The 57,338-nt window shown below is 70.4% G+C and carries 49 protein-coding genes and 3 rRNA genes (2 of these 52 cut by a window edge); 37 read left to right on the top strand and 15 right to left on the bottom strand.

All coding sequences use genetic code 11. The features are described from left to right. Positions 1–1,842 carry the 3' portion of a dihydroxy-acid dehydratase gene (ilvD, locus tag GHR20_RS16210; protein ID WP_153813571.1) on the top strand. The gene continues 12 nt to the left of window position 1, outside the view, so the window shows 1,842 of its 1,854 coding nt (coding positions 13–1,854); the start codon falls outside the window, past its left edge; it ends in the stop codon at positions 1,840–1,842. A 76-nt stretch (positions 1,843–1,918) separates the two neighbouring features. On the opposite strand, the gene GHR20_RS16205 is transcribed toward ilvD, so the two are convergent. Then, complete coding sequence (locus tag GHR20_RS16205; RefSeq protein ID WP_153813570.1) at positions 1,919–4,024, bottom strand: serine/threonine-protein kinase; 2,106 nt, start codon at positions 4,022–4,024, stop codon at positions 1,919–1,921. Positions 4,025–4,170: 146 nt separating this feature from the next. Here GHR20_RS16205 and GHR20_RS16200 point away from each other — a divergent pair, with 146 nt between their 5' ends. The 3 genes from GHR20_RS16200 (at position 4,171) to GHR20_RS16190 (ending at position 5,883) form a co-directional block, all read left to right on the top strand. Beyond that, positions 4,171–4,425 (top strand): SH3 domain-containing protein, encoded by a 255-nt coding sequence (locus tag GHR20_RS16200; protein WP_111587233.1) that lies wholly within the window; start codon positions 4,171–4,173, stop codon positions 4,423–4,425. A 118-nt stretch (positions 4,426–4,543) separates the two neighbouring features. Then, a complete protein-coding gene (locus GHR20_RS16195; protein ID WP_111587232.1) occupies positions 4,544–5,053 on the top strand; it encodes an EamA/RhaT family transporter in 510 nt (169 codons plus the stop codon). Between the two features lie 53 nt (positions 5,054–5,106). Then, positions 5,107–5,883: a class I SAM-dependent methyltransferase gene (locus tag GHR20_RS16190; RefSeq protein ID WP_153813569.1), complete on the top strand. Its 777-nt coding sequence runs from the start codon at positions 5,107–5,109 to the stop codon at positions 5,881–5,883. A gap of 110 nt (positions 5,884–5,993) precedes the next feature. Here GHR20_RS16190 and GHR20_RS16185 read toward each other — a convergent pair whose 3' ends face one another. Further along, positions 5,994–7,895, bottom strand: a complete 1,902-nt coding sequence (locus tag GHR20_RS16185; RefSeq protein WP_243878042.1) for a lamin tail domain-containing protein — start codon at positions 7,893–7,895, stop codon at positions 5,994–5,996. A gap of 254 nt (positions 7,896–8,149) precedes the next feature. Here GHR20_RS16185 and proC point away from each other — a divergent pair, with 254 nt between their 5' ends. From proC to GHR20_RS16115, 14 genes are all read left to right on the top strand, one after another. Beyond that, the gene (gene proC, locus GHR20_RS16180) at positions 8,150–8,962 is read left to right on the top strand and encodes a pyrroline-5-carboxylate reductase (protein WP_111587229.1); all 813 of its coding nucleotides are present in this window, start codon (positions 8,150–8,152) and stop codon (positions 8,960–8,962) included. Positions 8,963–9,614: 652 nt separating this feature from the next. Further along, a 16S ribosomal RNA gene (locus GHR20_RS16175) occupies positions 9,615–11,139 on the top strand. Between the two features lie 316 nt (positions 11,140–11,455). Further along, positions 11,456–14,575 (top strand): 23S ribosomal RNA (locus tag GHR20_RS16170). A 72-nt stretch (positions 14,576–14,647) separates the two neighbouring features. Then, positions 14,648–14,764 (top strand): 5S ribosomal RNA (gene rrf / locus GHR20_RS16165). Together the 16S, 23S and 5S rRNA genes form the textbook arrangement of a ribosomal RNA operon. A 99-nt stretch (positions 14,765–14,863) precedes the next feature. Beyond that, positions 14,864–15,676, top strand: coding sequence for a DUF3050 domain-containing protein (locus GHR20_RS16160; protein ID WP_243878041.1), 813 nt, complete (start codon positions 14,864–14,866; stop codon positions 15,674–15,676). Positions 15,677–15,717: 41 nt separating this feature from the next. Continuing rightward, positions 15,718–16,362, top strand: a complete 645-nt coding sequence (locus GHR20_RS16155; RefSeq protein ID WP_153813567.1) for an HAD family hydrolase — start codon at positions 15,718–15,720, stop codon at positions 16,360–16,362. A gap of 105 nt (positions 16,363–16,467) precedes the next feature. Next, positions 16,468–17,214 carry a VC0807 family protein gene (locus GHR20_RS16150; protein WP_153813566.1) on the top strand — a complete coding sequence of 249 codons (747 nt, stop codon included), beginning with the start codon at positions 16,468–16,470 and terminating at the stop codon, positions 17,212–17,214. 23 nt (positions 17,215–17,237) lie between these two features. After that, positions 17,238–18,452 (top strand): MFS transporter, encoded by a 1,215-nt coding sequence (locus GHR20_RS16145; protein WP_181516718.1) that lies wholly within the window; start codon positions 17,238–17,240, stop codon positions 18,450–18,452. Then, positions 18,403–19,575 carry an acetoin utilization protein AcuC gene (locus GHR20_RS16140; RefSeq protein WP_153813565.1) on the top strand — a complete coding sequence of 391 codons (1,173 nt, stop codon included), beginning with the start codon at positions 18,403–18,405 and terminating at the stop codon, positions 19,573–19,575. Before GHR20_RS16145 ends, GHR20_RS16140 begins: the two co-directional genes overlap by 50 nt. Before the next feature lie 116 nt (positions 19,576–19,691). Continuing rightward, the gene (locus GHR20_RS16135; protein WP_153813564.1) at positions 19,692–20,498 is read left to right on the top strand and encodes a phosphatase; all 807 of its coding nucleotides are present in this window, start codon (positions 19,692–19,694) and stop codon (positions 20,496–20,498) included. Positions 20,499–20,627: 129 nt separating this feature from the next. Further along, on the top strand, positions 20,628–20,840 hold the full coding sequence (locus tag GHR20_RS16130) for a helix-turn-helix domain-containing protein (protein ID WP_046417307.1): 213 nt from the start codon (positions 20,628–20,630) through the stop codon (positions 20,838–20,840). Between the two features lie 132 nt (positions 20,841–20,972). Then, positions 20,973–21,071 carry an AURKAIP1/COX24 domain-containing protein gene (locus tag GHR20_RS16125; protein WP_003948845.1) on the top strand — a complete coding sequence of 33 codons (99 nt, stop codon included), beginning with the start codon at positions 20,973–20,975 and terminating at the stop codon, positions 21,069–21,071. A gap of 216 nt (positions 21,072–21,287) precedes the next feature. Then, the gene (locus GHR20_RS16120) at positions 21,288–22,361 is read left to right on the top strand and encodes an NAD-dependent epimerase/dehydratase family protein (RefSeq protein ID WP_153813563.1); all 1,074 of its coding nucleotides are present in this window, start codon (positions 21,288–21,290) and stop codon (positions 22,359–22,361) included. Between the two features lie 2 nt (positions 22,362–22,363). Next, the gene (locus GHR20_RS16115; protein ID WP_153813562.1) at positions 22,364–23,437 is read left to right on the top strand and encodes a lysophospholipid acyltransferase family protein; all 1,074 of its coding nucleotides are present in this window, start codon (positions 22,364–22,366) and stop codon (positions 23,435–23,437) included. A gap of 93 nt (positions 23,438–23,530) precedes the next feature. Here GHR20_RS16115 and GHR20_RS16110 read toward each other — a convergent pair whose 3' ends face one another. From GHR20_RS16110 to GHR20_RS16100, 3 genes are all read right to left on the bottom strand, one after another. Next, complete coding sequence (locus GHR20_RS16110; protein WP_153813561.1) at positions 23,531–24,736, bottom strand: DUF5667 domain-containing protein; 1,206 nt, start codon at positions 24,734–24,736, stop codon at positions 23,531–23,533. 246 nt (positions 24,737–24,982) lie between these two features. Next, positions 24,983–25,798 (bottom strand): ECF subfamily RNA polymerase sigma factor, BldN family, encoded by an 816-nt coding sequence (locus tag GHR20_RS16105; RefSeq protein ID WP_148024496.1) that lies wholly within the window; start codon positions 25,796–25,798, stop codon positions 24,983–24,985. 274 nt (positions 25,799–26,072) lie between these two features. Continuing rightward, complete coding sequence (locus tag GHR20_RS16100) at positions 26,073–27,002, bottom strand: HAD-IB family hydrolase (protein ID WP_111587048.1); 930 nt, start codon at positions 27,000–27,002, stop codon at positions 26,073–26,075. Between the two features lie 110 nt (positions 27,003–27,112). On the opposite strand from GHR20_RS16100, the gene GHR20_RS16095 reads away from it, so the two are divergent. From GHR20_RS16095 to GHR20_RS16065, 7 genes are all read left to right on the top strand, one after another. Beyond that, a complete protein-coding gene (locus GHR20_RS16095; RefSeq protein ID WP_148024497.1) occupies positions 27,113–27,412 on the top strand; it encodes a glutaredoxin family protein in 300 nt (99 codons plus the stop codon). A 281-nt stretch (positions 27,413–27,693) separates the two neighbouring features. After that, the gene (locus tag GHR20_RS16090; RefSeq protein WP_148024498.1) at positions 27,694–28,455 is read left to right on the top strand and encodes a redox-sensing transcriptional repressor Rex; all 762 of its coding nucleotides are present in this window, start codon (positions 27,694–27,696) and stop codon (positions 28,453–28,455) included. Continuing rightward, on the top strand, positions 28,452–30,137 hold the full coding sequence (locus GHR20_RS16085; RefSeq protein WP_153813560.1) for a glutamyl-tRNA reductase: 1,686 nt from the start codon (positions 28,452–28,454) through the stop codon (positions 30,135–30,137). Before GHR20_RS16090 ends, GHR20_RS16085 begins: the two co-directional genes overlap by 4 nt. After that, on the top strand, positions 30,134–31,093 hold the full coding sequence (hemC, locus tag GHR20_RS16080; RefSeq protein ID WP_153813559.1) for a hydroxymethylbilane synthase: 960 nt from the start codon (positions 30,134–30,136) through the stop codon (positions 31,091–31,093). Before GHR20_RS16085 ends, hemC begins: the two co-directional genes overlap by 4 nt. Continuing rightward, the gene (locus tag GHR20_RS16075) at positions 31,090–32,793 is read left to right on the top strand and encodes a bifunctional uroporphyrinogen-III C-methyltransferase/uroporphyrinogen-III synthase (RefSeq protein ID WP_111587043.1); all 1,704 of its coding nucleotides are present in this window, start codon (positions 31,090–31,092) and stop codon (positions 32,791–32,793) included. The genes hemC and GHR20_RS16075 overlap by 4 nt, the downstream gene beginning before the upstream one ends. Positions 32,794–32,917: 124 nt before the next feature. After that, on the top strand, positions 32,918–33,334 hold the full coding sequence (locus GHR20_RS16070) for a hypothetical protein (RefSeq protein WP_153813558.1): 417 nt from the start codon (positions 32,918–32,920) through the stop codon (positions 33,332–33,334). Positions 33,335–33,339: 5 nt separating this feature from the next. Beyond that, the gene (locus GHR20_RS16065) at positions 33,340–36,012 is read left to right on the top strand and encodes an AAA family ATPase (RefSeq protein ID WP_153813557.1); all 2,673 of its coding nucleotides are present in this window, start codon (positions 33,340–33,342) and stop codon (positions 36,010–36,012) included. 213 nt (positions 36,013–36,225) lie between these two features. On the opposite strand, the gene GHR20_RS16060 is transcribed toward GHR20_RS16065, so the two are convergent. Both GHR20_RS16060 and GHR20_RS16055 read right to left on the bottom strand, forming a co-directional pair. Beyond that, positions 36,226–36,402, bottom strand: a complete 177-nt coding sequence (locus GHR20_RS16060) for a DUF397 domain-containing protein (protein ID WP_153813556.1) — start codon at positions 36,400–36,402, stop codon at positions 36,226–36,228. Beyond that, the gene (locus GHR20_RS16055; protein WP_086808411.1) at positions 36,399–37,232 is read right to left on the bottom strand and encodes a DUF5753 domain-containing protein; all 834 of its coding nucleotides are present in this window, start codon (positions 37,230–37,232) and stop codon (positions 36,399–36,401) included. The genes GHR20_RS16060 and GHR20_RS16055 overlap by 4 nt, the downstream gene beginning before the upstream one ends. Before the next feature lie 161 nt (positions 37,233–37,393). On the opposite strand from GHR20_RS16055, the gene GHR20_RS16050 reads away from it, so the two are divergent. From GHR20_RS16050 to GHR20_RS38350, 4 genes are all read left to right on the top strand, one after another. Then, the gene (locus GHR20_RS16050) at positions 37,394–37,813 is read left to right on the top strand and encodes an ATP-binding protein (protein ID WP_243878040.1); all 420 of its coding nucleotides are present in this window, start codon (positions 37,394–37,396) and stop codon (positions 37,811–37,813) included. Between the two features lie 28 nt (positions 37,814–37,841). Next, a complete protein-coding gene (locus tag GHR20_RS16045) occupies positions 37,842–38,276 on the top strand; it encodes a hypothetical protein (RefSeq protein WP_153813554.1) in 435 nt (144 codons plus the stop codon). Between the two features lie 9 nt (positions 38,277–38,285). Then, entirely contained in the window at positions 38,286–38,612 is a 327-nt protein-coding gene (locus tag GHR20_RS16040) for a nucleoside triphosphate pyrophosphohydrolase (RefSeq protein WP_153813553.1), read from the top strand. A 175-nt stretch (positions 38,613–38,787) separates the two neighbouring features. Continuing rightward, complete coding sequence (locus GHR20_RS38350; protein WP_343336008.1) at positions 38,788–39,066, top strand: DUF5959 family protein; 279 nt, start codon at positions 38,788–38,790, stop codon at positions 39,064–39,066. Between the two features lie 425 nt (positions 39,067–39,491). On the opposite strand, the gene GHR20_RS16035 is transcribed toward GHR20_RS38350, so the two are convergent. Further along, positions 39,492–40,487 (bottom strand): phospholipase D-like domain-containing protein, encoded by a 996-nt coding sequence (locus tag GHR20_RS16035; RefSeq protein WP_153813552.1) that lies wholly within the window; start codon positions 40,485–40,487, stop codon positions 39,492–39,494. Positions 40,488–40,693: 206 nt separating this feature from the next. Between GHR20_RS16035 and hemB the strand changes: the two genes are divergently transcribed. The 3 genes from hemB to GHR20_RS16020 all read left to right on the top strand — a co-directional run bounded on the left by hemB (position 40,694) and on the right by GHR20_RS16020 (position 43,449). After that, positions 40,694–41,686, top strand: coding sequence for a porphobilinogen synthase (gene hemB, locus GHR20_RS16030; RefSeq protein WP_111587039.1), 993 nt, complete (start codon positions 40,694–40,696; stop codon positions 41,684–41,686). Positions 41,687–41,769: 83 nt separating this feature from the next. Then, on the top strand, positions 41,770–42,792 hold the full coding sequence (locus tag GHR20_RS16025) for an LLM class flavin-dependent oxidoreductase (RefSeq protein ID WP_148025378.1): 1,023 nt from the start codon (positions 41,770–41,772) through the stop codon (positions 42,790–42,792). Between the two features lie 21 nt (positions 42,793–42,813). After that, positions 42,814–43,449 (top strand): NAD(P)H-binding protein, encoded by a 636-nt coding sequence (locus tag GHR20_RS16020; protein ID WP_111587037.1) that lies wholly within the window; start codon positions 42,814–42,816, stop codon positions 43,447–43,449. A 25-nt stretch (positions 43,450–43,474) separates the two neighbouring features. Here GHR20_RS16020 and GHR20_RS16015 read toward each other — a convergent pair whose 3' ends face one another. Then, the gene (locus GHR20_RS16015; RefSeq protein WP_153813551.1) at positions 43,475–44,224 is read right to left on the bottom strand and encodes a DUF4232 domain-containing protein; all 750 of its coding nucleotides are present in this window, start codon (positions 44,222–44,224) and stop codon (positions 43,475–43,477) included. A gap of 176 nt (positions 44,225–44,400) precedes the next feature. Here GHR20_RS16015 and GHR20_RS16010 point away from each other — a divergent pair, with 176 nt between their 5' ends. Further along, positions 44,401–45,840, top strand: coding sequence for a helix-turn-helix domain-containing protein (locus GHR20_RS16010; protein WP_153813550.1), 1,440 nt, complete (start codon positions 44,401–44,403; stop codon positions 45,838–45,840). Positions 45,841–45,867: 27 nt separating this feature from the next. Here GHR20_RS16010 and GHR20_RS16005 read toward each other — a convergent pair whose 3' ends face one another. Both GHR20_RS16005 and GHR20_RS16000 read right to left on the bottom strand, forming a co-directional pair. Further along, positions 45,868–46,695 carry a DUF4253 domain-containing protein gene (locus GHR20_RS16005; protein WP_153813549.1) on the bottom strand — a complete coding sequence of 276 codons (828 nt, stop codon included), beginning with the start codon at positions 46,693–46,695 and terminating at the stop codon, positions 45,868–45,870. 92 nt (positions 46,696–46,787) lie between these two features. Then, the gene (locus GHR20_RS16000) at positions 46,788–47,168 is read right to left on the bottom strand and encodes a VOC family protein (protein WP_111587033.1); all 381 of its coding nucleotides are present in this window, start codon (positions 47,166–47,168) and stop codon (positions 46,788–46,790) included. 82 nt (positions 47,169–47,250) lie between these two features. Here GHR20_RS16000 and GHR20_RS15995 point away from each other — a divergent pair, with 82 nt between their 5' ends. Next, positions 47,251–48,258, top strand: a complete 1,008-nt coding sequence (locus tag GHR20_RS15995) for a YafY family protein (RefSeq protein ID WP_153813548.1) — start codon at positions 47,251–47,253, stop codon at positions 48,256–48,258. Between the two features lie 6 nt (positions 48,259–48,264). On the opposite strand, the gene argS is transcribed toward GHR20_RS15995, so the two are convergent. Continuing rightward, positions 48,265–50,046, bottom strand: a complete 1,782-nt coding sequence (argS, locus tag GHR20_RS15990; protein ID WP_153815998.1) for an arginine--tRNA ligase — start codon at positions 50,044–50,046, stop codon at positions 48,265–48,267. Positions 50,047–50,256: 210 nt separating this feature from the next. Here argS and lysS point away from each other — a divergent pair, with 210 nt between their 5' ends. Then, a complete protein-coding gene (gene lysS, locus GHR20_RS15985; protein WP_148027488.1) occupies positions 50,257–52,020 on the top strand; it encodes a lysine--tRNA ligase in 1,764 nt (587 codons plus the stop codon). A gap of 165 nt (positions 52,021–52,185) precedes the next feature. Here the strand turns inward: lysS and GHR20_RS15980 are convergent, their stop codons facing one another. The 3 genes from GHR20_RS15980 to GHR20_RS15970 form a co-directional block, all read right to left on the bottom strand. Next, positions 52,186–53,604: a DUF2637 domain-containing protein gene (locus GHR20_RS15980; RefSeq protein WP_194858892.1), complete on the bottom strand. Its 1,419-nt coding sequence runs from the start codon at positions 53,602–53,604 to the stop codon at positions 52,186–52,188. Positions 53,605–53,722: 118 nt separating this feature from the next. Next, on the bottom strand, positions 53,723–54,574 hold the full coding sequence (locus GHR20_RS15975) for a DUF3558 domain-containing protein (RefSeq protein ID WP_243878038.1): 852 nt from the start codon (positions 54,572–54,574) through the stop codon (positions 53,723–53,725). Between the two features lie 128 nt (positions 54,575–54,702). Then, positions 54,703–55,551: a DUF3558 domain-containing protein gene (locus GHR20_RS15970; protein WP_153813547.1), complete on the bottom strand. Its 849-nt coding sequence runs from the start codon at positions 55,549–55,551 to the stop codon at positions 54,703–54,705. 241 nt (positions 55,552–55,792) lie between these two features. Here GHR20_RS15970 and GHR20_RS15965 point away from each other — a divergent pair, with 241 nt between their 5' ends. Beyond that, a complete protein-coding gene (locus GHR20_RS15965) occupies positions 55,793–56,986 on the top strand; it encodes an RtcB family protein (RefSeq protein ID WP_153813546.1) in 1,194 nt (397 codons plus the stop codon). Between the two features lie 111 nt (positions 56,987–57,097). After that, a protein-coding gene (locus GHR20_RS15960; RefSeq protein ID WP_146609839.1) for a hypothetical protein crosses the window boundary here: on the top strand, positions 57,098–57,338 show its 5' portion. It continues 50 nt past the right edge of the window; the window shows 241 of its 291 coding nt (coding positions 1–241); the start codon lies at positions 57,098–57,100; its stop codon lies off the right edge, out of view.

Below are 57,338 nucleotides of genomic sequence, written 5' to 3'. Positions count from 1 at the left end.
AGGTCCCGCACAGTCACCCACGGCCGCAACATGGCGGGCGCCCGCGCCCTTATGCGTGCCTCCGGTGTACCCGGCGCGGACATCGGCCGTAAGCCGATCATCGCCGTCGCCAACTCCTTCACCGAGTTCGTGCCGGGCCACACCCACCTCCAGCCGGTCGGCCGGATCGTCAGCGAGGCGATCACCGAGGCCGGCGGCATCCCGCGCGAGTTCAACACCATCGCGGTGGACGACGGCATCGCCATGGGCCACGGCGGCATGCTCTACTCGCTGCCCTCCCGCGACCTGATCGCGGACTCCGTGGAGTACATGGTCGAGGCCCACTGCGCCGACGCCCTGGTCTGCATCTCCAACTGCGACAAGATCACCCCGGGCATGCTGATGGCCGCCCTGCGCCTGGACATCCCGACGGTCTTCGTCTCCGGCGGCCCCATGGAGGCCGGCCGCGCCACCCTGGTCGACGGCACCGTGCGCACCCTCGACCTGATCGACGCCATCTCGGAAGCCGCCAACGACAAGGTCTCCGACGCCGACATCCTGCGCATCGAGGAGAACGCCTGCCCGACCTGCGGCAGCTGTTCCGGCATGTTCACCGCCAACTCGATGAACTGCCTGACCGAGGCCATCGGCCTGTCCCTGCCCGGCAACGGCTCGGTCCTCGCCACCCACACCGCGCGCAAGCAGCTGTACGTCGACGCCGCCCGCACCGTCATGGACGTGACCCGGCGTTACTACGAGCAGGACGACGAGACCGTCCTGCCCCGCAATGTCGCCACCTTCCAGGCGTTCGAGAACGCCATGGCCCTGGACATCGCGATGGGCGGCTCCACCAACACGATCCTGCACCTGCTGGCCGCCGCCCAGGAGGCGGGCGTCGCCTTCGGCCTGGAGGAGATCGACGCCGTCTCGCGCCGCGTCCCCTGCCTCGCCAAGGTCGCGCCGAACGTGGGCAAGAACCGCACGTACTACATGGAGGACGTGCACCGCGCCGGCGGCATCCCCGCCCTCCTCGGCGAACTGCACCGCGCCGGCCTGCTCAACGAGGACGTGCACGCCGTGCACAGCCCCTCCCTCGCCGACTGGCTCAAGACCTGGGACGTGCGCGGCGGCTCCCCGTCCCCCGAGGCCGTCGAGCTGTGGCACGCGGCCCCCGGCTGCGTCCGCTCCGCCGAGGCGTTCTCCCAGTCCGAGCGCTGGGAGTCGCTGGACGACGACGCCGAGAGCGGCTGCATCCGCTCCGCCGAGCACGCCTACTCCAAGGACGGCGGCCTCGCGGTACTGCGCGGCAACCTCGCCGTCGACGGCTGCGTGGTCAAGACGGCCGGCGTCGACGAGTCCATCTGGACCTTCGAGGGGCCGGCCGTGGTCTGCGAGTCCCAGGAGGAGGCCGTCCAGCGCATCCTCACCCAGGAGGTCAAGGAGGGCGACGTCGTCGTCATCCGCTACGAGGGCCCCAAGGGCGGCCCCGGCATGCAGGAGATGCTCTACCCGACCTCGTACCTGAAGGGCCGCGGCCTCGGCAAGAGCTGCGCGCTGATCACCGACGGCCGCTTCTCCGGCGGCACCTCGGGCCTCTCCATCGGCCACGCCTCCCCGGAGGCGGCCTCGGGCGGCACCATCGCCCTGGTCGAGGACGGCGACCGGATCCGCATCGACATCCCGAACCGCACCATCGAGCTGCTGGTGGACGACGCCGAACTGGCCCGCCGCGAGCAGGCCCTGAACGGCGTCTTCGCCCCGAAGGACCGCGACCGCAAGGTCACCGCCGCGCTGCGCGCCTACGCCGCGATGGCGACCAGCGCGGACAAGGGCGCGGTGCGGGACGTGAGCAAGCTGGGCTGACCGCCCGTACGACGCCCGTACGACGAAGGGGCCGCCCCCGTGGGGAGCGGCCCCTTTCGCCCGACCGGGAATCGTTTCACCAGGCCGACGGGTCCCGCCCGTCGAGCGCGGACACCGACCCGTCGGGAGCGGCGGCGAACACCTGCGGCGCCGCGAGCACCGGCGCGGCCCGCAGCGCCGCGATCCGCGCCGTGCCGTCGCCCGGCCGCGCCGGTGTCTGGCCCGCGAGCCGTCCGCCGCGCGCGTCCACGGCGAGCAGCCGCCCGTCACCGGCGGAGAAGTACAGGTAACGGTCCCCGGCGACCAGCGCCGAGCCCCTGCTCACCGAGGTCTCCAGGTGCCACAGCCGCTTGCCGGCCGCGGTGTCCACGGCGTCCAGGCCACCGTTGACGTCCAGCAGATAGACCACGCCCTCGCGGACGACGGCGTGGACGTCCGGCCGGGGCGCGGGCAGCGGCACCCGTCGTACGGCCCGGGACGCGGCGTCGTAGCGCACCACCGCGTCCGTGTCGCCGTACACCGGGTCGGCGGACACGAAGAACACCGTGCCGTCCGCGGCGCCGACCGGCCGCAGCAGTCCGGTCAGCCGGGTGTCCCAGCGCACCGCGCCGGTCCTCGGATCGAACGCGACGACCCGCGTACTGCGGCCGTCGGCGGAGGCGGTCGACGCGTAGGCGGCGCCGCCGCCCGGATACGAGTCGACGCCCGGCCGCCCCGTTCCGGGCAGCCGGTGGCTCCAGCGGGTACGGCCCGACGCGCTGTCCACGCCCGTGACCGTGCCGTCGGCCGCGGTGACCAGCAGTGTCCCGTCCGCGTACTGCGTCCCGGCACCGGTGGGCAGCGTGCGCCGCCAGTGGGTACGGCCCGTGTCCGGGTCGAGGGCCACCACGTCCCCGGCCTCGTCGCGCACCTGCACCAGGCCGCCCGACACCGCGGGCGCCGCGCTCCAGTGCGCCCCCGTGAAGGGATGCCGCCACAGCACCCGGCCGCCGCGCGGATCGAGCGCGTACGCCTGCCCCCCGCCGGCGCACAGCAGCCTGCCCGCCCCGAAGGCGCACCGGGGCGCGTCGCTCTGCCCGGCGACCGGCGTCGTACGCCACCCCGCGAACCCGACCGCCGCCGTGCGCGGAGCCTTCGCCGCGGGGGCGTCGGCACCGGGCCACTGCACCCAGGCGAGCGCCCCGCCGACGGCCAGCGCGAGCACCCCGGCCGCGACGGCGGCGACGCGTCCGGGCCGTACCCGCCGCTTCGAGGGGGCCGGCCGCGGGTGCTCCGGCGCCTTCGCGGCGGGCCCGTCCGCGTCCGCCGAACCGGCCTTGCGCTGTGCCGGTATGAACGCCTGGGTGTCGTACGACGCCGCCACCGACCGCAGTCGGCGCATCAGCTCGTCCGGCGTCGGCCGCTCGTCCGGGTCCTTGGCGAGGCAGCGCTCGATGAGCGGCGCGAGACCGGCCGGCACCCCCGACAGATCGGGCTCGTCGTGGACGACCTGATAGGCGACGACGTACGGGCTGTCGGAGTCGAACGGTCCTCGCCCGGTCGCCGCGTGCACCAGCACCGAGCCCAGCGCGAAGATGTCCGCGGCGGGGCCGACCTCGCGCGGCCGCCGGAACTGCTCGGGCGCCATGAACGGCGGCGTGCCGATCAACTTGCCCGTCTCCGTGCGCAGTTCGCTGTCCTTGGGCCGGGAGATGCCGAAGTCGATGACCTTCGGGCCGTCCTCCGCGAGCAGCACGTTGCTCGGCTTGAGATCCCGGTGCACCACGCCCACGCGGTGGATGTCGCGCAACGCCTCCGCGAGTCCCGCCATCAGCCGCCGCAACTGCCCGGCGTCCAGCGGCCCGTGCTCCTTCACCTGCTCGGAGAGGGTCGGCCCGGGGATGTACAGGGTGGCCATCCAGGGGCGCGCCGCCTCCGGGTCGGCGTCCACCACGGGCGCGGTGAAGGCACCGCTGACCCGGCGCGCCGCGGCCACCTCCTGCCGGAACCGGCCCCGGAATTCCCGGTCCCGCGCGAACTCCGCGTGTACGACCTTCACGGCGAGGCGCAGCCCGGACGTGCTGCGGGCGAGGTGCACCACCCCCATGCCGCCGGAGCCCAGCCGCGACTCCAGGTGGTAATGCCCGGCGTATTCGGGCATATCGGCCTCCGCGCCCGTTCCGGTGCTGCGCTGTGGCGTCATCGACTGGACCGCCCCCCGTGCTCCTCGTCCGCGCGCGACGCACGGAGCCTAGTCGATGGCTCGTACGAGACCGAGGCGGCTTGCTAACCTCCGTTCGCATTCGACGGTCCCCGCCTTCCGGCGGGACTTCACGGGGGAGAATCCGCATGTCCGTCCGCTATTACTCCGTCGCCCCGGGCGTCCGCGTCAACGTCCGCAGCGGCCCCGGCACCGGCTACGGCATCACCCGCACCCTCCCCGAGGGTGCCAAGGTCCCGATCTACTGCCAGACCACGGGCACCAAGGTCGCCGGCACGTACGGCACCTCCGACATCTGGGACAACATCAGCGACGGCGAGTTCGTGGCGGACGCGTACGTCCACACGGGCAGCGACGGCTTCGTGGCGGACCGCTGCGGCTGACACACCGCCGTACCCGTATCCGGACCGAGCCCGTATGCGCGCCCGTATCCGGGTCCGAGCCCGTGCCCGCCGCCGCCCCGCCCGCGAGCCCTCCGCGCTTCGGCGCCATAATCGTCCCGTGAGCGACGAAACCGGCGCCCCGGGCGCCCCGGAGGGACCCGTGGGCGGGCCCCGGCCCGAGCCCCTGCGCTTTTTCGGCACGTCCTGGGTGAACCACGACGACGGCTACGCGGCCCGCCGCGCCGGTGTCGCCGTCGGCTCCCTGGCCGCCGCGGTCGCCTCCTGCCTGGTGCTGCGCTTCGCCTACCAGGGCCTCCAGATCGCCGACACCGGTGCCTTCGTGACCGTCCTGGTCGTCGCCATGTTCGCGATCTGCACCGCGCTCGCCTTCGGCAACACCCTGACCGGCTTCGGCAAGCGCCAGGACCCGCAGCGCCAGGCGTCCCTGCGCGGCCTGCTCGCCATCGGGTTCGTCGGCACCCTCGCCGCCTACTTCGTCCGCTCCCTCACCGAGGCCCCGGGCGAGAAGCTGCACCGCGAGGAGTACGACAAGGCCCGCGCCGAACACACCGCCCGCACCACCCGCCGCTCGGGCAACCCCTCGAGGAAGAAGCGCCGCCGGGCCTAGAAGTCCGGGCAAAGCCGCTGTCGGGCGCGGCGCCCAACGGCGACCATGGCCCTATGACGACCACGCGACCCGTCGACCCGGCCCGTGCCCACTCCTTCAACGCGGCCGCCGCCCAGTACGCGGCCAACCGCCCGTCCTACCCGCCCGCCCTCCTCGACACCATCGAGAAGGCCGCGGACCGGTCCCTGACCGGCGCGCGGGTCGCGGACGTCGGCGCCGGCACCGGAATCTCCACCAGCCTGCTGCACGCCCGCGGCGCGGACGTCCTCGCGGTCGAGCCCGGCGCGGGCATGGCCGCCGAGTTCCGCCGCGGCAACCCGGACATCCCCCTGGTGCGCGGCAACGGCAACGCCCTCCCGCTCGCCGGCGCCACCCTCGACTTCCTCACCTACGCCCAGTCCTGGCACTGGACCGACCCCGCCCACTCGGTGCCGGAGGCACTGCGCGTCCTGCGGCCGGGGGGCGCGCTGGCGCTGTGGTGGAACACCGACGCCCCCGACATCGAGTGGATCGCCGAGGCCGAGGCCCGTGAGGGCCGCCGCTTCGGCTTCGACCCCGCCGAGCGGCACCACAAGGCCGATGAGCGCCTGGACCTCGCCGACCCCAGCGGCCGTCTGGACTTCGCCCACCACAAGGTCCGCTGGAGTCGCCGAGTCTCCGTCGACACCCACTTGGCCAACATCGCCAGCCACTCCCAGTACCTCGTCATCGACGCCCCCGCCCGTGACGCCTTCCTGGCCGAGGAGCGGACCCACCTCCTGCGGGCCTTCCCCGACGGCGTGGTCGAGGAGACGTACGACGTACTCATGCTGGTGGCCAGGAAGCGGTGACGGGACGAGGAGGGGAAAGGGGACGGGAAAGGGGACGGCGGACGGGGCGGCCGCGGTGGCCGGCCCGTCCGCCGGGGAGCTTCAGCGCCGCGAGGAGCCCGGCGCGGGGTTCAGCAGGGGAAGGTGCCGCTGTAGAGGGCGTGTCCGTACGAGGAGCTTCCGGAGCCGAAGCCGTAGATGCCGTCGTCGCTCCACACCGCCTCGCGCGAGCCGTCGACGCAGGTCGAGGCGGGGGCGAGGGCGAAGCCCTCCAGGTTGTCGACGGGCATGACGGCCGGGTTCGTGTAGGTCACGTCCGGGACGATCGCGCCGGTGGCGTCGACCTTCAGGAAGGTGTGCGTCTCGCCGCAGGCGTTGTCGCAGGTGGCGACGATGCGCTGGGTCCCGGCGTCGAAGGTCACGTCCACCACGGACGCCTTGCCGGTGGAGATCGTGCCGAACGTGGTGAAGGTGCCGTCGGAGTTCAGGCCGTAGGCGTGCAGCGTGCCGTCCCACTCCAGACCGGCGAAGAACAGGCCCGAGCCGTGCAGGGGGTAGTTCGCCGGGTTGTAGGCGGCCCCGGTGAGCGGGTCGGTCCAGCGGTTCGCGGTCAGCCAGCTGTCCGGCACATAGGCGACGCCCTCGAAGCCGAGGTTGGCGTCGTCCTTGCTGCCCGTGTCGAGCTGCGGGAACTGCGAGGTCATGTCCCACTGGTGGACCGGCGTGAGGGTCGAGCCGGCGGCCGTCGGGTCGAACTCCATGATCGTGTCCTTGGGGACCGTGTTCTTGGCGTTGTCGCGCTCGGAGGTCACATAGAGGTGCCCGTCGGCGCCGACCGTCAGCCCCTCGGAGTCCGGCTCGCCGGAACCGCCCAGGAAACGGATTTGCTTGCCGGTCGCGCTCCACGACGCGTCCGGAATCCATTTGCCGTTGCTCTTGACCAGCTTGAACAGCCAGTTCTTGTTCTTGGCGGCCCACAGCACCGAGGGGTTCGCCGGGTCGAACGCGAGACCGCTCACATCACGCCCCTCGGGGCCGGTGGACGTGGTGAACGCGCAGACGTTGTCGGCGATCGTGACGTCGAGCCCGCCCGGCCACGCCGAGGTGCCGGCCGGGGTGGAAGCCGTACCGGTGGGCGCCTCGGGGGCGCAGCCGCTGGTGAGCGACCCGCCGCCGCCCAGGAGCCGGCCGCCGCCGGTGCCGCCGCCACCGCCGCCGCCCGGGCAGGAGTTCGCGCCGCCGAGCGTCGCGGACGCGGCGGTCTGGAAGGCGCCGGTGCCGTTGGCGCAGCGCTCGTCCGACGGCTTGGCGCCGCCGGCCGCCCAGGTCACCGAGTCGACGGTGGTGCCGTTGCCGTCGGTGAGGAAGACCGAGTCGTTGTCGCCCAGGCCGAGGGCCGAGCCGAACGTCGCGTAGCCGCCGGCCGGGATGCTGGTCGTGCTCGGCGAGGAGGACGAGACGGAGGCCGGGGAGTGGCTGGTGTCGTTGTCCACGTACTTCCACGACCCGATGCTCACCGCGCTCGAACCGCCGTTGTACAACTCCACGGTGTCCGCGCCGTCCGAGGTGACCTCGTTGATCCGCACCTGGCTCGCGGCCGGGAGCGACGCGGGGCAGCCCGGGGCGTTCGCCGCGCCGAACGTGCTCGCCGCGGTCGTGGTGACCCACGCGCCGGTGCCGTCCCCGCCGCACCGCGCCATCGCCGGCTTCGCCTTGCCGGTGGCCCAGTCGACCCGGTCGACCACCGTGCCGCCGGAGGTGTAGAGCACCAGCTTGTCCGAGTCGCCCAGGCCCTTGGGCGAGTCGAAGGTGACGAAGCCGTGCGCCGGGACGGTGCCGGCCGACGGGCTGAACGACTGCGGCGAGAAGCTGTCGTCGGACACCTTCCAGCCACTGATGCTCACCGAGGCCGAACCGGTGTTGTACAGCTCCACCGTGTCGCTGTTCGACGAAGTGACCTCGTTGATCCGGATGTTCTGGTAGCCGGCGGGGTCCGCGGCGGCCGCGGGCTGAGCGGCGGCCACCCCTGTCACGAGCAGTCCTGAGAGCGTCAAGGCAGCGGCGCCAAGGGAGGCGACGCCGGGACGCGAGGGTGAAGTAGACACGAGGCGGGACTCTGGCGGCACCACCTTGAGACAGCGTGTACGCCAGCTGAATGCCACCTGCTGGCCACCGGAACGCCAGACGCGCCGCGCGCCGGCCACCCGCACGACCGCGCCCCCCCGCACCCGTTCCGCAGGCCGGACATAACCCCCTGCCGGACACCCCCGGTGCCAGACTGAGCCGCATGACCCAGAAAGTCGCAGTACTCGGCACCGGCAAGATCGGCGAAGCCCTGCTCAGCGGGATGATCCGAGGCGGCTGGGCCCCAGCCGACCTGCTCGTCACCGCGCGCCGACCCGAACGCGCCGAAGAGCTCCGCGCCCGCCACGGAGTCACCCCGGTCGGCAACACCGAGGCCGCCAAGACCGCCGACACCCTGATCCTCACGGTCAAGCCGCAGGACATGGGCGCCCTGCTGGACGAACTGGCCCCGCACGTCCCCGCCGACCGCCTGGTCATCAGCGGCGCCGCGGGCATCCCGACCGCCTTCCTGGAGGAGCGCCTCGCCAAGGGCACCCCGGTGGTCCGCGTCATGACGAACACCCCGGCCCTCGTCGACGAGGCCATGTCCGTCATCTCCCCGGGCACCCACGCCACCCAGGAGCATCTGGCCATCGCCGAGGGCATCTTCGGCGCCGTCGGCAAGACGCTCCGTGTGCCCGAGGGCCAGCAGGACGCCTGCACCGCGCTCTCCGGCTCCGGCCCGGCGTACTTCTTCTACCTGGTCGAGGCCATGACCGACGCCGGCATCCTCCTCGGTCTGCCCCGGGACAAGGCCCACGAGCTCATCGTGCAGTCCGCCATCGGCGCCGCCGTGATGCTCCGCGACAGCGGCGAGCACCCGGTGAAGCTCCGGGAGAACGTCACCTCTCCCGCCGGTACGACGATCAACGCCATCCGCGAGCTGGAGAACCACGGTGTCCGCGCGGCCCTCATCGCCGCCCTGGAAGCCGCCCGGGACCGCAGCCGCGAGCTGGCCTCCGGCACGAAGGACTGACCTGGCCGGGAGGGACCGGCCGGTGGTTGACACACCTCGGGGCGATCCGTAAGGTACTCCGAGTTGTCCGACGTGAGCGCCGACTCCGGTCGGTCCCCGGGCAGCCATTCCGTGAGCACCACCCATTCCGATGCCTCGGCGTCGAACACTTTGGTGTGCGTATTTGCGAAATGAGGAATCCGCGTTCGAAAGAACGAGGCCCCCGATTAGCTCGGGAGCCGGGAATCCGCTAATGTCTCACTCGTCGGAACGGCCCAACGGCCGGGAAGACAAGCCCCGCTGACTGGGGGTCAGACGCCGAAAGGATCTGATAGAGTCGGAACCGCCGGAAAGGGAAACGCGAGAGCGAGAACCTGGAAAGCACCGAGGAAATCGGATCGAGAAAAGATCTGATAGAGTCGGAAACACGAAGGGAAGCCCGGAGGAAAGCCCGAGAGGGTGAGTACAAAGGAAGCGACCGTTCCTTGAGAACTCAACAGCGTGCCAAAAGTCAACGCCAGATATGTTGATACCCCGTCTCCGGTCATCATGATCGGGACGTGGTTCCTTTGAAATAAACACAGCGAGGACGCTGTGAACGGTCGGACTATTCCTCCGACTGTTCCGCTCTTCGGATGTGCACCGGCTGAAATATTTTTCGGCCGAGTAAACATTCACGGAGAGTTTGATCCTGGCTCAGGACGAACGCTGGCGGCGTGCTTAACACATGCAAGTCGAACGATGAAGCCCTTCGGGGTGGATTAGTGGCGAACGGGTGAGTAACACGTGGGCAATCTGCCCTGCACTCTGGGACAAGCCCTGGAAACGGGGTCTAATACCGGATATGACCATCTTGGGCATCCTTGATGGTGTAAAGCTCCGGCGGTGCAGGATGAGCCCGCGGCCTATCAGCTTGTTGGTGAGGTAACGGCTCACCAAGGCGACGACGGGTAGCCGGCCTGAGAGGGCGACCGGCCACACTGGGACTGAGACACGGCCCAGACTCCTACGGGAGGCAGCAGTGGGGAATATTGCACAATGGGCGAAAGCCTGATGCAGCGACGCCGCGTGAGGGATGACGGCCTTCGGGTTGTAAACCTCTTTCAGCAGGGAAGAAGCGAAAGTGACGGTACCTGCAGAAGAAGCGCCGGCTAACTACGTGCCAGCAGCCGCGGTAATACGTAGGGCGCGAGCGTTGTCCGGAATTATTGGGCGTAAAGAGCTCGTAGGCGGCTTGTCACGTCGGTTGTGAAAGCCCGGGGCTTAACCCCGGGTCTGCAGTCGATACGGGCAGGCTAGAGTTCGGTAGGGGAGATCGGAATTCCTGGTGTAGCGGTGAAATGCGCAGATATCAGGAGGAACACCGGTGGCGAAGGCGGATCTCTGGGCCGATACTGACGCTGAGGAGCGAAAGCGTGGGGAGCGAACAGGATTAGATACCCTGGTAGTCCACGCCGTAAACGGTGGGCACTAGGTGTGGGCAACATTCCACGTTGTCCGTGCCGCAGCTAACGCATTAAGTGCCCCGCCTGGGGAGTACGGCCGCAAGGCTAAAACTCAAAGGAATTGACGGGGGCCCGCACAAGCGGCGGAGCATGTGGCTTAATTCGACGCAACGCGAAGAACCTTACCAAGGCTTGACATACACCGGAAAGCATTAGAGATAGTGCCCCCCTTGTGGTCGGTGTACAGGTGGTGCATGGCTGTCGTCAGCTCGTGTCGTGAGATGTTGGGTTAAGTCCCGCAACGAGCGCAACCCTTGTCCCGTGTTGCCAGCAGGCCCTTGTGGTGCTGGGGACTCACGGGAGACCGCCGGGGTCAACTCGGAGGAAGGTGGGGACGACGTCAAGTCATCATGCCCCTTATGTCTTGGGCTGCACACGTGCTACAATGGCCGGTACAATGAGCTGCGATACCGTGAGGTGGAGCGAATCTCAAAAAGCCGGTCTCAGTTCGGATTGGGGTCTGCAACTCGACCCCATGAAGTCGGAGTCGCTAGTAATCGCAGATCAGCATTGCTGCGGTGAATACGTTCCCGGGCCTTGTACACACCGCCCGTCACGTCACGAAAGTCGGTAACACCCGAAGCCGGTGGCCCAACCCCTTGTGGGAGGGAGCTGTCGAAGGTGGGACCAGCGATTGGGACGAAGTCGTAACAAGGTAGCCGTACCGGAAGGTGCGGCTGGATCACCTCCTTTCTAAGGAGCACTTCTTACCGGACTTTGTTCGGTCAGAGGCCAGTACATCGGCGAATGTCTGATGCTGGTTGCTCATGGGTGGAACGTTGACTACTCGGCCGGTTATCCGGGTCGGGGGCTGTTAGTACTGCTCTTCGGAGTGTGGAACGCATGATCCTCGGACGGGTTCTGGTCGGGCACGCTGTTGGGTGTCTGAGGGAATGATCTGATCTTCTCCTCAGTCGCCGGCCCCAGTGCACTCGGACTCGTTGATGGGTTCGGGGTGATGGGTGGCTGGTCGTTGTTTGAGAACTGCACAGTGGACGCGAGCATCTGTGGCCAAGTTTTTAAGGGCGCACGGTGGATGCCTTGGCACCAGGAACCGATGAAGGACGTGGGAGGCCACGATAGTCCCCGGGGAGCCGTCAACCAGGCTTTGATCCGGGGGTTTCCGAATGGGGAAACCCGGCAGTCGTCATGGGCTGTCACCCTTGCCTGAACACATAGGGCAAGTGGAGGGAACGAGGGGAAGTGAAACATCTCAGTACCCTCAGGAAGAGAAAACAACCGTGATTCCGGGAGTAGTGGCGAGCGAAACCGGATGAGGCCAAACCGTATGCGTGTGAGACCCGGCAGGGGTTGCGTGTGCGGGGTTGTGGGATCTCTCTTCTACGGTCTGCCGGCCGTAGGGCGAGTCAGAAACCGTTGATGTAGACGAAGGACATGCGAAAGGTCCGGCGTAGAGGGTAAGACCCCCGTAGTCGAAATGTCAGCGGCTTGCTTGAGAGACACCCAAGTAGCACGGGGCCCGAGAAATCCCGTGTGAATCTGGCGGGACCACCCGCTAAGCCTAAATATTCCCTGGTGACCGATAGCGGATAGTACCGTGAGGGAATGGTGAAAAGTACCCCGGGAGGGGAGTGAAATAGTACCTGAAACCGTGTGCCTACAAGCCGTGGGAGCGTCGGAATGTGCTTGCACATTCTCGTGACTGCGTGCCTTTTGAAGAATGAGCCTGCGAGTTTGCGGTGTGTTGCGAGGTTAACCCGCGTGGGGAAGCCGTAGCGAAAGCGAGTCCGAACAGGGCGTTTCAGTAGCACGCTCAAGACCCGAAGCGGAGTGATCTAGCCATGGGCAGGTTGAAGCGGAGGTAAGACTTCGTGGAGGACCGAACCCACCAGGGTTGAAAACCTGGGGGATGACCTGTGGTTAGGGGTGAAAGGCCAATCAAACTCCGTGATAGCTGGTTCTCCCCGAAATGCATTTAGGTGCAGCGTCGTGTGTTTCTTGCCGGAGGTAGAGCACTGGATAGGCGATGGGCCCTACCGGGTTACTGACCTTAGCCAAACTCCGAATGCCGGTAAGTGAGAGCGCGGCAGTGAGACTGTGGGGGATAAGCTCCATGGTCGAGAGGGAAACAGCCCAGAGCATCGACTAAGGCCCCTAAGCGTACGCTAAGTGGGAAAGGATGTGGAGTCGCACAGACAACCAGGAGGTTGGCTTAGAAGCAGCCACCCTTGAAAGAGTGCGTAATAGCTCACTGGTCTAGTGATTCCGCGCCGACAATGTAGCGGGGCTCAAGCGTACCGCCGAAGTCGTGTCATTGCAGCATATAGCCCCAACGGGTGCTGTGATGGGTAGGGGAGCGTCGTCTGCCGGGTGAAGCAGCACCGGAAGGTAGTTGTGGACGGTTGACGAGTGAGAATGCAGGCATGAGTAGCGATACACACGTGAGAAACGTGTGCGCCGATTGACTAAGGGTTCCTGGGTCAAGCTGATCTGCCCAGGGTAAGTCGGGACCTAAGGCGAGGCCGACAGGCGTAGTCGATGGATAACCGGTTGATATTCCGGTACCCGCTGTGAAGCGTCAAACATCGAGCATCGTGATGCTAAGGCCGTGAAGCCGCCCTGATCTCTTCGGAGTTGAGGGGAGTGGTGGAGCCGCCGGACCAAGCGGTTAGTAGGTGAGTGATGGGGTGACGCAGGAAGGTAGTCCATCCCGGGCGGTGGTTGTCCCGGGGTAAGGGTGTAGGACGGTGTGTAGGTAAATCCGCACATCATGTGTCTGAGACCTGATGCCGAGCCGATTGTGGTGAAGTGGATGATCCTATGCTGTCGAGAAAAGCCTCTAGCGAGTTTCATGGCGGCCCGTACCCTAAACCGACTCAGGTGGTCAGGTAGAGAATACCGAGGCGTTCGGGTGAACTATGGTTAAGGAACTCGGCAAAATGCCCCCGTAACTTCGGGAGAAGGGGGGCCACGCTCGGTGATGGGATTTACTCCCTGAGCTGGGGGTGGCCGCAGAGACCAGCGAGAAGCGACTGTTTACTAAAAACACAGGTCCGTGCGAAGCCGTAAGGCGATGTATACGGACTGACGCCTGCCCGGTGCTGGAACGTTAAGGGGACCGGTTAGCTCCATTTCGGTGGGGCGAAGCTGAGAACTTAAGCGCCAGTAAACGGCGGTGGTAACTATAACCATCCTAAGGTAGCGAAATTCCTTGTCGGGTAAGTTCCGACCTGCACGAATGGCGTAACGACTTCTCGACTGTCTCAACCATAGGCCCGGTGAAATTGCACTACGAGTAAAGATGCTCGTTTCGCGCAGCAGGACGGAAAGACCCCGGGACCTTTACTACAGTTTGATATTGGTGTTCGGTTCGGCTTGTGTAGGATAGCTGGGAGACTTTGAAGCTCATACGCCAGTGTGGGTGGAGTCGTCGTTGAAATACCAGTCTGGTCGTGCTGGATGTCTAACCTGGGTCCGTGATCCGGATCAGGGACAGTGTCTGATGGGTAGTTTAACTGGGGCGGTTGCCTCCTAAAGAGTAACGGAGGCGCCCAAAGGTTCCCTCAGCCTGGTTGGTAATCAGGTGTTGAGTGTAAGTGCACAAGGGAGCTTGACTGTGAGACCGACGGGTCGAGCAGGGACGAAAGTCGGGACTAGTGATCCGGCGGTGGCTTGTGGAAGCGCCGTCGCTCAACGGATAAAAGGTACCCCGGGGATAACAGGCTGATCTTCCCCAAGAGTCCATATCGACGGGATGGTTTGGCACCTCGATGTCGGCTCGTCGCATCCTGGGGCTGGAGTCGGTCCCAAGGGTTGGGCTGTTCGCCCATTAAAGCGGTACGCGAGCTGGGTTTAGAACGTCGTGAGACAGTTCGGTCCCTATCCGCTGTGCGCGTAGGAGTCTTGAGAAGGGCTGTCCCTAGTACGAGAGGACCGGGACGGACGAACCTCTGGTGTGCCAGTTGTCCTGCCAAGGGCATGGCTGGTTGGCTACGTTCGGGAGGGATAACCGCTGAAAGCATCTAAGCGGGAAGCCTGCTTCGAGATGAGGACTCCCACCCACTTGATGGGGTAAGGCTCCCAGTAGACGACTGGGTTGATAGGCCGGATCTGGAAGCCAGGTAACTGGTGGAGGTGACCGGTACTAATAGGCCGAGGGCTTGTCCTCAGTTGCTCGCGTCCACTGTGTTGGTTCTGAAACCACGAACAACCAAAGTGCCGGTTGTCAGTTTCATAGTGTTTCGGTGGTTATAGCGTTAGGGAAACGCCCGGTTACATTTCGAACCCGGAAGCTAAGCCTTTCAGCGCCGATGGTACTGCAGGGGGGACCCTGTGGGAGAGTAGGACGCCGCCGAACAATTTTTAGGGAGACCCCCGCACCATTGGTGCGGGGGTTTTCTGCGTTCAGGGGCAATTCCGGCAGTATCCTCGCAAGAGTTCGGCACGTTATCAGCCCATGACGATGTCCCGTTATCAGTCCTCCGTCGTTCACCCCGGTGTCCTCGCCCTCAAAGAGCACATCGAGTCCGTCCGTACCGAGGTCACCGGCCACCCTCTCTACACGAGCTTCCGCAGCCGCCGGGACGTCGCGGTGTTCATGGAGCACCACGCCTTCGCCGTATGGGACTTCATGTCGTTGCTGAAGAGCCTTCAGCGGCAGCTGACCTGCACCAGCGTGCCGTGGGTGCCCCAGGGCCCGACCGCCTCCCGCAGGCTGATCAACGAGATCACGCTGGTGGAGGAGAGCGACGAACTGGGCGACGGATTCACCTCCCACTTCGAGCTGTACCGGGCCGCGATGGACGATGCCGGCGCCCACCCCGGACCGCTGGACGCCTTCCTCGACCTGCTCCGGTCCGGCACCCCCGTCCCCAAGGCCCTCGTGGCCGCGGGCGCACCGCTTTCCGTGCGGGAGTTCGTCGGCGCGACCTGGAACGTCATCGAGACCGCCCCGGTGCACGTCCAGGCCGCCGTGTTCGCCTTCGGGCGCGAGGACCTGATCCCGGAGATGTTCGAGCAGGTCGTCCGGATCGACGACCGCGACGCACGCCTCGCCCGGTTCAAGGACTACCTCCACCGGCACATCGAGGTCGACGCCGAGGCGCACACCCCCATGGCCATGCGCATGCTGGTGGACCTCTGCGGCGACGACAGCCGCAAATGGGAGGAGTGCACCTACGCGGTGCGCGAGGCGCTGCACGAGCGGGCCGGGTTCTGGGACGCCATCCTGCGGCAGATCCGCGAAGGGGCCCTGGACGGCGGCTTCTAGGCCGGCGAAGGGGTCCGGCTAGCGGCTCTTAGGCTGTGGCCATGCGCTACGACCTGATCATCTTCGACAACGACGGCGTCCTCGTGGACAGCGAGCCGATCTCCAACCGGCACCTGGCGGCCTACCTGACCGAGCTGGGGATCGAGACGTCCTACGAGGACTCCCTGCGCGACTACATGGGCTCGGCGATGCACCGGGTGCACGATCTCGTCCTGGAGCACACCGGACGGCGGCTGCCGGCCGATTTCGACGACGTCTTCCACGCGCGCGTCTTCGCCGCGTTCGAGCGGGAGTTGGGGCCCGTGCCCGGCGCCGCCGGGATACTGGAGAAGCTGGCCGCGGACGGGGTGCCGTACTGCGTGGCCTCCTCCGGGAGCCATGAGCGGATCAGGGTGGGGCACCGCGTCACCGGGCTCGACCGGTGGTTCCAGGAGGAGCGGATCTTCAGCTCGCAGGACGTCGGCAAGGGCAAGCCCGCCCCCGACCTCTTCCTGTACGCGGCCGAGCGGATGGGCGTCGACCCCGAGCGGTGCGCGGTCGTGGAGGACTCCCCGCTGGGCGTCCAGGCGGCCGTGGCGGCCGGGATGGATGTCTACGGGTTCACCGCGATGACCCCGGCCGAGCGGCTCACCGGCGCCACCCAACTGTTCGCTTCCATGGGGGAGTTGCCCGACCTGCTGAAATGACCCGCGGTATGACCCGTGCCATCCGCCGGTGCCTGACATCTGTCATGCCGTCGTCCGGACGAACGTTTCTACCGGCGCACCCCCGCCGGCCGCGAAGCTGAGGGCATGACGATGAACACGGGGAACCACAGCCGGAACGCGCAGCAGAACCCGAGCATGCTGGACAACCTCCGGCCGCTCGTCCTCGACGTGGTCGTGCCCATCGGGGCGTACTACGTCCTCAAGGACGCCCTCGGCGCGAGCACCGTCGCGGCGCTCGCCTGGAGCAGTGTGGTGCCGGCGGCGCGCACCGTGTGGAGCCTGGTGCGCGAGCGCCGGGCCAACGCGCTGGCCTGTCTGATCCTCGTGGTCAACCTCGTCTCCCTGCTGGTGAGTACGCTCGCCGGGGACCCGCGGCTGATGCTCGCCAAGGACGGCGCGGTCAGCAGCACCGTCGGCATCGGCATCCTGCTCTCGGTCCGGCTCGGCCGGCCGATGATGACCGCCGCCGTGATGCCCTTCCTGGTCAAGGGGGACGCGGTGAAGGAGGCCGCCTGGCAGCGGCTGACCGGCGGCGCCTCGGTGCGCTCCGCGGCCTTCCGGCAGCGGGAGCGGACGTTCTCCCTCGTCTGGGGCGTGGCCCTGCTCGCCGAGTGCGTCGCCCGGGTCGTCGGCGCCTACACCGTCCCCGTGGACACCATGGTCTGGCTCGGCACCGTCGTCCTGATCGCCACGATGGTGGTCGCCTTCCGGATCAGCGGGGTGCTGGCCGCGGGCCCGATGGAGAGGCTGCTGGAGGCCGAGGTCGCCGCCGGGACCGACTCCGCCGAAGCTGAAGGAAATTCACCTTTGGCGATGTCTACCCACAAGTAAGCCGGGGCCCTACGCTCGCCGCCATGACTGAACTGCTGCGGCGAGGCAGGGCCTCTCTGGCGTTCGCCTTCTTCGCCCAGGGCGCCGCCTTCGCGCTGCTGGTGACGCGCATCCCCGCCATCCAGGACCGGTACGGCATCTCCGATGCCCTGCTACCGGTCTTTCTGGCTGCCGTGCCGGTGCTCGCGGGCGTCGGCAGTGTCACCACCGAGCAGTTGGTCAAGCGGGTGCGGCCCAGCCGGCTGCTGCGCTGGTCCCAGCCGGTGGTGCTGCTCGCGCTGCTGGCCGCCGGGGCGGGCGGGCAGGGGCAACTGGCCGCGGTGGCGTTGGCGTTGGGTGTGTTCGGGCTGTCGGTCGGCATGCTGGACGCCTCGATGAACATGCTCGGGGTCAGCCTCCAGCGGTCGTACGGCCGCAGCATCATGCTCAGCTTCCACGCCGTGTACAGCCTGGGCGGCATCGTCGGGGCCTCGCTCGCGTGGGCCGGGGCGCACTGGCAGCTCGCGCTGTGGGTGTCGTACCTGCCGGTAGTGGCCGTCCTGCTGCCGGCGACGCTCCTGGGCAGCCGGTGGTACGTCGACGGGGACGCGGCGGCGCCGGCGGCACAGGGGGGCGGCGGGGGCGTGGTCTTCAAGCTGCTGCTGCCGCTGTGCCTGGTGATGACCTTCGCGTACATCGGGGACTCGACGGTCTCCAACTGGAGCGCGAAGTACCTGAAGGACGTGCTGGGCAGCTCGGAGCAGCTGGCGACGGTGCCGTACAACGTGTACATGGTGACCACGCTGGTCGGGCGGTCCCTGGGGGACCTCGGGGTACGGCGGTTCGGCGCGGCGGCGGTCGTACGGCTCGGGGCGCTGGTGGCGGCCGGCGGGTTCGCGGTGGTGGCCGTGGCGCCCGGGGCGTGGGTGGGGATGCTCGGGTTCACCCTGCTGGGGCTCGGGCTGTGCGTGCTGGTGCCGCAGACCTTCGCGGCGGCGGGGCGGCTGTTCCCCGGGGCGTCGGACGCGGCGGTCGCGCGGCTGAACATCTTCAATTACGTCGGTTTCCTGGTCGGATCGCCGTTGGTGGGCGCGGTGGGAGACGCGTGGAGCTATCGCGGGGCGATGCTGCTCCCGATGGTGTTGGTGCTGGTGACGCTCGTGTACGCCAGGTCGTTCGCGACAAGTCCGGGCCGATACGGTGGCGGGCATGAGCGGCCGCGCACAGCTGATGTGGGACGAGGCAGTAACGGGCTATGACTTCGGCCCCGGGCATCCGATGGACCCGGTACGGCTGGCGCTGACCCGGGGGCTGGTCGGTGCCCTGGGGGTCGACCGGGAGCTGGAGGTCGTCGCGGCGAAGCCGGCCGGGCGGTCCACGCTGCGGCTGGTCCACCGGGACGACTACATCGAGGCGGTCAGGGCCGCGTCGGCGGACCCGGCGGGCGCGGACCCGGCGTACGGGCTCGGGACGCTGGACGATCCCGCGTTCGCCGGGATGCACGAGGTGTCCGCGCTGATCGCGGGGCAGTCGGTGGCGGCGGCGGAGTCGGTGTGGCGGGGGGAGGCCCTGCACGCCGTGAACTTCACCGGCGGGCTGCACCACGCGATGCCGGGGGCCGCGTCCGGGTTCTGCGTCTACAACGACGCGGCGCTCGCCATCGCCCGGCTGCTGGAACTGGGCGTGGAGCGGGTCGCGTACGTGGACGTGGACGTGCACCACGGGGACGGGGTGCAGGCCGCGTTCTGGGAGGACCCCCGGGTGCTGACGATCTCGGTGCACGAGCATCCCCGCACGCTGTTCCCGCAGTCCGGGTGGCCGCAGGAGACCGGCGGCGGGGCGGGGGAGGGGGCGGCGGTGAACCTGCCGCTGCTGGCCGGGACCGGGGACGCCGGGTGGGTCCGGGCCTTCCACGCGGTGGTGCCGGAGCTGCTCGCGGACTTCCGGCCGCAGGTGCTGGTCTCCCAGCACGGGGCGGACACGCACTTCGAGGACCCGCTCGCGCATCTCGCGGTCTCGCTGGACGCGCAGCGGGCGGTGCAGCTGGCGTGCCATGAGCTGGCGCACGAGTACGCCGACGGGAAGTGGGTCGCGCTGGGCGGGGGTGGTTACGCGGTGGTGGACGTCGTACCCCGCTCCTGGACGCATCTCGTGGCCATCGCGGCGGGGCGGCCGGTGACGCCGGAGACGGTCATCCCCGAGGGCTGGCGCCAGGAGGTCTACGCCCGCACCCGGCAGCTCGCCCCCCAGCGGATGACGGACGGCCGCTGGCCGGTCCCCTGGTCCTCCTGGGAGGGCGGCTACGACCCCGCCGACCGGCTGGACCAGTCCATCCTGGCGACCCGCCGCGCGGCGTTCCCCCTGCGGGGCCTGCTCCCCTAGCGGGTCCCGGGAACGCCCTGAGGGCTCTGAGGGCTCTGGGGGCCCGGGGGGTCTCTTAGGCCAACCGTGCGCAAATCCCCCGGTATTTCCCTTACCGGCCCGGCCGATGGGCCACCATCGCAAGCGTGTTGACCTACCTGTCCGCCGCCCGGCTGGCCGGGGTCGTCGAGACGCCCCGGGAGCGGAGCCTGCGGAGGTACCGTCAGTTCGCGGCCCGCGATCCCCGGGTGCTGCTCGGGATCGACCCGTACGGGGCCTGGGGCGAGGCGGAGTTGCTCGGGCTGATGGCGGACAGGTGCGGTGTTTCGGCCGATCCCCGGCATCGCGCGGGGCCGGATGTGATCGATCCGGTACGGACGCTCGCCGCGCTGGACGCCTTCGCGGAACGGCTCGCGGCGGCCGCGCGGCGTCACGCACCGGTGCTGTTCGGCACCGGGCACCCCCGCTCGCTGCTCGGTTTCTACGCCGCCCTCGCGGACGCCCTCTCGGCGGCGGGATGTGAGGTCCTCACTCCCGCGCAGGGTCGCTGTGTCGACATATTGACCCAGTTCGGTCTACGCACGCACCGCGTGGACTACGTACGACGCGTCGCGTTGGTGCGGGAAACCGAGGGCGGGCGCCCCGGTTGTGAGCCAGGCGCGCACTGCCATTCGCCGCTGCCGGTCAGGGTCGTCCTGGAGGCCGCCGCGGCCGCCGGCGGCCCACTGCCCGAGCTGGTCGTCGGCGACCACGGCTGGCTCTGCGGCGCAGGTCAGCTGGGGTTCGAGGCGATCGGCCCGGCCGACTCCGACGATCCCGCGCCGTTCGTCGGGCAGGCCGAGGGCACCGTGCGCGTCGTCGTACCCCTGGACGACGGAGTCCGGTCTAGTCACTACCTGCCACTCACCCGCTACGTACTCAAACGCGCGCGTCTGCCACAGTAGGCCGCCGATGCGTGCACCTCTTCCCCACTCGCATCACCCGCCCCTAGTCTGGGGAGTGAGCACGCAGCGACGAAGAGTCACCGGAAGGGGAAGCCGGTGGCCGTCGAGTGCGGAAGGTGCAGGTGTGTCATGGCTGCAGCTGGCGAGAGGCCACTGAACGAGGTTCAGTTCCTGACCGTGGCGGAGGTCGCCACGGTGATGCGAGTGTCGAAGATGACCGTGTACCGCCTGGTGCACAGCGGTCATCTGCCCGCGATCCGGGTGGGGCGGTCCTTCCGCGTCCCCGAGCAAGCGGTCCACGAGTACCTCCGCGACAGCTATGTGGGGGTGGAGACGGCCTGACGATCCCCTCCGGGGATACCCGGAGACCCTCGATTACGACCTCAGCGCTCGGTTGGGTAGGCTAGCCCCTCGTAGGTCGTGTGGGCCCATGGCGCCCAAACAACCAGTGATGAGAAGTGAGCGAGGGTAGTCGTGGGCTCTGTTATCAAGAAGCGGCGCAAGCGGATGGCCAAGAAGAAGCACCGCAAGCTGCTCAAGCGCACGCGCGTTCAGCGCCGCAACAAGAAGTAAGCGGCGACGCGAGAGCGTGTTCTGTGGCCCCCCATCGGCAATGATGGGGGGCCACAGGTGTATCCCCGGCCAAGCGGTGGTGATCCGGCCGACTCCGGCCGGGGAATTTCCGTCACCTCGCGCATCGGGCAGTCGTCACAGCGCGACGTCCACCCGCTAAGTTGGCCCCCACGGGGAACGCGGACGTGAGGTAACGCCGGAAGGAAGGCGCTGATCTTGGGGAGGGTCGTGCTCGTCACCGGGGTCGCCCGGCAGCTTGGCGGCCGGTTCGTGCGGCGGATCCAGCGGGACCCGGAGGTCGAGCGGGTGATCGCGGTGGACGCGGTGCCGCCCGCGCACCAGCTCGGCGGCGCCGACTTCGTCCAGGCCGACATCCGGCAGCCGACCATGGCCCGGGTGCTCGCCGAGACCGGCGCCGACACCGTCGTCCACCTCGATGTCACCGGCACCGCGCTGGGCGGCGGCAACCGCGCCACGGTCAAGGAGACCAACGTCATCGGCACCATGCAGCTGCTCGGTGCCTGCCAGAAGTCGCCGGCGGTGCGGCGGCTGGTGATCAAGTCCAGCACCAATGTGTACGGCTCCGCGCCGCGCGACCCCGCCGTGTTCACCGAGACCACCCCGGCCAAGTCACTGCCCAGCGGCGGGTTCGCCAAGGACACCGTCGAGGTCGAGGGCTATGTGCGCGGGTTCGCCCGGCGGCGGCCCGATGTGGCCGTGTGCGTGCTCCGGTTCGCCAACATCCTCGGTCCCGCCGCGGACACCCCGCTCGCCTCGTACTTCGCGCTGCCGGTGCTGCCGACCGTGTTCGGCTACGACCCGCGGCTCCAGTTCGTGCACGAGGACGACGTGGTGGAGGTGCTGCGGCTCGCCGCGCACGAGCCGCGCCGGGGCACCCTCAACAGCGGCACGTTCAACATCGCCGGGGACGGGGTGCTGCTGCTCTCGCAGTGCTCCCGGCGGCTCGGGCGGCCCACCGTGCCGCTGCTGCTGCCCGCGGTCACCTGGGCCGGCTCCCTGGTCCGTACGCTGGGTATGACGGACTTCTCACCGGAGCAGTTCAGGCTGCTGACCCATGGGCGCGTCGTGGACACCGTCCAGATGCGCGACACGCTGGGGTTCACGCCCCGCTTCACGACGGCGGAGGCGTTCGCGGACTTCGCCCGGGGCCAGGGCGCGGGGCTGCTGCCGCCGGAGGCCGTCGCCGGAGCCGTCGACCGGATCGCCGCGCTCGCCCTGCCGGGCGGCGGCCGGCCCACGACGCAGAGCGCCGACCGAGGAGCGCGGTAACGATGGCGGACGCCAAGGTCATTCCCTTCGACGACGACCGGTCCCGGGGGAGCGGGAGCGGGCCGCAGCGGTCCGGCAGACGGCGGGGCGCGGGCGGCCGGCGCGGCGGCCGCGGCGACGCCGGGGCCGCGGAGCCGGCCGAGGTGCAGCGGCTGCCGGGGGCGGGACCGGCGGCGGAGGGCGGCCCGGCGAGCGAGGACGAGCGGCCGGCGAAACCGCCCGTACCCGCCGACGAGGGCGGTCTGGAGCGGCGGGTGGCGGCCGGACTGTCCTTCCTGCGGCGCCGGCTGACCGGGGATTACGAGGTCGACGACTTCGGGTACGACGCGGAGCTGACCGACCAGGTCCTGATGTCGCTGCTGCGCCCGGTGTACGAGAAGTACTTCCGGGTCGAGGTGAAGGGCGTCGGGAACATCCCGGACAAGGGCGGGGCGCTGATCGTCGCCAACCACTCCGGGACGCTGCCGCTGGACGGGCTGATGATGCAGGTCGCGGTGCACGACCACCATCCCGCGGGCCGGCATCTGCGGCTGCTCGCGGCGGACCTGGTGTTCGTGCTGCCGGTGGTCAACGAGCTGGCGCGCAAGCTCGGGCACACCCTGGCGTGCGCGGAGGACGCGGAACGGCTGCTGGAGCAGGGCGAGCTGGTCGGGGTGATGCCCGAGGGGTTCAAGGGCATCGGGAAGCCCTTCAGCGAGCGGTACAAGCTCCAGCGGTTCGGGCGGGGCGGGTTCGTGTCGACGGCGATGCGGCAGGGCGTGCCGATCATTCCGTGCTCGATCGTCGGCGCGGAGGAGATCTATCCGATGGTCGGCAACGCGAAGACCCTCGCGCGGGTGCTGGGCATCCCGTACTTCCCGCTCACCCCCACCTTCCCCTGGCTGGGGCCGCTGGGCGCGGTGCCGCTGCCGACGAAGTGGACGATCCAGTTCGGCGAGCCGATCCCGACGGACGGGTATCCGCCGGAGGCGGCCGAGGACCCGATGCTGATGTTCAACCTCACGGACCAGGTGCGGGAACAGATCCAGCACACCTTGTACAAGCTGCTGGTACAGCGGCGGTCGGTCTTCTTCTAGCCCGCGGTACGACTGCTCGGACGACTTCTGGCCCGCTGTACGGCGACGAGGGTGCCCCCGCTCGGGTGGGGGCGCCCTCGCTGTCGTACTTCCCTAGTTCGCCTGGTCGTTGTCGATCCCCAGTCCCGGGAGGAGGCCCGGGAGGAGCGGGGGGAGGGTGACGTCGGGGGCGGTGGCCGGGGGTTTGGTGGTGGACGGGGTGCCGCTGTCGCCGCTGGACTTCGGCGGGTCGAGCAGGCCGCCGGTGTTGCCGCCGAGCAGACCGTCGTCGGTGCCCTCGCTGGCCGTGCCGCTCGGGTGCTCGGTGCTGGGGTGACCGGCGGACGGGGTGCTGTGGCGGGGCGTGGTCGACCGGTGGGTGCCGGGGGACGCCGGGCCGGAGCCCCGGTGCTTGCCGTTGCCGCCCTGGGAGGGCTGCTGCGGCAGCAGGGACTGAAGCGGGGCGACTTCCTGGTCTATGGCGTCGAACACCGACGACACCTGCTGTTTGACGTCCCCGAGCTGCACCGGCAGCTTGTCGCTCAGCGCGCTCCATGCCTCGCGGTGGGACCGGGAGAACGCGGACAGCGCCTGGATCGGGCCCAGCTGGTCCGGATCGGCCTCGTAGGCCGCGTGCAGCAGCCGGTGGCCCTCGGTGACGTCGTGCTGCATCCCGGACAGGGTGCGGCGGATCTCGCCGATGGACTCGTGGTCGAGATGGCCGCCGCGGCCGCGCTCCATCAGCCGGCGGGCCTCGCCGAGCCGGGTGGACGCCTGGTCGAGGTAGACCTGGCCGCGCTGGTCCTCGCCGTTGCTCAGGTAGTCGAGCTTGAAGTCCTCGATGCCGCGTTTCAGCCCGTAGAGCGAGTCACCGGGCAGGGCGTGGGAGCTGGCGGCGGCGACACCGCCGAAGGCTCCCGCGGCCACGCCCACGCTGAGTCCGCCGGCCGCGAGGCCCTTGGTCAGCCTGGTCCGCGGCCGGAGCTTGCCCAGCGGGCTCGCCCGGTGCGCGCCCTTGGCCCTCCGCTGACCCGGTACGGTCGGCTCCGCCCCGGTCCCCTCCTGGAGCATGGCCTCCATCGCGGCCACCAGCTGTGCGCGCTGGACGACCTTGACGTCGGGATCGAGCTGCGGCCTGGGCAGCGCGCCGAGTCCGTCCGCGAGGGCCAGTAGACGGCCCCGCTCGGTCAGTTCCTCGGTGGTCGGCGGGGAACCCGCCGGTTCCTCGGTCTGCTCGGCCGCCGTGTCCCGGTCGGGCTGCTCCTCCAGGGCCTGGGCGAAGGCGTTCGCCCGCCGGTGCGCCGATACGTTCGCGATCACTGGCGGCACCTCCTCTCGTCATGACGGTCGACTCCCCAGGGGGTCCTGAGGGTTGCACGCCCCCGGCCGTTCCACCCGATCGAGCGATGGGCCGGCCGGGAGGTGACCACAGGGAGCCTGTATCCCGCACAACGACTGGCGCGGCACTTGGGTTACGGACCCGGATTGATCCGTATCGAAAGTCAACGTGCCTTTACGGAAGGTGAGTTGGCGGTCGCCCACCGTGGCGGGCCCGGGCGGGTGCGGTCAGCGGGCGTCGTCCGGCAGCAGCCGGGCGAGTGTGCGGACGGCACGGTACTGGAGGGTCTTGATCGCGCCCTCGTTCTTGCCCATGACCCGGGCGGTCTCCGCGACCGACAGGCCCTGGAGGAAGCGGAGCGTCACGCACTCCTGCTGCTGCGGGTTGAGGCGTCGTACGGCGTCCAGCAGCGCGGCGTTCGACAGGGACTCCAGGACGGAGTCCTCCGGTGAGCGCTCGACCTCGTTGGCGTCCAGCATCTCGCCGGTGGTGACCTCCAGCCGGAAGCGGCTGGACTTGAAGTGGTCGGCGACCAGGTTGCGGGCGATCGTCACCAGCCAGGCGCCGAAGTCGCGGCCCTGCCAGGTGAAGGTGCCGATCCGGCGCAGGGCGCGCAGAAAGGTCTCGCTGGTCAGGTCCTCGGCGGTGGCGCGGCCGCCCACCCGGTAGTAGATGTACCGGTAGACGGTGTCGCTGTACTGGTCGTACAGCCGCCCGAATGCCTCGGCCTCGCCCGCCTGGGCGCGTTCGACCAGATCCATCATCCGGGCGCTGTCGCTGTCGGCGGCCGGACGGCGGGCGGTGGTGGCGCCGCCGGAGCCGCCGGCACCGCCGGCCCCCGCGGGGCGGGCGCGTCTGGCGATGGCGGCGCCGCCGTCGGCCAGTGCGTAGCACGGGCCCGTGGGTGCGGCGATGGCGAAGGCGGCGAAGGCAGGGACGGTGAGCGCGGTGGGGACGAGGCCGCGCAGCGTCTCTTTGACCGTTGCGACAGTTGCGCGCAGCGTAGCCAGGCCCGAGGCGTCAACCCCGACGTGTGGGTACACGGGACTCCCAGAGGCAGAGCTTTCATCACGTGCAGTGCGGAACCGTTCACCCGTCGTGGCGACGGAGGGGTACCGGTTTGCGTCTGAGGAGAATAACGCTTCGTGCAGGCCCTGCTACACCGAGTTGCTCAAATCACCGATTGCGTCGCATCTGTAACCGATTGTTGCCCTATCCCGTTCCGCAACCTGATCACTTCTTGACCGAAAAAGGGCGTGTTTCGGTGAACTCCAGGACATCTTGAAATGGCCGCGGCATAATTCCGGGCGCGAGGACCTATCGGCGCCGGCGACTCAGGGCGATCGCCGCCGCGGTGCCACCGGCCACCGCGCCGACACCGGCCGCCGCCGGGATCCCCACCTTCGCCGCCCTGCGTCCCGTGCGGTAGTCCCGAAGCCGCCAGTCCTTCTCCCGCGCATGCTTGCGCAGCTTCGCGTCCGGGTTGATGGCGTACGGGTGGCCGACGAGCGAGAGCATCGGGATGTCGTTGTGGCTGTCGCTGTACGCCGCGCAGCGGGCGAGGTCCAGCCCCTCCGCCGCGGCCAGCGCGCGCACCGCCTCCGCCTTCGCGGGCCCGTGCAGCGGCTCGCCGACCAGCCGGCCGGTGTAGATGCCGTCCACCGACTCCGCGACCGTCCCGAGCGCCCCGGTCAGGCCCAGCCGGCGCGCGATCACCGTGGCGATCTCCACCGGCGCCGCCGTGACCAGCCACACCTTCTGCCCGGCGTCCAGGTGCGCCTGGGCGAGCGCGCGGGTGCCCGGCCAGATGCGGTCGGCCATGTACTCGTCGTAGATCTCCTCGCCGATGGTCTGGAGCTCGACGACGCGATGGCCCTTGACGATGGACAGCGCCGAGTCGCGGGCGTCCTGCATGTGCTCGGGGTCCTCGACCCCGGCCAGCCGGAACCACGCCTGCTGCCAGGCGAACCGTGCCAGGTCGCGGGTCTCGAAGAACTTCCGCTTGTACAGGCCGCGCCCGAAGTGGAAGATCGCGGCGCCCTGCATCACGGTGTTGTCGAGGTCGAAGAAGGCGGCCGCGCTGGTGTCGCCGATCACCGGGAAAGCCGGTTCCTCCGCGTCGGGCCGCGCGGTCTCCTGCGCCTCCTCCGAGGATTTGCGGGCGGCCTCCGCAGAAGCCTCGCCTGCCAACACGCTCCGCGCCGTGGCGGAGCGCCTACGGGGAGTGAGCCATCCGAGAGCGGCCATGTCGTGAGCATAGCCAGTCTGTTCGGTGCATCCGGAGCCGAGAGGTTCAAAGGCCGTGAACGGTGGGTGAGGCGAGGGTTGAAGCCGATGCGCGGGGGCCGCGCGGGAGAATGGCCGGTATGAGTCCACTCTTCCGACGTAGCGGCGACAAGAACCCGCGGCCCGGGCCCGGCGAGCGGCTGGTCACGCTGATCCGCAAGCCCGGCTGCCATCTGTGCGACGACGCGCAGGCCGTGATCGAGAAGGTCTGCGGGGAACTCGGGGTGCCCTGGGACCAGAAGGACATCGGCGAGGACAAGGCGCTGTACGACCAGTACTGGGAGCAGATCCCCGTGGTCCTCGTCGACGGGGAGCAGCACACCTTCTGGCGCGTGAACGCCGACCGGCTCCGCAAGGCACTGACCGAGTAGTCCAACTGGTCCCGAAAGTCGCTTAGGATCTACGGGCGGTTTGGTCTCGGGGGCGGGATTCGTGAGGAGCGTGTGCGGTTTTGCCCCCAGTAACGAAGGCACGCCGGTGTGTGCCCGCTGGTTCCCGCCAACGGCGCGAAAGGTGCGTGACCCCGGTCACTTCTGCCGGGCAAATCGGACACCATCTTTGTGCACGCGTTCACAAAGACATAGCCTGCTGTCGACGGGGCGGTCTGGGGACGTATGGCCGCCCGCAGCCCCGCTCTACCATCAGGAGCACCGTGGCAACTGGCCGAACACACCGACCGGCGACCCGCAGCCGAGGAATTCCCGAGGCCACCGTCGCCAGGCTTCCGCTGTACCTCCGAGCCCTGACCGCGCTGTCCGAGCGCTCGGTGCCCACGGTCTCCTCCGAGGAGCTGGCCGCGGCCGCGGGGGTCAACTCCGCCAAGCTGCGCAAGGACTTCTCGTACCTGGGCTCCTACGGAACGCGCGGTGTCGGCTACGACGTGGAGTATCTCGTCTACCAGATCTCCCGCGAACTCGGCCTCACCCAGGACTGGCCGGTTGTCATCGTCGGTATCGGCAACCTCGGCGCCGCCCTCGCCAACTACGGCGGGTTCGCCTCCCGCGGGTTCCGCGTGGCCGCGCTGATAGACGCGGACCCGGGCCTGACCGGCAAGCCGGTCGCGGGCATCCCGGTGCAGCACACCGACGACCTCGAGAAGATCATCAAGGACGACCGGGTCTCCATCGGCGTCATCGCCACCCCGGCCGGCGCCGCCCAGCCGGTCTGCGACCGGCTCGTGGCCGCCGGGGTCACCTCCATCCTGAACTTCGCGCCGACCGTGCTGTCCGTGCCGGACGGCGTCGACGTGCGCAAGGTCGACCTGTCGATCGAACTCCAGATCCTCGCCTTCCACGAGCAGCGCAAGTCCGGCGAGGAGACCGCGGCCGGCGACGGCGCCCAGCCCGCCGTCACCCCCCGCGACGACGCCGACCAGGGGCCCGACGGGGACGTACCCGCCGTGATGCCCGCATGAGCCTCCTCGTCGTCGGACTGAGCCACCGCAGCGCCCCGGTCAGCGTGCTGGAGCGGGCGGCGCTGACCGCGGACGCCCAGACCAAGCTGCTGCACGACACGGTCGCCGCCGAGCCCGCCACCGAGGCCGCGGTGCTCGCCACCTGCAACCGCATCGAGCTGTACGCCGACGTGGACAAGTTCCACGCGGGCGTCGCCGAGCTGTCCACGCTGCTCGCCCAGCACAGCGGCGTCGGCCTGGAAGAACTGACCCCCTACCTGTACGTCCACTACGAGGACCGGGCCGTCCACCACCTCTTCTCGGTGGCCTGCGGCCTGGACTCGATGGTCGTCGGCGAGGGCCAGATCCTCGGCCAGATCAAGGACTCCCTGGCCCGCGCCCAGGACCTGCACACCGCGGGCAAGCTGCTGAACGACCTGTTCCAGCAGGCCCTGCGGGTCGGCAAGCGCGCCCACTCCGAGACCGGCATCGACCGCGCGGGCCAGTCCCTGGTCACCTTCGGCCTGGAGCAGCTGGCCGCGGGCGGCGACGTCCAGCGGTGGGCGGCCGGCCGCCGGGCGCTGGTGATCGGCGCCGGTTCGATGTCCTCGCTGGCCGCCGCCACGCTCGCGCGGGCCGGGGTCGCCGAGGTCGTCGTCGCCAACCGCACCTTCGACCGTGCCGAGCGCCTCGCCGAGATCCTCCAGGAGGCCGACGACAACGCGGTGGCCGCCCGTGCGGTACGGATGAACGCCGTGCCGGACGAGCTGACACGTGCCGACGTCGTCGTCTCCTGTACCGGGGCGACCGGCCTGGTGCTCACGGCGGAGTCGGTCGCGCAGGCGGTCGAGGGCCGCACCGGGCAGCCGGCCGTCACCGAGCCCGTTTTCACGGCCGTGAAGCCCGGGGCCCCGGTGCCCGCAGCCGACGAGAACTGCCCCCTCGACCTGGCCGCCGCCCAGCCCGGCTTCTCCGTCCTCGGCGAGGGCGCCGTGGCCGGCATGGACGCGGCCACCCTGGAGCAGCACGCGACCTGGGCCGCCGGGGGCACCGTCGACCGGCGCCCGGCGAGTGGTCGTACCACCGACACCCCCGAGGCGGACGCCGAGCTGATCACCGCGCTCGCCGCGACCGCCGCCACCGTGGGCCGGATTCCCGAGCGGCGCCGCCCCGAGCCGGTCGCCGAGCGTCCGGCGCCCGTCGTCTTCCTCCTCGACCTGGCCATGCCCCGCGACATCGACGCCGCCGTGCACCGCCTCGCCGGGGCGCGCCTGGTGGACATCGAGTCGCTCGCCGAGGCATCCGCGGACGCCCCGATGGCGGCCGACGTGGACCAGGTGCGGCGTATCGTCTCCGACGAGGTCGCGGCCTTCGGGGCGGCCATGCGGGCGGCGCACATCACGCCCACCGTGGTCGCGCTGCGCACCATGGCCGCGGATGTCGTCGCCGCCGAGATCGCGCGGCTGCACGGCCGCCTGCCCGACCTGGACGACCGCCAGCGCGGCGAGATCCGCCAGGCCGTGCACCGGGTCGTCGACAAGCTGCTGCACGCGCCGACCGTACGGGTCAAGCAGCTCGCGGCCGAGCCCGGTGGCACCGGGTACGCGGACGCGCTGCGCACCCTGTTCGACCTCGACCCCGAGACGGTCGCCTCCGTCTCCCGGGCCGAGGACAGCACAGAAACGAAGGACCGACCGGCATGAGTGACAAGGCACTGCGACTGGGAACCAGGCGGAGCAAGCTCGCCATGGCCCAGTCCGGTCAGGTGGCGGAGGCCGTCCGCCGGGTGACCGGGCGACCGGTCGAGCTGGTCGAGATCACGACGTACGGCGACACCTCCCGCGAGCACCTCGCGCAGATCGGCGGCACCGGCGTGTTCGTCACGGCGCTGCGCGACGCGCTGGTGCGCGGCGAGGTCGACTTCGCCGTTCACTCGCTCAAGGACCTCCCCACGGCCGAGCCCGAGGACCTGGTCCTGGCCGCCCTGCCGGTGCGCGAGGACCCGCGGGACGTGCTCGTCGCGCGCGACGAGCTGAAGTTCACCGACCTGCCGCGCGGCGCCCGCATAGGCACCGGCTCCCCGCGCCGCATGGCCCAGCTGAACGCGTACGCCCGCGCCCACGGACTGGACATCGAGACGGTCCCGATCCGCGGCAACGTGGACACCCGCATCCGGTACGTCCGCGACGGCGAGCTCGACGCGGTCGTCCTGGCCGCCGCCGGACTCCACCGGATCGGCCGTATCGAAGAGGTGACCGACTTCCTGTCGGTCGACACGGTTCTGCCCGCCCCCGGCCAGGGGGCCCTGGCGATCGAGTGCGCCGCCCAGCGCGCGGACCTGATCGCGGCGCTCGGCGAGCTCGACGACCCGTTCACGCGGGCCGCCGTGACCGCCGAACGGTCACTGCTCGCCGCCCTGGAGGCCGGTTGCAGCGCACCTGTGGGTGCGCTGGCCGACTTGTTGGGGGGCGGCCAGTTTGTCAAGGAAATGCGCCTGCGCGCCGTCGTCGGGACCACCGACGGCACCCGCATGGTGCAGTTGTCCACCACCGGTCCCGTGCCCCAGACGCACGAGGGTGCGCTGGCACTCGGTAGCGACCTCGCCACCGAGATGCTCGCCCAGGGCGCGGCCGGTCTGATGGGGGAGCGAGCACATTGAGCCCCACCGCCCTTCCTGCCGCCGGTCCGGAACACGGGCACGTCACCTTCCTCGGTGCCGGACCCGGGGATCCGGGACTGCTGACTCTGCGCGCCGTGGAGGCACTGTCGAACGCGGACGTCCTGATCGCCGAGCCCGAGGTGCTCGATGTGATCCGGACGCACGCGCGGCAGGGCGTCTCCGTCGTGCACACCGACGGGGACCTGTCCACGTCGCCACCGGGCACGCCGCAGCTCACGGTCGTTGACGGCACGTCAACCACCGCCGCTGCCCCGTCTCCTGCCCGGGATGCCGCTCATCTTGTCATGGAGGCCGCGCGGGGCGGCAGGCGGGTGGTGCGTGCGGTCCCGGGTGACCCCGGGCTCGACACGGACGCCGCCGAGGAGATGCTGGCGTGCGCCGCGGCCGGGGTGCCCTTCGAGGTCGTACCCGGCGTGGCGGCCGCGGTCGGTGTGCCGGCGTACGCCGGTGTGCCGCTGCGGGACGCGGACGGCGCGGACGTCCGGTTCGTGGACGCCCGTACCGCCTCCGACCGCTGCTGGACCGAGGTCGGCGCCTCCGACGGCACGGTGGTCGTCTCCACCACCCTGGACGCGGTGGCCGCCGCGGCGGGCGAGCTGGTCTCGGCCGGCCGCAAGCCGGACACCCCGCTGACGGTCACCGTCGCCGGTACGACGACGCGCCAGCGCACCTGGTCCGCGACGCTCGGCACCATCGCGCAGACGCTGAAGCAGGCGAAGGTGCTGCCCTCGCCGGACGGCGGCCGCCCGGTGATAGCCGTGGTCGGCGAGCGCTCCGCCGCCGCCCGGCGCGACCAGCTGTCGTGGTTCGAGTCCAAGCCGCTGTTCGGCTGGAAGGTGCTCGTGCCGCGCACGAAGGAGCAGTCGGCGGCGCTCTCCGACCAGCTGCGCTCCTACGGCGCGGTGCCGCACGAGGTCCCCACCATCGCGGTGGAGCCGCCGCGCACGCCCCAGCAGATGGAGCGCGCGGTCAAGGGCCTGGTCACCGGCCGCTACGAGTGGATCGCCTTCACGTCGGTCAACGCGGTGAAGGCGGTGCGGGAGAAGTTCGAGGAGTACGGCCTCGACGCGCGGGCCTTCGCGGGTATCAAGGTGGCCGCGGTGGGCGAGCAGACGGCTCGCGCGCTGATCGCCTTCGGAGTGAAGCCGGACCTGGTGCCGAGCGGCGAGCAGTCGGCGGCCGGTCTCCTGGAGGACTGGCCCCCCTACGACCCGGTCTTCGACCCGATCGACCGTGTCTTCCTGCCCCGCGCCGACATCGCCACGGAGACCCTGGTGGCCGGGCTGATCGAGCTGGGCTGGGAGGTCGACGACGTCACGGCGTACCGCACCGTGCGCGCCTCGCCGCCGCCGGCCGAGACCCGCGAGGCGATCAAGGGCGGCGGCTTCGACGCGGTCCTGTTCACCTCGTCCTCCACGGTCCGCAACCTGGTCGGCATCGCGGGCAAGCCGCACAACGTGACGGTGATCGCCTGCATCGGTCCCGCGACGGCGAAGACGGCCGAGGAACACGGCCTGCGCGTCGACGTGATGGCCCCGGAGCCCTCGGTCGCGAAACTGGCCGAGGCCCTGGCCGACTTCGGCGCGAAGCGCCGGGACGCGGCGCTGGAGTCGGGCGACCCGGTGACCCGCCCGAGCGAGCGCCGGCCGGGGGCGCGGCGGCGTCGTTCGACGACCTGATCCCACACGGATGTCAAGCGTCCCGCACCACAGCGCGTGGTGCGGGACGCTTGGCGTTTCCGGGGCTGAGCGGTGGTCGGAGAAGTGCTCTCCCCTCGCCGTCCGAGATCAGTACGCTGGCGCCATGGTTGACGTGGGGGTGGGCGAGCTGCGTCGCAGCCGCGACAGACTGGAGAAGCAGGCGAGGGCCGCCGAGAGCGCAGGGGAGTTACCGGCGAGCGGGCTGCTGCTGTTCTACGCGGCCGAGTGCGGCCTGAAGGCCGAGTTGCTGCACAGCGTTCTTCATTGCAGAGACACTGCGGGCCTGCCGGGTGATCTGCGCTCGCACGATCTGCGGCGCTTGGCCAAGGCGCTGAACCTGAAGGACCCCGGGACCGGTCCCGACCCGCTGAGATGCCGACGGCACAAGGGCGCCGCCTGGATCGAGAGCCGCGAACTGCATGAAGCGTGGCGTTATGGTGCAGAGCTGCGTGCGGATGATCAGAAAGCGGCGCTGGATGCCCTGAAGTCGCTGCTGAACGACGTCAGGAAGAGGATGTGAGCGTGATGGCCGAGAGGCTCTTCACCTGGGTCGATGTGGATGCCCACCTCGCGGAGGCCGCGGTCGCGGGTGAATGGCCGGACTGGTTGCTGGAGGCCGACGCCTGGTGGGACGGGCTGGAGCTGTCTGTGCGGCCCGGAACCACGGAGGCCATGGTCCGGGATTGGCTGGACGCCCTGTTCGGCCTGGGCTCCACCGCGGAACACGACGGCGGCCTCGAACTGGGGCTGGACCGGCCGAGTTCCCACGCCCCTGACGCCTTGGAGGTGAGGCTGGTCGCGGCCGGGCAACGCGAAAAGGTGACGCGACGGCCTCGTCTCGGCGAGCGGCGTGTCGTGCGGGAACTGGGCGAATCGCTCGCCCGCCCCCTGAGCGCCGAGTTCCCCGGAGACAAGCAGCTGATCGCCTTCCACTCCTTCAAGGGCGGGGTGGGGCGCACCTTGCACGCGGTGGCGCTGGCCGACCATCTCGCCATGCGGGGACAGCGTGTTCTCCTGATCGACGCGGACCTCGAGGCACCTGGCATCACCTGGATGTACCAGGCACAGCATGGTCGCTGCGACATCGCGTACGAGGACCTGCTCGCCCTGCTGCACTCGGCCCAGCAGGGGGACGCGACGCGGGCCGTGGAGATCGCCGCGGCCTTTCTGCCGAACCAGCGGGTGTCGAAGTATCCGGGGACGGGATGGGTGACGGTGCTGCCCGCCGGCCGACGGACGCGGCTCGGTCCGCCGCGGATCGCCCCCGCGGACCTGCTGACCGAAGACCGGTCACCGTACTTCCTGAGCGAGTCGCTCGCCGCGCTCGCCGAGGCGGCCGGGGCGGACACGGTCGTCCTCGATCTTCGTGCGGGCGCGTCCGAGCTGGCTGCCCCGATCCTGCTCGACCCCCGCGTCATGAGGGTGTTCGTCACCACCGTCAGCAGCCAGTCCCTGCAAGGCACCGAAACGCTGATCCGCCAGTTGGGCGGGCAGTCACCGGCTGTGGCGGGGGTCGACCCCGCGCCCGGCGCCGTCATCACCCAGTACCGGCTGGACGTTCACGACGGCCACGCCGAGCAGGCGCGGACGCGGCTGTCCGCCGCCTTGTCCACGACCTTCGCGGTGCCGGAGACGGCCGGCGCGGGCACGCCCTCCCCGGACGAACTGGCGGTGGACGAACAGGTCCTGACCGAACCGGTGTTGAGCCCCTTCCGTGAGGAACTGCTCGCCCTGCCGCAGAGCTGGGACGCGGTGGTGGAGGTCGTACGACGGTGCGGCCTGCCCGAGCTGCTGGAAGAGTTCGCCCCCGGCCTGACGGTCGCCGGTGCGCCGGAAGAGGAGCCCGGCACGCTGGACGACCGCCGGCGTGCTCTGGCGGCCGACGCGGGTCGCTTGATCTTTGCCGAGCAGCACGGCACTGACCTGGGCCTCAAGTTCCTCACCACCGAGCCGGTGCGCCGGCTCATCGCCGACCACAGCACTGATCTCCCCGTGGCGGTCGTAGTAGGGGCCAAGGGGTCGGGCAAGACGTTCACGTTCGCCCGTATGTGCGCCCAGAAGACGTGGGAGCGCTTCGCCGCCGAGAACGACCAGCACGTCCAGCGCTCCGCGCGCGTGGTGCCCGTGCTGGACCCGGCGAACATCGCCGAACAGGGTGACGCGTCGCCCCAGCAGCTGCGTGACGCGGTGGCGGGCGGTGTCGGCATCACCGCGGACGAGATCCGCGCACATCTCAGCGCGGGTCTGCGCCACGAACGGGCGGTAGAAGCCGAGTTCTGGCGCGACCGTTGGCTGGAGTGCCTGGCCCGGGCGGCGGGCGCCGACGGAGGCGTTCCCGCCGAGGACTTCCTCATCCGGACCAACCAGGCCCCGGACGCGGTCCTGTTCGTTGTCGACGGCTTGGAGGACTGGCTGGAGACGCTGGACTCCGAGCCCAAACGCGTTGCCCTGCGGGCGCTGTTGATGGACGTTCCCGCCTGGTTGCGCCGACTGCGCAGCCGGTCGCTCGGCCTTGTCGTCTTCGTCCGGCAAGACTTGGTCCGTACGGCCATCCGGCAGAACCTCGGGCAGTTCCTCGCCCGCTACTCAGCTTACGAACTGCGGTGGGAGGCCGAGGACGCGCTGCGACTGTCCCTCTGGGTGGCGGTGAACGCGGGAGCGGTCACCGAGCCGTCCCGTCCGATCGCGGACATGGGCTTCGACGAGATCGTCCGGGCTTTGCTGCCGTTGTGGGGGGCGAAACTGGGCACGGAGTCCTCACGGGAGGCCTGGACCGAGCGTTGGGTACCGGCGGCACTCGCGGACTTCAACGCAGAGATCCAGGCGCGGGACATCGTGCGCTTCTTGTGCGAGGCGGCCAAGGTGTCCGTGGGCGACGGCCGCTGGTCCGACCGCGTGCTGACCCCGGCGGCCATGCGCAGGGCGCTGGTGGCGTGCAGCCGTGCCAAGGTCGAGGAGATCGGTCAGGAGAATCCCCGGTTGGGGGAGCTTCTTCAGCGCATGTCGAGTTTCTCGGAGTCGGTGAAGATGCCGTTCGAGGCGTCCGACGTCGCACTGGAGTCGGACGAGGCGCAGGACCTCGAAGAGTGGGGCGCGCTGGCCAAGGACGCCGACGGCCGCTACCGCATGCCCGAGATCTACCGGCATGCCCTGGGCTTTCGTACGCAGGGAAGGGCGCGGGTGGTCAGAGGGCTGTGAGGAGCCGGAACTGATGGACAAGGCCGCTCTGCCCGCGCTGCGTGGCGACGTTGATCACCGAGTACTGGGCGACGCCGGGCGGACGCGCCGGATCAGCAGCATGGCGCGGCTCGGGGCGGCCGGCCACCTTGCGCACCTCTCGGCAGGAGTGATCCCTGAGTAGGAGTGGCCCGCACACGCGTATTCGGGTGCGGGCCACGGCAGTTCACGCCGTCAGTGCTTCGACGCGTAGGGCAGGAAGCTCGCCCAGGTGGTGGGGGTGAGGGCGAGGCGGGGGCCGGTGGGGTTCTTGGAGTCGCGGACGAGGATCTGCTCGGGAACGGCAGCTACTTCGACGCAGTCCGGTCCGTCGGGCGTGCTGTAGCTGCTCTTTATCCACTCCAGCTTCATGTCTCTCCAAGCACTTTCTCGATGCGGGCCGACGACTCTCGGGGGTTGAGAGCCTGTGCCCGGATGATTCCATAGCGCATCTCTAGGAGCTGCACCTCTTTCGGGTTGGTGATCACCCGGCTGATGTGCTGCACCTCCAAGTGTCCGACGGTGGTGCCGTCGTTGAGTCGGAGCAGCCTGAACGAACCGTCGAGACCGGAGTTCTCCTCAAGGCTCAGGGGAAGTACCTGTAGGTCGACGTGAGGTAACTCGGCTACTTCCAAAAGCCGTTCGAGTTGGCTACGCATGACCATCCTGCCCCCGATGGGTCGACGTAGCGTCGATTCGCACTGCACGAAGCTGAAGGCAGGCCGGGGCGACGTGTCGTTGATGATCTGCTGACGGGCCAGCCGAGCGGCAACCCGCTGCTCCAGCTCGTCCGCCGTGAAGGCCGGGCGACGCGTGCGGAGTCCTGCCCTTGCGTATTCCTCCGTCTGCAACAGCCCATGTACTGCGGAGTTGTTGTAGGCACACAGCTCGGTCGACTCCGCCTCAAGTTTCTTCAGATCCCGTACCTTCTTGGGGTACCGGACCTCCTCCAGGTCCGTCCTCATCGCGGAGATCTTGCCGCTGGCGCCCAACGCCTCGTCCGCCGCGTCGAGATACTCGGGACGAGGGATCCGCCGTCTCCGCTCCACCGAGGAGACGAGTTCCTCCCCGTACCCGATCAGCGTGCCGAACTCGGCCTGGGTGAGGCCCGCCGCCTCGCGCCACAGTTTGAGTTGCCGGGCTACCGTACGAATGACGGCCCCGGCCTCCTCGTCCTCCAGTTCCGCGTCCCAGTCGCTCACGTCTGCCCGTCCTCCCGCCGCTCCCTGCCGGGCCCAACCACGGACGCGGGCCTCCGGTCACGCCGTACAGCCCGGACGGATCCGGACAACTCACGGACAGGCACTGGTCGCACGGGCCACCGATATTCACAGGCTACGCAGGTGCGGACACGCTGCGTGATGTGAATCAGGAATCTCAGCAGACCGCGCTGGCGCAAAAGCCACCGCGCCAGTTCTCCGTACCGCTGTCGGCCACCCGCAGGGGCGCCCGCCTGGCGAGGCTCCTCGCGGTCGAGCAACTGGATTCGTGGGGAGTCCCGTTGGACCCGGCCCGGCTGATCGTGGCCGAGCTGGCGACGAACGCCGTGCTGCACGGCAGGGTCCCGGGCCGCAGCTTCCGCCTGACCCTGGCGGTACCGGCCCCGGGCCTCCTGCGCATCGAGGTCACGGACACCCGCGCGGAATCCCTCCCGGTCCGCAACCCCGCCCCCTCCGAATCCGGCTACGGCCTCCTCCTGGTCGACACCCTGTCCACCCGCTGGGGCATCCGCCGGGGCCCGGTGCCGTGCAAGACGGTGTGGGCGGAGTGCGTGTTTTCATGAGGCGGCCAAGAGAGGGGTGTTCCCGGCTGTGGATCTGGACGAGTACCGGACGGCCTACCTCCTGTACGCGCCCGCCGAGAGCCCTGCCGGGTGGCACCTCGATCCGACCACCTTCGGAACAGCCTTGGAGGCGGCGTTTGCCGAGGTGCGCCATGAGGCGCGACGGGGGCGTCTGTTCCGTCTTGTGTTCTGGGCTATGACGGAGGAGGGAACCGGGTTCACCGGCTCCGCGAGCAACGAAGGCCGCGACACCGTCCTCCTCGACGACAGCACCGCCGACGAGGCCGCCGCCTTCATCGCCTGGCTCCGTGACGACTTCCTCCCCGCGCCAGACCTGATCCGCTTCAGTTCGGAGCCGGCCGTGGAGAAGGGGATCGAGACGGATTGGCGCGTGCCCGCGAACGGTGATCGCTCGTGCATCGCCGAGGAACTCAAGCGTCATGTCAGTGCTGTGATCACCTGAGGGGGACGGATGAACTACCACGACAAGCACGGCAAGTTGGTGCGAGACCGGATCCCGCAGATCATCCGCGACAGCGGGGCCGAGCCGCTCTTCCACATCGCGGATCGGGCGGAATACCGCGACCGGCTGCGGGACAAGCTCCGCGAGGAGGTCGCCGAGTTCCTCGCCGCGGATGGTGACGCGGCGCCTGAGGAACTCGCGGACGTGCTGGAGGTCGTATACGCCCTTGCCGCGAACCTGGAGGTCGGCCGGGACCGACTGGAACAGCTCCGAGCGGCGAAGGCGGCCGAGCGCGGCGGATTCTCCGAGCGGATCGTCTGGAGGGGGAACTGCTGACAGGGGGCCGAGAGCGGGCTGGCCGCGCCCGGCGAGTGTGCTGGTCGGGACACGGCGGTGTCCGGCAGTCCGCTGCTCGGGCTGGCCGGTCTGTTGAGAAGGTGAGAAAACCGGGTGGAGGCCGCCCGTCGTCCGCGCGAGGATCTCTCACGAGCCGCCTGCCGAAAGGGCAGTCATGGGGGACACTCCGCCGACGGGGCTCATCCGTCTCGCCGATGACGAGGGGAACAGCGTCAGGGTCGATGTGCTGGGGGTCGACCCCCGGTGGGCCGGGGGATCGATGCGGAGACCGTCGTCAGGACGCCGTTCGTGTCCGGAGGCGGTGGTGGAGGACGTGGCCGGATCCATGGTCACCGGGCGCGTCCCGGTCGTACCGCCGGACGACTGGATCGCCGACCATCGGCGACGGCTGCGGGAAGTCATGGAGCACTGGGGGCCGTTGATGTCGGGGTGAGGGCAAGAAGTGGCTAGCTGACGGGCGGGTGGGTGCCCGCAGGCCCAGGTGGCTTACGCGGTCGTGCAGTTGAGTGAGCCCGAGGCCAGATGCGTCTTCGGTCGGTCGGCGCGGGCCAGGCCAGGCCGTAGCCGCGATTTGTTGCCCGCGCTGCAGATCGTGCCGTCCGGGATGTAATCCCTGTAGAGCGAGGGCGCCGCTGCTCATGATGGCGTCCTGGTGGCAGAGGCAGGGGTGCGAGCCGGGAGCATGGCGATGCCGTGGGCCGACGGGGTTCCCGAACCGAGGCGGATGTGGGGGCGCCTCCGCATGTGGAGGGCAGGGGTGTGTCAGTCGTATGGGAACGGCCTGGACAAAGTGCGGCCCGGGCGGGGCGGCAGGGCCGTCCCGCCCGGGCCGGGCGTACGCGATCCGGTGGTCGGCGACTACGCCGCCGTGCCGCCCGCGAAGTCGCCGCTGAACGTCGTCTCGATGGTCTGCGCCACCGGCTGGGCCACCCCGGTGCCGGTCATGATGATGCCCAGCTCCCGGTTGCTGCTCAGCGAGTTGCTGCTGATGTTCATCGACCCGGCCTCCACCGCCTGGGTGGACAGGCCGTAGTCGGCGACCATGGCCTTGGCGTGGATGTAGAAGCCGTTCGGGTCCGAGTAGCCGACGACCGTGCCGCCCGCGGCCTTGACCGCGGCGACCTCGCTCGCATAGCCGGAGGGGTCCTCCAGTACGACGCGGACCTTCACGCCCGCCTTGGCGCGCGCCACGATCGCGTTGACGACCGTGCTGTCGCTGAACTCCAGCTCCTGCACGTCGAGCGTCTTGGTCGCGGCGTTGATGAAGGACACCAGCCTGGCGCGCGAGTCGGTGGGGGACCACAGCAGGTGGTCGCCGTCGGCGGGGGTGACCGCGGTGCCGGCGTAGTCGGCGTCGAAGACCTTCTCGATGGCGGCGACATCGCGGGTGTCGTCGGTGAAGACGCCGTAGTCCCGGCTGGTCGCGTAGTACTGCGAGGTCAGATTGCCGGTCAGGACCAGGGACTTGGTGCCGTCCACGGTGATCGTCTTCTGGTGCGTGTACACGTAGGACGAGGAGGACCAGACGACGCCCACGCCCGCGCCGGTCAGCGTCGTGTACGCCGCGTTGTCCTCGCTCTTGTGCTGCCGGTCCAGGACGACCCGCACGGCGACGCCCTTCTTCTCCAGTGCCACCAGGTCGTTGACGGCCGTCGTGTCCTCCAGCTCGTACATCGTCATGTCGAGCTTGCTGGTGGCCGAGTTGATGAAGTCGTAGATCGCCGGCTGGCCGGTGCCGGCCTGGGAGAAGGCGAACGCCGAGTACGTCGCCGCGTTCGCGGGGACGGCGGCGACGGCGACGGCGGTACCGGCGGCGAGGGCGACGGCAGCGCGGGTGAGGGCCTTCCGCAGCATGGTGCGACTCCTTTTGGGAGGCAGGGGAGTGGTGTCGGGTGCATGACACCACGCGCGTAGAACGCTGGGGAGGCGGGCGGATCCAGAGATGGCCAGGGGGGCGCAAAGACTCGGTATCGGGGTTCCGGTTTGCCCCTCAATGCCAGGCGGCGGGGCCGACAGGGCGTCGGTAAGGAGGGGGAGCGGGCGGGCGTAGCGTAGAAGACATGACGAAGTACGGATCTTTCCCCGGTACGCGTCCCCGGCGGCTGCGGACCACGCCCGTCATGCGGCGGATGGTCGCCGAGACGCGCCTGCACCCCGCCGACCTGATCCTCCCCGCGTTCATCCGCGAGGGCGTCGGCGAGCCCGTCCCGATCGCCGCGATGCCCGGCGTCGTGCAGCACACCCGCGACAGCCTGAAGAAGGCCGCGGCGGAGGCCGTCGAGGCCGGGGTCTCCGGGATCATGCTGTTCGGCGTGCCGGAGGACGGCAACAAGGACGCCCAGGGAACGGCCGGTACGGACCCCGAGGGGATCCTCCAGGTCGCGCTGCGCGACGTACGCGCCGAGGTCGGCGACGACCTCCTCGTCATGTCCGATCTGTGCCTGGACGAGTTCACCGACCACGGGCACTGCGGGGTGCTGGACGCCGAGGGCCGGGTCGACAACGACGCCACCCTGGAGCGGTACGCCGAGATGGCCCAGGTGCAGGCCGACGCCGGCGCCCACATCGTCGGCCCCAGCGGGATGATGGACGGCCAGATCGGCGTCATCCGCGACGCGCTGGACCAGATCGGCCGCGAGGACGTGGCGATCCTCGCCTACACCGCGAAGTACTCCTCCGCCTTCTACGGCCCCTTCCGCGAGGCCGTCGCCTCCTCGCTCCGCGGCGACCGCAAGACGTACCAGCAGGACCCCGCCAACTGGCGCGAGTCCCTGCGGGAGTTGGAGCTGGACCTCGCCGAGGGCGCGGACATGGTGATGGTCAAGCCGGCCGGGCCGTACCTCGACGTCCTCGCGCGTGTCGCGGACGCGGTGGACGTGCCGGTCGCCGCGTACCAGATCTCCGGCGAGTACTCGATGATCGAGGCCGCGGCCGAAAAGGGCTGGATCGAGCGGGACCGGGCGATCTTCGAGACCCTGACCGGGATCAAGCGGGCCGGGGCGCGCAACATCCTCACGTACTGGGCGACCGAGGTGGCGCAGAAGCTGCGCTGAACCGGGGGGAGTGCGGGGCGGCCGTGGCGCGGGTCCGGTGGTAGTTGAGGAATCAATTAACTTGGTCCGCTGTTCACGGCCGTATGAAGCGCATCGGATTCCTCTCCTTCGGCCACTGGGCCGACAGCCCGCACTCGAAGACCCGCAGCGCCTCGGACACGCTGCTCCAGTCCATCGACCTCGCGGTCGCCGCCGAGGAGCTGGGCGCCGACGGGGCCTACTTCCGGGTGCACCACTTCGCCCGCCAGCTGGGCTCGCCCTTCCCGCTGCTCTCCGCGATCGGCGCGAAGACCTCGCGCATCGAGATCGGCACCGGCGTGATCGACATGCGCTACGAGAACCCCATGTACATGGCCGAGGACGCCGGCGCCGCCGATCTGATCTCCGGCGGCCGGCTCCAGCTCGGCGTCAGCCGGGGCTCACCGGAGCAGGTCGTCGACGGCTGGCGGTACTTCGGATACGCGCCGGGCGAGGGCGAGACCGACGCCGACATGGCCCGCAAGCACACCGAGGTGCTGCTGATGGTGCTCCAGGGCAAGGGCTTCGCCGAGCCGAACCCGCGCCCGATGTTCGCCAACCCGCCGGGACCGCTGCGCATCGAGCCGTACTCCGAGGGGCTGCGCGAGCGCGTCTGGTGGGGCGCCGGTTCCAACGCCACCGCCGTCTGGGCCGCCGGGCTCGGCATGAACCTCATGAGCTCCACCCTCAAGGACGACGAGGGCGGCGCGCCCTTCCACGTCCAGCAGGCGGCGCAGATCCGGGCCTTCCGCAAGGCGTGGGCCGAGGCGGGCTGGGAGCGCGAGCCGCGCGTCTCCGTCTCGCGGAGCATCTTCGCCCTCACCGACGACCGCGACCGCGCCTACTTCGGCCGTGACGGCGACAGCGCCGACAGCATCGGCCACCTCGACGCCGACACCCGGGCGATCTTCGGCCGTACGTACGCCGCCGAGCCCGACGCCCTGGTCGGGCAGCTGGCCGGGGACGAGGCGATCGCCGAGGCCGACACGCTGCTGCTGACCGTGCCCAACCAGCTCGGCGTGGACTACAACAGTCACGTCCTCGAGAACATCCTCACCCATGTCGCGCCGGCGCTCGGCTGGCGCTGACCCTGACCGGCGGGAGCGGCCGTGGGCAAGATCCTGATCATCGGCGGGACCGGCTACACCGGCGCCCACGTCGCCGCCGAGGCCGTCGCCCGGGGCCATCGGGTGACGTCGTACGCGCGGTCGGCGCCGAAGTCCCCGGTCGACGGGGTGTCGTACACCCAGGGCGCGGCCGAGGACGCGGCGCGCCTGGTCCCCGGACGGGACGCGGTGGTCGCGGCCCTGTCACCGCGCGGCGACCTGGTGGGCCGGCTGCTCGCGCTGTACCAGGACATCGCCGCCGCGGCGGACGCCGCCGGCGCCCGGCTGATCGTGATCGGCGGCTTCTCCTCGCTGCGCCCCGCACCGGGCGAGCCCCGGTTCGCCGAGGGGGACGTACCGGAGCGGTTCCGGTCCGAGGCGCGCGAGATGGACGCGATCCGGCAGTGGCTCACCACCGCCGCGCCCGGCTCGCTCGACTGGACCCTGATCTCGCCCGCGGCCGGCTACGGCGCCTGGGCCGCGGGTGCGCGCACCGGCGCCTACCGCGTGGGCGGGGAGGTGGCCCTCCACGACGCCCGGGGCGGGTCGGAGATCTCCGGCGCCGACTTCGCGCTGGCGGTCGTCGACGAGATCGAGCGCGACGCGCATCCCCGGGCGCACATCTCCATCGCTTACTAGCCCCGCGTCCGCGAGGGCCGCGGGGTCACCAGCTCGCGATGTCGGACGGGTCGGTCACCCAGTAGGTGACCTTCAGGGAGCTGTCGTAGTACACGCCCTTCGAGGGCAGGGTGACGTTCGCCGTGGCGCCGCCGTCGCTGTTCGGGGTCATGCCCTGGAAGTGCACGGTCAGCTTGTGGCCCGTCTGGCCGCCGTCGCCGCTGCCGTCGGCGGCGGACAGCAGCACGCCCGCGTAGCCGGACTCGCCGGGCGCGAGGGTGGTGACCGCCTGGGGCTGGGTCGACTCGTCGGCGCCGGGCGCCCACTGCATCCCGTCGAAGCGGAGCACCGGGTAGTACGTCAGGTCGCAGTACTTGGAGCCGGTGTTCTTGACGGTGAGCATCATGTGGTTGAGCGGGCGGGACAGCACCTGCGCGGTGACCTTGGTGTCGGAGCCGTTGCACAGGACGCGGTTCTTCGGGTCCCAGGGGTTGCCCGAGCTCTTGGAACCGCCGGTGCCGCCGGAGGCGTGGGTTCCTTGGGTACCGCCGGTGGCACGGTGGGTGCCGGCCGAGGTCTGGATGCCGTGGGCGGTGGAGCCGGTCGAACCCTGCTGCGTGTGCGCGTCGGTGGAGGGGGCGCCGGCGCTCACGCTCGCCGCCGGGGTGTGCCGGGCGGCGCCCTCGTCCTTGGTGCCGGTGCCGCTGTCGCACGCCGTCAGGGCGAGCGCGGCGAGGGCGGCTCCGGCCGCGGCGAGCAGGGGGGTACGGGTGCGGAGGGCAAGGCGGTTGCGCATGGCGCTTCTCGCTTCCGGGTCGTGGAGTGCTTGGATGTCCACAGCCTGCGGGCCCGTTTGTCCCGCCCGCCAGCCCCGCCGGCCGATCCGGGACGCTGGAACGGCCACATAGGTGTTGACCTGCAAGAACGTCCCTTCCCTGGAACGGGGGAATGGGACAGGGGAGGGGACGGAACGTGTCGGAAAGCACCGGGGGGACCGGGTTCGCCGAGCGGTTGCGTGAGCTGAAGAACCGCTCCGGGCACAGCTACGGCATGCTCGCCAAGCGGCTCCACATGAGCACGTCGACGCTGCACCGCTACTGCAACGGGGAGGCCGTACCGACGGACTACGCCCCGGTGGAGCGGATGGCGCGGCTCTGCGGAGCGTCGCCGGAGGAACTCGTGGCGCTGCACCGGAGTTGGGTGCTGGCGGACGCGGGGCGGGGGAAGAAGGCGGGGGAGGAAACTCCCGCGCCCGCGCCGGCATCCGCTCCGGCGCCCGCGTCGGACTCGGGGCCGGAACCGGTATCGCACCTGGAACCGGAACCGGAACCGGCATCGGACCTGGAACCGGAACCCGCGTCGAAGCCGACCCCGGCCCCGGAACCGGCATCCGACCCGAGGTCCACGCCGACTCAGGACCCGGACCCGGGCCCTGGCCCGGCAGCAACCCCGGCTCCGGCAGCCGCCGTTCCCGTCCCCCGCCCCCGTCCCCACTCCCGCGCCCGCCGCACCGTCCTCATCGCGGCCGTCACCGGAGCCGCCGTACTCGGCGCCGTGGCCCTCGCGTTCGGGCTGCCCGACGGCGGGAGCCACGACCAGGGTGCGGCCTCCGCCGGGACCAGTGCCCCGGCCCGGGACCGCGCGCCCGCGACCGGCACCGGTACCGCCTCCCGGGGCAGCGGCTCGCCCTCCCCCTCGGGCCCCGCCCGGCACGCCTCGCCCTCCGCCGGTCACGGCGGCACCGGGGGACCGGACGCCGCCACGAGCGGACCGCCGGGCGGGGCGACCGCCGACGACAAGGAGTCCACGGCCGTCCCCCTCGCGATCACCACCCACCCGTACTCCTGGGAGAGCCCCTGCTCCCAGCACTATCTGATCGACCGGCCGCCCGCGGACGTGTCCCCGCCGCCCGTCGAGAACGACGCGCCCGCGTGGGTGGCCGTGCACCAGGCGGTCTCGGCGGGCGAGCAGTTCGTCACCCTCACCGTGCAGGGCAGCGGCAGGCAGACCGTGGTGCTGGAGGGGATGTCGGTCCGGATGGCGGGCAAGCGCGCGCCGCTCGCCTGGAACGACTACGCCATGGGCTATCCCGGCGTCGGCTGCGGCGGCGGGGTGCCCACCCACTCCTTCACCGTCGCCCTGGACGCCGTACGGCCGGCCGTCCAGCCGGTGGCCGGGCAGCGCGGCTTCCCCCTCAGCGTGAGCGAGTCGGACCCCGAGGTCTTCTACGTCACGGCGAACGCCTCCGCGTACGACGTCAGCTGGTACCTGGAGCTGTCCTGGTCCAGCGGCGGCCGGCACGGCACCCTGGAGATCGGCGACAAGGGCCGCCCCTTCCGCACCAGCGGCAGCAACGGGCGCCCCGCCTACGCCTTCCCGCTGGGCGGCGAGAAGTGGGCGCCCGCGCGGTAGGGGCCGGCGGCCGTCGTCAGCGGCGGGTCAGTCCCACCAGAAGAACCAGGTGGTCTCCCCGATCAGCTCCTTCGCGTAGGCGCGGAGGGTGTCCGCCCCCTGCGTGATGTTGTCCGGGCAGAACGCGAAGTGCTCCGCCGCCACCGCCTCGGCCTCGGCCAGGTCGGCCGGCGGGGCCGCCACGGACAGCAGCAGGGCGTCGAAGCCGAGCGCGACGACCCGTATGCCGAAGCGGTCCTCCCAGGAGCGCAGGACCGCGCACAGCCGCGCCACGTCGTTCTCGTGGTTCAGCGGGCCGCTCCAGCCGATCGCGGCCGGGATGTCGGCGGAGCGGCGGGCTGGGACGAGGGCGAGGTGCGGGGCCGGGAAGACGGACTGGCCCTGGTCGGCGGTCAGTTCGTCGGCGGCGTGCGCGGCGCGGGTGCCCGGGTCGGCGGTGAGCTTCCCGGGCGGGGCGAGTCCGGGCCACTTTGGCCCGAACGGCTCGATGAGTTCAGCGAGTTCGCCGTCCGGCTCGAACTCCTCGTCGTCCTCCCAGTACTCGGCGAGGACCTCCTCCGGATCGTGGTCCCCCGGGTAGGACACGTCGTCCGGCATCAACTCCCAGTTCTCCGGACCGCCTTGGGTGCCGTCGGTCTCCACCAGCACCGGCAGCAGCCCGGCGCGCGCGGCCGGGACGCCGAGGGCGGTCCAGGTACCGGGGCCGGCCGGTTTGTCCGCGACCCAGAGCAGGGGCTCGTGGTGCGGGCCGTTCTCGGTCGTGTCGAGCAGCCTGCCGGGCGGCAGTTGGAGCCCCAGGCTGCGGCCGCTGGGATCGGTGGCCAGCCGGGGCAGCGGGTTGGGAAGAGTCGCCATGAGGGTGACTGTAGGGGGAGGGTCTGACAATGCCTCCCCCGCACGGCGCGGCGCCGGGCCCCGCGAGCCCGGCCCGGTGCGGACGAGAGGCTCTAGGCCAGGGTCGTGATGCAGAACGGGTGTCCTGCCGGGTCGAGGAGTACCGTCCAGCGCTCCTTGCCCGGCTGGAACTCCGGCTTGGTGGCGCCCAGTTCGAGGAGCCGTCGCTCGGCCGCGGCCAGGTCGTCCACGCCCAGCTCGATATGGGCCTGCTTGGCCCGGGCGGGGTCCGGCCAGGTGGGCGGACGGTAGTCGGCGACCCGGGTGAAGCCGAGGCCGGGGGTGCCCTCCGCGCCGACCATGACGAAGTCGTCGGTGGCGAAGAGGGTGCGGTAGCCGAGCAGCTCGCCGTAGAAGCGGCCGAGTCCGGCGGGGTCGGCGCAGTCGAAGGTGACGGCGGCATAGCGGATCGCGGGAGTGTTCTCCGTAGTCATGACAGGGACGCTACGACGTGACCAGGACAGGTACGGTCCTGGTTGTGCCGCCGCCGTACGAGACTTTCCCCGGGACGCCCCTGTGCTAGCCACGTCCGCCCGCCTCCTGGGCCTGCTGAACCTCCTCTCCTCCCGCCCCTCGTGGACCTGCGCCGAACTGGCCCGGTCCCTGAAGGTCACCGACCGCACGGTCCGCCGGGACATCGCCCGCCTGCGCGAACTCGGCTACTCCGTCGACTCCGAGGCGGGCCCCTGGGGCGGCTACCGGCTGCGCGCCGGCTCCCGGGTGCCCCCGCTGATCCTGGACGACGAGGAGGCGCTGGCCGTCGCGGTCGGTCTCGGCGAGGCGGCCCTGAACCGCGCCCTGGGCAGCGACCAGGCCGCGCTCTCGGCCCTCCTGAAGCTCCGCCAGGTGCTGCCCCGCCGTATCGCGCAGCGCCTGGGCGAACTGGACGACGCGCTCGTGCTGCTCCCCGGCGCGCGCGGCTCGGGGGTCAGCCCCGCGCTGCTGCTGGAGCTGGCGGCCGTGTGCCGGCGGGCGGAGCGGGCCCGGCTGGCTTACACGGACGGGGAGGGCCGGGCCACGGTCCGGGACATCGACCCGTACCGGCTGGTCCACACGGGCAGGCTCTGGTACCTGGTGGCGCGGGACGTGGCGCGCGGCCAGTGGCGCACCTTCCGCGCGGACCGGGTCGACCGCGTCCAGCCCACCGGCCGGCCCGCCGACCTCAGCGACCCCCCGGACCCGGCGCACCTGGTCTCCCGCAACATCGCGAACGGCCCCTACCCCCTGTCCGCCACCGTCCGTCTCCCCGTCCCCCTCGACCAGGCCCTCCGCCTGGTCCCCGCGACCGTCGGCACCCACCGCCCGGACGGCCCCGGCGCGACCCTGGTCGACATCGGGGGCGTCGACGCGGACGGCCTGGCGCGCTATCTGCTCGGGCTGGGCACACCGCTGCGGGTGCTGGCACCGGACGAGGTGCGGGAGGCCCTGGTGCGGCGGGCGCGGGAGGTGGCGGAACAGAACGCCGGCGGCTCCGGTGCGGAGGCCGCCGGCGAACCGGTCACCAAGGCCCGCCCGGGGCCTTGACCGGGGTCAGAGCTTCTCGGGGGTCCTGATGCCCAGCAGGGACATGCCCCGGTGCAGGGTGCGGGCCGTGAGGTCGACCAGGAAGAGGCGGTTCTCGACCTGGGCGGGGGTGTCGGCCTTCAGGACCGGGCACTGGTCGTAGAAGGTCGTCAGGTGCGAGGCCAGCTGGTACAGGTAGGCGGCCAGCTTGTGCGGCTCGTAGGAGGCGGCCACGTCCAGGACCGTCTCGGCGAACTGGTCCAGGTGCAGGCCCAGCGCGCGCTCCGCCGGGGCCAGGGCCAGCTCCGGGTGGGCGGCGGGGCGGGCCTCGCCGGCCTTGCGGAGGATGGACTGGACACGGGCGTAGGCGTACTGGAGGTAGACGGACGTGTCGCCGTTCAGCGAGACCATCTGGTCCAGGTCGAACTTGTAGTCCCGCACCGCCGACGTGGACAGGTCGGCGTACTTGACCGCGCCGATGCCCACGTACCGGCCGTTCTCCTCGATCTCCTGCTCGCTCAGGCCCACCTTCTCGGCCTTGTCCCGGACCACGGCCGTCGCCCGGTCGACCGCCTCGTCCAGCAGGTCCTGGAGCTTGACCGTCTCGCCCGCACGCGTCTTGAACGGCTTGCCGTCCTTGCCCAGCACGGTGCCGAAGGCCAGCTGGACGGCGGTCACGTCGTCGTTCAGCCAGCCGGCGCGGCGGGCCGTCTCGAAGACCATGCGGAAGTGCAGGGCCTGGCGGGCGTCCACCACGTACAGCAGGGTGTTCGCCTTGAGGCCGAAGACGCGGTCGCGGATGGCGGACAGGTCGGTGGCCGCGTAGCCGTAACCGCCGTCGGACTTCTGGACGATCAGCGGGACCGGGTTGCCCTCCGGGCCCACGATGTCGTCGAAGAACACGCAGAGCGCGCCCTCGGAGCGGACCGCGACACCGGACTCCTCCAGGAGGCGGCAGGTCTCGGCCAGCATGTCGTTGTACCCGGACTCGCCGACGATGTCGGGGTCGCGGACCTCCATGTCCAGCTTCTCGAAGACGGAGAAGAAGTAGATCTTCGACTCGTCCACGAACTTCTGCCAGATGGCGAGCGTGTGCGGGTCGCCGGCCTGGAGGTCGACCACCCGGCGGCGGGCGCGGGTCTTGAACTCCTCGTCGGAGTCGAAGAACTTGCGCGCGGTCTTGTAGAGGCGGTCCAGGTTGGACATCGCCTCCTCGCCGGAGGCGGCGGTGTCCTCGGCGGACGCCTTGTGGTCCAGCTCGTGGGGGTGCTCGTCCAGGTACTGGATGAGCATGCCGAACTGGGTGCCCCAGTCGCCGATGTGGTGGCGGCGCACCACGGTCTCGCCGGTGAACTCCAGCAGCTGGACGACGGAGTCGCCGATCACCGCGGAGCGCAGGTGGCCGACGTGCATCTCCTTGGCCACGTTCGGCTGGGCGTAGTCGATCACCGTGGTGCCGGGGTGCGCGGCGAACGGCACGCCGAGGCGGCCGGTCTCGTCCGCGTAGCGCGCGGCGAGGTTGCCGGTGATCGCCCGGTCGGCGACGGTGATGTTGAGGAAGCCGGGTCCGGAGACCTCGACGTCCTGGATGACCGCACCGGTGGTCACCCGGGAGACGACCTCGGTGGCCAGCTCCCGCGGGTTCGCCTTCGCCTTCTTGGCGAGGGCCAGGATCCCGTTGGCCTGGTAGTCGGCCCGGTCGCTTCGTCGCAGCAGCGGGTCCGCGCCGGCGGCCTCCGGCAGGGTGGCCGAGAGGGCGGACGCGAGCTGCTGCTGGACGGAGTCGCTGAGGGACGTGACCGAGGCCATAGGTGAGGTGCCGTTCTCCTCGTGGGGATGGATCGTCACGCCCAGTATCCCATGGGGGTCCAAGCGAATTTTCCGGTCCGCCGGTGAACGCGCGTCCGGTCAAGCGCGTCCCACGCGTTGAAAAGGCGTTTTCATGGATGTGCTCCCGACTGGGACAATGGAGCGGTCAGCCGTACGACCGTCACGGCTGCCCGATGGAGAAAGAAGGACGTGCCGATCGTGGCTCAGAGCACCGAGACCACCGACTGGGTCTCCCGTTTCGCGGATGAGGTCATCGAGGAGTCGGAGCGCCGGGCCCCGGGCAAAGCGACATCACTCGCTACCGCTCCGGTGGTCGTCGTCGCGTCCGGCCTCTCCCCGTCGGGCCCCATCCACCTGGGCAACCTGCGCGAGGTCATGACCCCGCACCTGGTCGCCGACGAGATCCGCCGCCGCGGTCACCAGGTCCGGCACCTGATCTCCTGGGACGACTACGACCGCTACCGCAAGGTCCCCGCGGGCATCGCGGGCGTCGACGAGTCCTGGGCCGAGCACATCGGCAAGCCGCTGACCTCGGTGCCGGCCCCGAAGGGCTCGGCGTTCCCGAACTGGGCGGAGCACTTCAAGGCCGCGATGGTCGAGTCGCTGGCCGAGATGGGCGTCGAGTTCGACGGCATCAGCCAGACCGCGCAGTACACCTCGGGCGTCTACCGCGAGCAGATCCTGCACGCCATGAAGCACCGCGGCGACATCGACGCGATTCTCGAGCAGTACCGCACCAAGCCCAAGGCCAAGAAGCAGCAGCAGAAGGCCGTGGACGAGGCCGAGCTGGAGGCCGAGGAGGGCTCCGGCGCGGCGGCCGAGGACGACGGCTCCGCGGGCGGCGCCGGCTACTTCCCGTACAAGCCGTACTGCGGCGACTGCGGCAAGGACCTGACGACGGTCACCTCCTACGACGACGACACCACCGAGCTGTCGTACGTCTGCACCGCGTGCTCCTTCACCGAGACCGTCCGGCTGAGCGAGTTCAACCGCGGCAAGCTGGTCTGGAAGGTCGACTGGCCGATGCGCTGGGCCTACGAGGGCGTGATCTTCGAGCCGAGCGGTGTCGACCACTCCTCGCCGGGGTCGTCCTTCCAGGTGGGCGGCCAGATCGTCGGCATCTTCGGCGGCGAGCAGCCCATCGGCCCGATGTACGCGTTCGTCGGCATCTCCGGCATGGCCAAGATGTCGTCCTCGCGCGGTGGCGTGCCCACCCCGGGCGACGCGCTGAAGATCATGGAGCCGCAGCTGCTGCGCTGGCTGTACGCCCGCCGCCGGCCCAACCAGTCCTTCAAGATCGCCTTCGACCAGGAGATCCAGCGGCTCTACGACGAGTGGGACAAGCTCGCCGCCAAGGTCGCCGATGGTTCGGCGCTGCCGGGTGACGTGGCCGCGTACACCCGCGCGGTCGGCACGGCCGCCGCCGAGCTGCCGAGGACGCCGCGCCCGCTGCCGTACCGCACGCTCGCGTCCGTCGCCGACATCACGGCCGGGCACGAGGACCAGGCGCTGCGCATCCTCTCCGAGCTGGACCCTGACAGCCCGCTGTCCTCGCTCGCGGAGGCGCGGCCGCGCTACGACAAGGCCGAGGCGTGGATCAACACGCACGTGCCCGCCGACCAGCGGACCATCGTGCGCGAGGAGCCGGACGCCGAACTGCTGAAGTCGCTGGACGAGGCGTCCCAGCGCTCGCTGCGGCTGCTGCTCGACGGCCTCGCCGAGCACTGGTCGCTGGACGGCCTGACGCACCTCGTCTACGGCGTGCCGAAGGTGCAGGCCGGGTTCTCGGCGGACGCGACGCCCAAGGAGCTGCCGCCGGAGATCAAGACCGCCCAGCGGACGTTCTTCGCGCTGCTGTACCAGCTGCTGGTGGGCCGCGACACCGGTCCCCGGCTGCCCACGCTGCTGCTCGCCGTCGGGCAGGAGCGGGTGCGGGCGCTGCTCGGGCAGTGACGTAGGCACACCCGAGGCACACAGGAAAGGGGCCCTCCGGCGGGAGGGCCCCTTTTCCGTTGCCGGCGCGCGGGTCGGGCGAGGGCCGTGCGGGACGCGGACCAGGACGGTGCCGGCCGCCTGGCGGGGCCGCGTGGGCCGCTCCGGGGAACGGCCCGCACGGCGTCAGGCGATGTGGTCCTCCTCCAGCTCCGCCGAGTGGCGCTGCTGGAGGCGGGCGGCGAGGGACTTCAGTTCGGCGGGGCTGAGCTGGGTGCCGTACGTCGCCTGGATGTTCTCGCCCAGGATGTGGGGCGTCGGGTAACTGCCGTCTATCGACTGCCGGAACACCTGGTAGAAGGCGTCGTCGTCCGGTTCGGCGGGAGTGGGGGCGGGGGCGGGGGTGCCGCCGCCCTCGCCCAGTTCGCGGGTGCGGTGGGGTCCGGCCGGGATCGGGAAGCTACCGGTCTCCTCGGGGGCGGGCTGCTGGAACCGCTCCGGCGGCTGGCCCTCGTACCAGTCCTCGTACTGCTCCTCCGGGTCGTACTGGGGGTCCGGGGGCGGCTCGAAGGAGGGGTCGTACCCGCCGTGGTACTCGACCTCCCGCGGCGACTGGAACCAGGGGCTCTGCTCGTCCTGCGGGGGGACCTGGGGCTGCTGGGCGGGCTGGGGCGCGGGCGCGGATGCCTGTACGGCGGCCGGGGCGCCCGGGGCCGCGGCGGGCGCGGGAGCCGGAGCGGGGGCCGGGCCCGCGGGGGCCTGGGCGGCCGGGTTCGCGGCGGCGGCCGGGTCCGGGGCGGTGGCCGCGACCGGAGTGGTGGCGTCGGCCGGGCCCGTGGCGGTGGCCGGCGCGGTGCGCGCGTCCGTCGCCGGCATCGCGCCCGTCGTCGCCGCCGCTCCCGCGGTCAGTTCCGGCGTCGGAGCCGGCGGCAGCAGCACCGGCTCGATGCCCGCCGCCAGCAGGCCCGAGGGGGCCGTCTGCGCGAGCGGGACGCCGTAGCGCGCCAGGCGCAGCGGCATCAGGGACTCCACCGGGGCCTTGCGGCGCCAGAAGCGGCCGAAGCGGGAGTGCAGCCGGGCCTGGTAGACGAGGCGCTCCTGCTCCAGCTTGATGACCTGCTCGTAGGAACGCAGCTCCCACAGCTTCATCCGGCGCCACAGCAGGAACGTGGGCAGCGGGGAGAGCAGCCAGCGGGTGAGCCGGACGCCCTCCATGTGCTTGTCGGCCGTGATGTCCGCGATCCGGCCGACGGCGTGCCGGGCCGCCTCGACGGCGACGACGAACAGGATCGGGATCACCGCGTGCATGCCGACGCCGAGCGGGTCGGGCCAGGCGGTCGCGCCGTTGAAGGCGATCGTCGCCGCCGTCAGCAGCCAGGCGGTCTGGCGCAGCAGCGGGAAGGGGATGCGGATCCAGGTCAGCAGCAGGTCCAGGGCCAGCAGGACGCAGATGCCCGCGTCGATGCCGACCGGGAACACATAGGCGAAGTTCCCGAAGCCCTTCTTCAGGGCCAGTTCGCGGACGGCCGCGTAGGAACCGGCGAAGCCGATCCCCGCGATGACCAGGGCGCCGCCCACGACCACGCCGATGAGTATCCGGTGCATCCGAGTCAGCTGCGGTGGCGCGGCCACTCGTACTCCCCTCCCGTTGCCTGTTGTTGCGCGCAACAGGGTGGCACACACGTGCGGCGCACGTGGTGCCGGTAGGCGTAAGCCCGTTCGGTCAGCTCTTCTTGGAGCTCGCGGAGGGCGAGGCGCTCCCGGAGGGCTTCGTGGACGGGTCGGCGGACGAACTCCCGGACCCACCACCGCTGTTGGCCGAGGAGACCGAGTCCACGGTCTCCTTGAGGGCCTTCTGCGCGGACTTGGCGAGGTCGTCGGGGTCGGGGGTCTTGTCGCCCGCGAGACCCGCGCCGTTGAAGTCGAGGGTGACGACGACGTTCTCGACCCGCGCCACGAGGGTCTCCTGCTTGAAGAGGCCCTCCTTCTTGCTCAGGTCGTAGCGCACGGACGTCGCCTCGTCGCCGGTGCCGGACACCGCGGAAACCTTGGCGTTCTTGGCGCCGCTCACCGACTGGGCGTCCTTGACCTGGTTGGTGAAGTACGTGTGCGCCTGGGCGTCGGCCGAGCCGCGGGCGGCGTCGGAGTCGAAGCGCAGCAGGGAGACGTTCAGCCAGCGGAACTGGGAGCCCTTGACGCCGTTGTTGCTCAGGCTGCTCCAGGAGCAGGAGGCGCGGGAGGACGGCTCGTCCGAACCGCCCTTCTTGCCCGAGGTGTCGGCCTTGGGAACCATGTCGCCCAGCGTCTTGGAGGACAGGGCCTTGCACGCGTTCGGCAGCGTCTTGTACGCCCCCGGCGCCGCCGTCGGGGACGAACTGGCGGACGGCGACGTGCTGTCGCTCGCCGATTTGGAGGCGCTCGCGCCGTCGCTCTTGGGCTTGGAATCGCCGGAGTCCGAGGAGCAGGCCGCGGTGATCAGTACCGCGGGGACCGCTGCCGCGCAGACAAGGGCACGGCGCAGACGCACCTTTCGCTGTTCCAGCCGGTCACGGTCGTCTCGCTTGGCTCGCTGCATGGTTCCTTCACTCATGACGCTCGGTGTGCGTGCGGGTTCCTGCGGGGCCCCACCGTACGCGGTGAAAAAGCTGTGCGGTTTCCGTTCGAGATCTTTGCGGGCGGGGGCGCGAGGGGCCGGGAAGTGGATCAGCTGCCCAGCGCGTCGTCCAGCTTGGCGGCCAGATTCCGGGCCCTGTCCTGCATTTCCTTGCTGTCGGGCGCGGCGCCCGCGGCCATCGGCTGCTCCTCGTACTGGATGGTGACGACGACATTGGACGTGCGGAACACCACAGTCACCGTCCGCTGTGCGGCCGTCGAGCCGGAGGCGCCGAGCTTGTCGTCCAGATACGCCTCGTCACCGAGGTCGGAGAGGGTGCGCGGCTGGAGTTCGGGGCCCGCCGCGCCCGGGGGGGAGTCCGAGCCGGAGGGGGAGTCCGCGCCGGAGGGGGCGGAGGTGCCGGATGGGGAGCCGCTGGGCGAGGGGGAGCCGGAGGGGGAGGCGCCGGGGCTCTCGCTCCGTGTGCCCGCCGACGGGGTGTCGCTCGCCACGGGGAGGTCGGCGGCCGTCTCCTTCTGCTCGAACAGCTCGCGCGCCTGGTCGTCGTCGCTGACCGTGTTGTCGTACGAGACCACGCGCTCCATGTCGACCGAGAGGCGGTCGGTGGAGTCGGCGGAGGGGACCTTCCAGCGGCAGCCGACCTTGCGGTCGGTGTCGTAGGTCAGCTCGGCCTCGCCCTGGTACGCCTTGTCCCGCTGGTCGGGGTCGGCGATCTGCCTGATCCCGGGCAGCAGCGCGTCGAGGGTGCCGTGGCCGACCGCGCCGCAGGGCTCGGGGAGGGTGCTGTAGCGGCCGGGCTGGGCCGCGGCCGCGGCGGTGCCGGCGTCGCCGGGGTTGGCGTCGTCCGCCGCGCCGCCGCCGCCCGAGCCGCCGGAGCAGCCCGCGAGCAGCGCCGCGAGCAGGGCGGCGGTGCCGGTTACGTACGCCTTCCGCTGCACGGGCGGGCTCCTTTCGACGGCTGCGCTCCGATGGATGCGCGCGATGGTCGCCTCAGTGTCCCCGCTGGTTATTCGCTTGCTGCGGCGGGGGCTGGCCTGGAGACAATGTGTATCGCACGCGCCGCCGTGGATGCCGGTCCGCGGTCCTCTTTCGACGCGCTTGGCGCTGCTTTTCCTTTTTGATGCTTTTAAGCATTTTGTTGTCGTTTTCTGTTGCCGAGTCCGGGGGGACGAGGAAGTCATGTCGTACGTGGAGATGCCGGGCGCGCGGATACCGATCCGGATGTGGGCCGACCCGGCGACGGTCGAGGACGGCGCCCTGCGCCAGCTCCAGAACGTCGCCACGCTGCCGTGGATCGAGGGCCTCGCCGTGATGCCGGACGTGCACTACGGCAAGGGGGCCACGGTCGGCTCGGTGATCGCGATGCGCGGCGCGGTGTGCCCGGCCGCGGTCGGGGTGGACATCGGCTGCGGGATGTCCGCGGTGAAGACCTCGCTGACCGCGGACGATCTGCCGGGCGACCTGTCCCGGCTGCGCTCGAAGATCGAGCAGGCGATCCCGGTGGGCCGCGGCATGCACGACGACCCGGTCGGGCCGGGCGGCTTCCACGGCCTTATGACCAGCGGCTGGGACGAGTTCTGGGGGCGGTTCGACGGGGTCGCGGAGGCGGTCCGCTTCCGGCGGGAGCGCGCCACCCGGCAGATGGGCACGCTCGGCAGCGGCAACCACTTCGTGGAGGTCTGCACCGACACCGCCGGCGCGGTCTGGCTGATGCTCCACTCCGGTTCCCGCAACATCGGCAAGGAGCTGGCCGAGCACCACATCGGCGTGGCCCGCGGGCTCCCGCACAACCAGGACCTCGTCGACCGCGACCTCGCCGTCTTCGTCGCGGACACCCCGCAGATGGCGGCGTACCGCAACGACCTGTTCTGGGCGCAGGAGTACGCCAAGTACAACCGCACCCTGATGATGGCGCTCCTGAAGGACGTGGTCCGCAAGGAGTTCAAGAAGGCCAAGCCGATGTTCGAGCCGGAGATCTCCTGCCACCACAACTATGTGGCCCAGGAGCGGTACGACGGGGTGGACCTGCTGGTCACCCGCAAGGGCGCGATCCGGGCCGGCTCCGGCGACCTCGGCATCATCCCGGGCTCCATGGGCACGGGCTCGTACATCGTGCGGGGCCTGGGCAACGCCGGCTCCTTCAACTCCGCCTCGCACGGCGCGGGCCGGCGCATGAGCCGCAACGCGGCCAAGCGGCGCTTCACCGCGAAGGACCTGGAGGAGCAGACGCGGGGCGTGGAGTGCCGCAAGGACTCCGGGGTGGTGGACGAGATCCCGGGCGCCTACAAGTCCATCGACCAGGTCATCGACCAGCAGCGGGACCTGGTGGAGGTCGTCGCGAAGCTGAAGCAGGTCGTCTGCGTGAAGGGCTGAGGCCCCGCGGCCGCCGGGGGCCGGAACCATACCGGCCCCTCCGCTGTCCTCAGGGTGCGGGCACCAACCGTGCAGCAGCGTCGTGGGGAACTCTCTGGGGAGGGACGGCCGATGAACCGAGTGCGCAGAGGCGGGGCGATCCGGGCCGCGGGTCTGGTGGTGATCGTGGCGGGCCTGCTGGTGGGCTGCTCGCAGAAGTACGACGACGAGCGCGGCAAGGGCGACGCGCCCGTGCGGGGGCGGGCGGGGGACAACACGCCCGCCGAGGTCTACAACATGCCCGACGGCTTCGGGAACCTCGCCACCAAGTGCGTGGGACACGGGTTTCGCGCGTATGTGACGACCAACGCCG

The sequence above is a fragment of the Streptomyces sp. SUK 48 genome, from assembly GCF_009650765.1.
In the GTDB taxonomy this organism is placed as follows: Bacteria; Actinomycetota; Actinomycetes; order Streptomycetales; family Streptomycetaceae; genus Streptomyces.
This window is presented reverse-complemented; position numbering and strand designations above follow the sequence as displayed.

Bases quoted from the DNA above. Each gene is read 5' to 3' on its own strand.
- GHR20_RS16205 (WP_153813570.1), bottom strand. From the start codon at position 4,024: ATGACGCCACAGCGCAGCACCGGAACGGGCGCGGAGGCCGATATGCCC.
- GHR20_RS16200 (WP_111587233.1), top strand. From the start codon at position 4,171: ATGTCCGTCCGCTATTACTCCGTCGCCCCGGGCGTCCGCGTCAACGTC.
- GHR20_RS16190 (WP_153813569.1), top strand. From the start codon at position 5,107: ATGACGACCACGCGACCCGTCGACCCGGCCCGTGCCCACTCCTTCAAC.
- proC (WP_111587229.1), top strand. From the start codon at position 8,150: ATGACCCAGAAAGTCGCAGTACTCGGCACCGGCAAGATCGGCGAAGCC.
- GHR20_RS16160 (WP_243878041.1), top strand. From the start codon at position 14,864: ATGACGATGTCCCGTTATCAGTCCTCCGTCGTTCACCCCGGTGTCCTC.
- GHR20_RS16155 (WP_153813567.1), top strand. From the start codon at position 15,718: ATGCGCTACGACCTGATCATCTTCGACAACGACGGCGTCCTCGTGGAC.
- GHR20_RS16150 (WP_153813566.1), top strand. From the start codon at position 16,468: ATGACGATGAACACGGGGAACCACAGCCGGAACGCGCAGCAGAACCCG.
- GHR20_RS16145 (WP_181516718.1), top strand. From the start codon at position 17,238: ATGACTGAACTGCTGCGGCGAGGCAGGGCCTCTCTGGCGTTCGCCTTC.
- GHR20_RS16140 (WP_153813565.1), top strand. From the start codon at position 18,403: ATGAGCGGCCGCGCACAGCTGATGTGGGACGAGGCAGTAACGGGCTAT.
- GHR20_RS16130 (WP_046417307.1), top strand. From the start codon at position 20,628: ATGGCTGCAGCTGGCGAGAGGCCACTGAACGAGGTTCAGTTCCTGACC.
- GHR20_RS16115 (WP_153813562.1), top strand. From the start codon at position 22,364: ATGGCGGACGCCAAGGTCATTCCCTTCGACGACGACCGGTCCCGGGGG.
- GHR20_RS16100 (WP_111587048.1), bottom strand. From the start codon at position 27,002: ATGGCCGCTCTCGGATGGCTCACTCCCCGTAGGCGCTCCGCCACGGCG.
- GHR20_RS16095 (WP_148024497.1), top strand. From the start codon at position 27,113: ATGGCCGGTATGAGTCCACTCTTCCGACGTAGCGGCGACAAGAACCCG.
- GHR20_RS16085 (WP_153813560.1), top strand. From the start codon at position 28,452: ATGAGCCTCCTCGTCGTCGGACTGAGCCACCGCAGCGCCCCGGTCAGC.
- hemC (WP_153813559.1), top strand. From the start codon at position 30,134: ATGAGTGACAAGGCACTGCGACTGGGAACCAGGCGGAGCAAGCTCGCC.
- GHR20_RS16070 (WP_153813558.1), top strand. From the start codon at position 32,918: ATGGTTGACGTGGGGGTGGGCGAGCTGCGTCGCAGCCGCGACAGACTG.
- GHR20_RS16065 (WP_153813557.1), top strand. From the start codon at position 33,340: ATGGCCGAGAGGCTCTTCACCTGGGTCGATGTGGATGCCCACCTCGCG.
- GHR20_RS16060 (WP_153813556.1), bottom strand. From the start codon at position 36,402: ATGAAGCTGGAGTGGATAAAGAGCAGCTACAGCACGCCCGACGGACCG.
- GHR20_RS16040 (WP_153813553.1), top strand. From the start codon at position 38,286: ATGAACTACCACGACAAGCACGGCAAGTTGGTGCGAGACCGGATCCCG.
- GHR20_RS38350 (WP_343336008.1), top strand. From the start codon at position 38,788: ATGGGGGACACTCCGCCGACGGGGCTCATCCGTCTCGCCGATGACGAG.
- GHR20_RS16035 (WP_153813552.1), bottom strand. From the start codon at position 40,487: ATGCTGCGGAAGGCCCTCACCCGCGCTGCCGTCGCCCTCGCCGCCGGT.
- hemB (WP_111587039.1), top strand. From the start codon at position 40,694: ATGACGAAGTACGGATCTTTCCCCGGTACGCGTCCCCGGCGGCTGCGG.
- GHR20_RS16025 (WP_148025378.1), top strand. From the start codon at position 41,770: ATGAAGCGCATCGGATTCCTCTCCTTCGGCCACTGGGCCGACAGCCCG.
- GHR20_RS16015 (WP_153813551.1), bottom strand. From the start codon at position 44,224: ATGCGCAACCGCCTTGCCCTCCGCACCCGTACCCCCCTGCTCGCCGCG.
- GHR20_RS16005 (WP_153813549.1), bottom strand. From the start codon at position 46,695: ATGGCGACTCTTCCCAACCCGCTGCCCCGGCTGGCCACCGATCCCAGC.
- GHR20_RS16000 (WP_111587033.1), bottom strand. From the start codon at position 47,168: ATGACTACGGAGAACACTCCCGCGATCCGCTATGCCGCCGTCACCTTC.
- argS (WP_153815998.1), bottom strand. From the start codon at position 50,046: ATGGCCTCGGTCACGTCCCTCAGCGACTCCGTCCAGCAGCAGCTCGCG.
- GHR20_RS15980 (WP_194858892.1), bottom strand. From the start codon at position 53,604: ATGCACCGGATACTCATCGGCGTGGTCGTGGGCGGCGCCCTGGTCATC.
- GHR20_RS15975 (WP_243878038.1), bottom strand. From the start codon at position 54,574: ATGCAGCGAGCCAAGCGAGACGACCGTGACCGGCTGGAACAGCGAAAG.
- GHR20_RS15965 (WP_153813546.1), top strand. From the start codon at position 55,793: ATGTCGTACGTGGAGATGCCGGGCGCGCGGATACCGATCCGGATGTGG.